This is a genomic window from Halostagnicola alkaliphila, assembly GCF_055379965.1.
Map to the genome: position 1 here is coordinate 2,680,878 of NZ_AP043826.1, position 53,965 is coordinate 2,734,842.

A 53,965-nucleotide genomic window follows, 5' to 3' on the forward strand; every position below is an offset into this window, starting at 1 on the left:
GCTGTACGTTCCCGACGAACGGCTTCTGATCGCCGGTGACGCGCTCGTCTCGGACGGAGCCGAATCGCTCTCCGGCCCGAAATCCGAGTTCACGCCCGAAATGGACCGCGCCCTCGAGTCGGTCGAAACGCTCGCCGCCCTCGAGATCGACCACGTGCTCTGTTTCCACGGCGGGTACAGCCGATCGGGCAGCGACCGAATTGCCGAAATCGGTCGAGTGCACTCGAGCTAAGCCGGTATTTCACACCGCCCAGCGAAGCGGAAATCTCATCGGGCCGCGGGTAGTACGCTCGGCCATGCAAATCGAACTTCGCGTCTGTCAGCACTGTCTCGACGGCGATCACGGCAACGAGAAGCGAACGGAGGTCATGCACGACATGGTCAACTGCGCCGAGAAGATCAAAGCGCACAAAGACGTCATCGACCTCGATGCGGTCCACATCCGGAAGGTTCGAGAGGACGAGTCCGGAAAACCCAAATCGCTTCCCGTCGTCGCCGCCTCGATCCAGAACAATCAGGTCGCGCTGAACGAACTCCAGCTCGTGACGGAAGGCCAGGACGGAAACATGCTGATTTACATCGACCCGCAGGACGTGTTGACGGTTCTCGCCGGGAACCTCGACGAAATCAGCAAGGCCGTCACCGAAGACGTGACCATCGACCTCTCCTCGACCGGCGCACAGATGGTCTCGGAAGCCGACCTCGGCGCTCGAGGCCCGGATAACTGAGCCACTGCCGATTCGTTTCTCCCGTGGTACCGCCTAGAGGAGTTAAACCTTCTAGAGAGGGTGGAAAACTCCGATAGAGGGGGAAGAAGCTGGACTGGAACGGAACGCCGTCGAAAGAGGCGCTTGGAGCAAAACGAGAACGAGCCCGAATCGATTTTCGAAGCTGTTGCTATCCGGGGTGAAAAACGATCGAAAACGGCGTTACGTTATATTCGACCGACGTTCTCGACGCCGACACTTTCGACGCCTTCGACGTCACTAAAGTGTTCTTCGACGGTTTCGGTTCCGCCCGCGCCGTCGGGAACGATGACCGTCGCGTACAGGGCGACGAGACCGAACGCAACTTCTTCGCGTTCGGTTCCGTTGATCTTGGCGCCCTCCGGAAGGGCGGTCTCGAGGCGCTCTTGGAGTGCATCGAGGTCGATATCCGGGCTGTTCGGCATGACCTTGATTTTGGCGGCTACTTTTCCCATTGGAATCCCTTATGGTCCGGTGAATCCGCAATCGTTGCACTCGTAGAGGTTGCTCTGTTTTCGACACTTTGCACAGCGGTAAATCTGTTTGCCACATTCCGGGCACTTGAACGCTGCAGCGTTCGTTCCCGAGATGTTGATCCCACAAGAGACACAGGAACGCGTCTCTCGTCTATCCGTGGAACTCATACAGCCACCTTCCCTCCCGCCGCTTTTAACGGTTGTCTTTCCGTTCCTCGGTGAGCAACCATCCCGAGGACGAACATTCAAACCCGTACCGTCCGTAGCTCGAGTGAATGCGCCTCGACGACTACATCGAGGAATTAGAGCCCGACGAGGAGGCGGAGCGACGGCGTCTCGCGAAGGAGAAGTCCTACGCGATCACGGACCACCTCGAGGACTTCGAACGGAACTTCGAACAATCCCTTTCGGGTGACACCCTCGTCGGATCGACAGCCCCCTCCATCTTCGTCGGTCGGTCGAACTACCCGGATATCCCGATCGGCTTGCTCTCGCCCGTCGGGGACGAAGAGCAGGCCGAAGAGTACGTTACCGACGGTAAGTGGTACCAGCAGGGATACGCCATCGACGACGTCCTCCAGCGCCGAACCGGTCTGTTGAACTCGAGCAAGCCCGCGAACGTCGATTCCCCGAGCATCGCCAGTCGACTCGCACCGTCCGTCGACGACGTCTGGGACGGCTTCGTCGGCGTCCAGCGCGAGGTGGCGATTTCGGATCGGCCGGTCGACCTCGAGATCGGTCTCGACGACACGCCGGATCTGGGTCTCGACGCCGGAACCGACGTGGCGACGCCGCGCGGACCGCGGGCCAACGCGAAAAACGCCGATTTGCGGGAGAACCCTCACGTTCCGAAGGCGGTGAAGAAGACCTTAGAGGACGACGACTGGCAGGCACAGGGGGCGATGACCTACCTCTATCGCCGCGGGTTCGACGTCTACGAAATCAACTCGATCCTTTCTGCCGGCGCGCTCGGCGAGACGAAACAGCGCCGACTCGTTCCGACGCGGTGGTCGATCACCGCCGTCGACGACACCGTCGGCCAGTTCGTCCGCGGCCAGATTCGAACGAACCCGAGCATCAACGAGGTGCAGGTCTGGGCCAACGAGTACATGGGCAATCGCTACTGGATCATCCTCTCGCCCGGCCGGTGGGAGTTCGAACTCGTCGAAATGAAAGCGCCCGGCAGCATCTGGAACCCGAATCCAGAGGACGCGGTCTGGATGGCCAGCGCAAGCGAGGGCTACGAGGGGCGAACCGGCTACGTCGAGGAAACGGCGGGAGCCTACTACGCGGCCCGATTGGGCGTGCTCGAGCATCTGGAATCCATCGGCAGGCAGGCGAAGTGTCTGGTTTTGCGCGAGGTGAGCGACGACTACTGGGCCCCCGTCGGCGTCTGGCAGGTCCGCGAGAGCGTCAGGAACGCCTTCGACGGCGCACCCGGAGACGCCGACGAACAGGGGCTCGACGGTCGAGAGTCGATCGCCGGCGAGTACGGCGAAGCCGAAACCTTCCACGACGCGGTCGCGAAAGTCTCGAGGCGGCTCCCCGTTTCCCACCAGCGACTCCGCAGGAAATCGGAACTCGCCGCAGGATTGCAATCCAGTCTCGATGCGTTCTCGAGCGGGAGTTTGACTCGCTGAGCGGAGGCGGGGCCGTACACTCGTTTTCCCCGTAACTCACTTCGCCCTCGAGAGTCCTCGATCGCTAGTCGTCGACCGCGACCGCGACGAACCGAAGTCGGCGATAGTCAGCGGTCCAGGAGCCGTCGCGAAACAGCGTCGGCCTGAGTTCGTCCTCGACGGCGCCAATGATCTCGTCCCGCTCGTCGTCCGGAACCGAGTCGAAAAACTCCTCGCCGAACATTCCGATCCAGTTCGCGAGACCGTCCGCTCCGTCTTCGAGCGTCGTCGGCCGGTCGAACAAGCGAGCCATCCGGACCTCGAAGCCGTGGGACTCGAGTCGCGGCGCGTACTCGCCGATCGACGGAAAGTACCACGGGTGTTCGTTGTCGTACCCACGTCGGTGTAACTCGGTTTCGAGGGCGTCGACGATCGACTGCACGTTCTTCGCCCCGCCGAGTTCGGCGACGAATCGACCGCCCGGACGGAGCGCGTCTCGAGCGGACTCGAGGATTCCTTCCTGATCGGAGATCCAGTGTAACGCCGCGTTCGAGAAGACGGCGTCGAACGGCTCGTCGGCGGTGAACTCGGTTGCGTCTGTGCGGACAAACGAATAATTCGCATCCGACGGGTCCGAGGTCGGATGCGACGACCGAGCCTGTTCGATCATGGCTTCAGACTGATCGATACCGACGACAGTCGCTCCGCTCGCCGCAATTTCGCTCGTCAGCTGTCCCGTCCCACAGCCGATATCGAGTATTCGTTCGTCTTGGACGGGATCGAGCCGATCGAGAAGGGCTTTGCCGTACTCGTAGACGAACGAGTGTGAACCGTCGTAAGCGTCGGGGTCCCACGGCTGGTCGTTTCGAGAGGGTTCCATTACGATCCGTTAACGAACGGAACCCCTTTAGCTGATCCGGCACAGAACGGACGTATGACAGTTCCAGGAGCGCTCCCACCCGACCTCTTTACCGCACTGGCGGTGATCTTTCTCCTGTTGGGTGTTCCGCTGATCCTGTTCACCCTCATCATGCTCTACACGGGCTACGTTCGATACGACGCCGAGCAGTACCTCGAGGAACTCGAGAACGAACGGGACGAAGAGGGTGAAAGGAAAGAACAGGGTGCACGAGCCGAACGGGCATCCGTCGAAGGTGAACGCGAACGCGCCGAGGGAGAGCGTTCGGAAACCGCAACGAACTCGGCTACGGATCCGGTCGACCGTCACTCGCCAGCGACATCCGAAGAAGGTGTGGTGGGCGACTCGGACGACGGTTCGGCCGAATCGGATGTGGACGACGATTCGAGGTCTCCGTAGGCGTCACCGAATACGTTCAGTCCCGCCTTGAACACCGCGAGCAGAACGGGACCGAGGAACAGCCCCATAATGCCGAGCAGATAGATCCCGCCGATCACGCCGACGAGCACAACGGCGGGATGGAGCCCCGATTCTCGGTCGACGAAAATCGCACGCAGATAATTGTCGACGACGGAGAGAACGGCGATACCGTACACCAACAGAATAGCCGCGCTCACCGGTTCGCCGGCGACGAAGAGATAGCCGACGGCGGGGCCCCAGACGAGCCAGATCCCGATCGCCGGCAGGAACGAGACGATGATCATAACGACCGTCCAGAAGGCGACGTTGGGGACGCCGAGGAGCCAGAGACCGATTCCGCCGAGAATTCCTTCGACCAGCGCCACGAGAACGTGACTGTAGATAACCGCCCACGTGACCGTTTCGACTTCATCGAACAGTTCCTCGCGAACGTCGGCCTCGAGCGGCGCGATCGAACTCACCCAAGCGACGAACTCGGGACCGTCGACGAGCAGGTAGTACAGCAAGAACAACAACACCATTAGCCCGAGCGCCATTTCGATCGTCGTGTTCACGAGGGTGATCAACTCGGCGAGGACGAACTCCACCGATTCGGAAAGAAACGTCTCGAGTTCCGTCACGAGGTGGGTCTCGACTGAATCGATCGTCTCCGACTCGACGCCGAGTTCGAGGGCTAACTCTCGGACGGTCTCGATAGCGGCGAGTTCGTCGAAACCGTCCAGAAACGAAAACACCGTATCGAAGATCACGATCGAGAAGGCCAACAACGGTACGACCGCCGCGACGACGGCGAACGCGGTGAGCAGTAACGCCGAGACTCTGAGACCGACTCGCTCCTCGAGCCTCCGGTGGGCCGGATAACACACGAACGCGAGGAGACAGGCGGCGATGATGTACTGAAACAGTGGGGCGACCATCATCGCGGTAATCGCTCCGAGGAGGACCAACAGGAAGGCGAAGAATCCGGTTCGTACGTCCATATGCGGACATCTCACTTCGGGTACGTAAACGTTGACACTCCAAACAGTCTCGTTATATTATATAAAGAGCGGATACTGCGAGGCGATCGATCGAGGTCTCCGCTACCGGTCGCAATCGACGGATCTCCGTTCCAATCGCGGATCGACACCGGGCCACTCGAGGACGCGGCAACCGAGGTTCTGAGACGACGCTCTCCGCGGCGATGAACAGTGCTGCGGCGAGGAACACTGCCGTGGCGAGAAACACTGCCGCGACGAGGAACAAGTGACTACAGGTTTGCGTACGCGGTGTCGACCATCTCGCTCGTCTCGTCCACGATCGCTTGCCAGTTTTCGTCGTCGGGCGCGATGCCGAGGAGTCGGGCGATCTTCATGATCGAAACGTGGTAGACGACCTGTTTTCCGGGTTCCTCTTCCCAGACGATCACGTTACAGGGGAAGAGCCCGCCCATCTTCTTCGTCACGTCGAGTACTCGATCCGCCATCTTCGGGTTGCAGGCACCGAGCACGTAGTAGGGGTCTCTGTCGGCGTCGACCTTCTCGTTGAGCAGTTCCGAGGGCGAAAACTCGGCTGGAACGCCGAATCCCGCTTGTTCGAATACGCCACGAGTGTGTTCGATCGCCTCCTCGTGATCCATCTCGAGGACCGCGCGGTGTTCACCGTAGTGCTCGGGGTCGATTTCGGTCGGGTCAATTGGCAGACTCATATCTCTCGATTCGTGTTCGGGACGGAAAAATAGTCCCCAGCGACGATTCATTCACCGAACACCACCTTTCGTGCCGATGACGTGTCTCGAGTGGACGGTCTGCTCGATCGGAAGGTCACTCTATCGTGGTGCCCGTATTAAGCCGAACGCGGTGGTTCGATACTTCCATGACCGAACACGTACTCGTGCCGATCGACGAAACACCGCTTCTCGAAGACGTCGTAGGCTACGCGCTCGAACGATATCCCGAGGCCCACATCACGGTGTTACACGTCAGCACCGTCGCCGAAGACGCCCCGCTCGAGATCGAGGCCGCTCCACCCGCCGACGAGTGGCGAGAGACGCCAACAGATCTGTTCGAGCGCGCGAAGGCGGTCGCAAACTCCCACGACCGCGAAATTGAGACCGTTACGCTGTTCGGTTCGGTGGCACGAGCGATCTTGCAGTACGAACAGGAGCAGGGAGTCGACGCGATCGTCGTCGGGAGCCACGGCCGACACGGGCTCGAACGACTCCTCATCGGGAGCGTCGCCGAAACGATCGCCCAGCGCGCTACGGTCCCAGTCACTATCGTTAGATAACAGCTATTGTCGACTGCCGTCGTCGGGGAAGCACGCCTTCTGAGAAGCGTGAACGAGTGAGTTGGAGCCCGTTCGCGCGTCGAAGGATCGGTCAACCGGCCGTTTCGGATCCCGATTAAAGCGGTATCGGAAGCCACTCGAGGTACTCGAGCACTCCCGTCGGATCGAACAGCGGATCGTGAAGCACCAGCCAGTCGAGGAAGACGAGGCCGACGCCGTGGGCGATCACCGACGGGAGAATCGAGTTCGACTTGTAGTCGACCGCGCCGAAGAGGATGTCGGTGGGCCCCGAAAGCAAGAACTCGATCGGCGGTTTCGAGGAGTGGTGGATCATGTAGACGATGGGGCTGATGAGCACCGCCTTGAATCCGATCTCTTTGACGCCGACACAGAGCAATCCGCGGTAGTATGTTTCCGCCGCAAGCGCGAGGATGAACAACTTGATCGCGTGGGGGATGAACTCCCCGGGGGCAGCCGACGTTTCCCACATTGGATAAAACTGTCTGATCGTGGGAAGCGTCGAACCGACGAGGTAAAACGGAAGGACGAACAGCGAGAGCAGTATCGCGTTTCGAATCGCGACTCGATTGATGGTCCAGCCGATTCGCCGGCCGTGTGTCAATCCGAGCGCGAGCGGGCCGACGATCAGTAACAATCCGTCGACGACGACCCGTTCGTCCAGCCCCGACGGAACGGTTCGCGTCCACAGAATCGTCAGTATCGCACCGGTAAGAAGCGACTTCTGAAACCACGAGAGGCGATTGAACTGGTCGCGTAGCCAGCGAACGCTGCTGCTTTCGTCCTCGATTGCCACGGGTAGTTACTCGCTCGCGGTCTCGACGGGCCCGGTGCCGATAACGTCCCTGACGTGGGCTTCGAACTCCTGATAGCGCTCGAAGTACGTCTCCTCGACATCGACGAGGACGCTCGACAGTTCCTGGGGACCCTCAGGTGTCCTGATGACGCTGTCACCCTCGAGCCGACCGATCTCGCTCTTTTCTTTCGGCCACGTGAGCCGGGAGCTCACTCGAGCCAGCGGTGCACCCTCGACCGGCGTCCCTTCCCCGAGGGATACGGCGGGTTCCGTCTCTTCTTCGTCGTCGCTCATGCTGGGCACTTTGCAAGCGTCTCGATTCAAGCTTTCGCTTCGAACAGTGTTCCGTTGGCTACCGAGCGATCGATCACCCTAATCAAAACCGTCTCCCGCGGAATTTCCGTGATTGCTCCCTCCTCAGCCGTTGTTTCCACACAATATGTGTCCGGGACTCGATGTGTGTCTGACGTATCGTTTTTTGTGGTGTGAGTACGAACCCCCTCACCATGACCAGCCTGACGGAGGTCTATCAAGGAACCGAACGGGAGGTGTCGAGCCTCCGACGGCTGTACGCAGGAACGATTCTCGTCGCTATCGGGGCGATGCTGGCAGTTGTGGCCGTTCTCGTCGCCACGACAGACCTCTTCTCGGGATACTTCACCGACCAGTTCGCCGCACTCGAGACCGCGGGGATTCTGGCCGGCGTCGGCGTTCCGGCTGCACTCGTCGGCGTCTTCATCGTCTTACCGGCGTCTCGCCGAGTCAAAGCCGCGGCTGCGATCGGAGCGAGCCTCTGCTTGCTCGGCGTCGCACTCTTCTGGCACGCGTATCCCCACCACTGGCGTGGCTACGGTGACAACCTCACACTCCACGTCTCCGCCGTCTACCTTCTCGGACTGTTTACCGCACTCTGGTGTCTGTTCACCGCCGTCGTCAACTTCAAAACGCGAAACGATCCGGGCGGCATGCTCGAGATGAACGTCACCCGGAAAGGGGAGACGAAAATCGTCGAAGTGGACAACTCGAGCGGCGGGCCTCTCGGCGGCGTCGGGCTTCTCGGGAGCGATCCGGACGGCGAAGTCGAGACGCAGACGAACGTCGGATCGGACTCGACATCGACTTCAACCGGCGAGGCTGATGGAACTGGCGGCGTTGCCGGCGCTGGCACGGTCGCAACCAGCGACGGCGGCTCGAAGGCGGCTGCTATCGACTCGCCGCTCGAGACGAGCGACGGTCGCGATGCGGAGTTCGTCGACGCCCCCGTCGAACCCGACGAATCGGGCGAGCCTGCGGATCAGTACTGCGGGAACTGCCGACACTTCGAGTACGTTCGAACGTCCTCGGGCATGGTACCGTACTGTGGCTATCACGACGGTGCGATGGAGAACATGGACGCCTGCGAGGAGTGGACCCCGAACAAACGCGACGCGAGCCTCGACTTCGAGTGACGTCCAACTGGTTGTTCGGCTGGTTTCGAAGGCTAAAACGGCTGGGTACGGGATTCGAAACGCCGACACATCTTTCGTTCTGAATCGAGGCCCCTCACTGCTGTTCGATGCTGAGACGGTCTGCTGTCAGTCATTTCCGGAGCGGGCCCCGCCGCCCTGCGGTCGCGCCGGCACCTCGTTACAGCAGACCGTATGAGACAAATCAATATTCCTGACACTCGCTCGGGTTCGAAGTCAGTTCAACAGCCTACCGTAGCCACATCCCGATCGCCTGTTCGCCCAACTCGAGGCCCAACTGTGGCACCTGATAGATGATCAACGCGGCGACGACGAGTTCCAATCCGGTGACGATGACCGTGACGAGGTCGGCCATCCTGCTCTTGACGGCGACGCCGACCGGCAGGCCGAACTCTTCCTTCCAGAGCGGGTAAAACAGCGCGATACCGCGCTTGCTTCCTGCAACGTCGAGCACGTAGTGGGTAAGAATCCCGATCCAGACGTACTCGAGGTTCGCGAAGAAGTACGGAAAGGCGATAAAGGCGACGAGAATCGGCAGGTTGTGCAACGTCTTGCGGTGCTTGCCGAAGGCGGTATCGACGTCCGGAAACAGCGCACCGAGCGTGACCGGAACGCCGATCATCAGAATCGTCACGAACGTCTCTTCGGTCCCGGACGGCTCGAGCAGGTACCCCAGCCCGATACTCAACAGGACGGCGTTGAGAACGTGCCCCTTCTTGTTCATCTACTGAACGCTGGGAATCGAAGGACGGAATAGCTTTCTGTCGAGACCCGTCGTCGACCCGACTCATCCCGCCGAGAGTCTCTCGGTCGGAACCGTCGTCTCAGTGAACTCGATCGATCGCTTCTAGCAGGTCCTCGAGCGCCCGTTCGACCGTTTTCGCCCGGACCGTCGCCCTGTCGCCGTCGAACTCGTATCGGGAAACGGTCGCTTCCGAAGTGTGGGTTCCCCACGGCCCGGCGTATGAAACCCCGATGTAGACGGTTCCGACGGGGTCTTCCTCCGTTCCGCCCGTCGGGCCGGCGACGCCCGTCGCGGAGATTCCCCAGGTGACGTCGGTCACGTCGCGGACCCCCTGTGCCATCTCGCGGGCGACGGGTTCCGAGACGGCCCCGTGCTCGTCGAGGGCCTCGCGACTAACGCCGAGGTGCCGGCGCTTGGCGTCGTAGGCGTAGGTCGTCAATCCGGCGTCGAAGTAATCGCTCGCCCCCGGAATCGTCGTGATCGCCGCGCCGATCAACCCGCCGGTACAGGATTCGGCGACAGAAAGGGTCTCCTCGGCATCTCTCAGCGCGTCGCCAACCCGCATCGGAAGCTCGCGATCGATATCGTCGTTCATACTCGAGCAGAAGAGAGCGGGAAGTTTCAATGAAACGGTGAAGCCGGTTGGCGAGTCCCGTGACGAATCGCGAGCTCGCCCGTGTCGAAAGATCCACGGCCTGTCGGCCCCCAACGGAACGCATGGACTACGAGACGCCGCTTTTCTTTCGCGTGATGCAGTACGCCTCGAGGGCCGAGGGAGACGTGATCGACATGGTGAGCGGGAATCCGGACTGGGAGCCGCCGGCGGCGCTCCGAGAGGGGCTCCACGAGTACGCCGATGCGGATTCCGATCGGTTCCAGTACCCGCCGAGCGACGGCCTCCACGAGCTGCGCGAGGAGATCGCCGCCCGCCGAAACGTGGACGTTTCCCAGGTCGTGGTCACCAACGGCGCTGGCGAGGCGAACTACCTCGCGATGGCTCGAGCATTAGAGCGCGACAGCGGCTCCGAGATCGTACTGACCGACCCCGTTTATCCGTACTATCCGGGAAAGACGACCATGCTCGAGGGGACCCAGACCTACGTCGAAACGGACGAGACGGGCCAGCTCGATCCGGACGACGTTCGTTCGACGGCGAGTGCGGACACGGCCGCGATCGTGGTCAATTCGCCGAACAACCCGACCGGCGCGGTCTATCCCGAGGAGACGGTCCGCGAACTGGTCGACATCGCCGAAGCGAACGATGCGATCCTCGTCAGCGACGAGGTCTACGACCACTACGATCTCTCGGGAACGTTCTCGAGCGCGCTCTCGGTCGACTCCGAACATCGGATCGTCACCAACGCGTTTTCGAAGTCACTGGCGATTACGGGCTTTCGCGTCGGCTACGCAATTTTCCCCGAAGAACTGGTCGAGGCCGCCAGAAGCAGACACATGCTGGTCAACGTCGCAGGGAGCCGGCCCGCCCAGTACGCCGTTTTGCACGCGCTCCGAGAAACGGGACCGGAGTACTACCAAGAAAACCGCGAGGGCCTTCGCGAACGCGTCGATACCTTCACCGACGCCCTCGAGCGAACGGGTGCGGAGTATACTCGACCCGACGGATCGTTCTACGTCATGGTTCGTTTCGACGGCTTTCCGGGAACGCTCGAGAACGTCGAACGACTGATCGACGAGGCCGGCGTCGCCGGAATGCCGGGGACCGCCTTCGGGAGTTCTCGGGAGGAGTGGCTCCGATTCGCGCTCGTGACGCCGCGGGTCGCAGAATCGGCGGAGCGGCTGATCGAGTACTTCGAGTAAAATCCATTCGATTCGGACGGGGAAGTTCGATCGGTCCGATTTGGATGGCGCTGCGGGCGTTACCGAAGCGATCCTGACCACTCGCAGTTCGAACACGCAAAGAGGCCAGCGCCGTTTATCGTCTCGCTTGCGCAGTCGGGACAGGTCGCAGACCCCTCGAGTACGGCGCTGCCGTCGCTCGAATCCACCACACCCCGAGCGGGAGTGTGAGCGAGGCGACTTCCGGGATCGGTTCCGTCGTACGGGAACGGGGCATCGTTCGGGGTTTCGAGTTTCGAATCGGAAGACCGCGTGTCGTGTTCTGGATCAATCGGAACGGTGTCGGTATCCGAGTTCTTCGGCTCGGTGCAAGGCTCCGGGTCGGGTACGGCGGACTCGGTCTCGGTGGGTTCGGATGCAGTGGGTTCGTATGCTGTCGTCATTGTTCGGGTACGCTCGGCTCATCCGTCCACGATCCCGTATATAATGCTATCCACTAGAGTAGCAAGTCCGTATACCGATATTAATATTCCTAATACTGCCAATCATCGTGCAGTGAGACTGCGGTTCGGTTAGGTTTCCCAATTCGAATTGGACCGACGATTACTCGTGTCTGGGTTGGGTACTGGCTTGCATGAGTGGACTCGACGTCGATCCGGTCGAAGAGACGAACGAGGACGGCGACGACCACACGATCGAAGTGACGCCGACGGACTCCGTCGAAGACGAGGTCGAACGACGGACGATCGACGTCGAACCGAGCGACGAGCCGGTCGACGGACCCGAGTACGTCCTGTACGGCGGTAAAGGCGGCGTCGGAAAGACAACGATGGCGGCCTCGACGGCGCTGGATAGCGCCCAGCGGGGCGTCCGGACGCTCGTCGTCTCGACGGATCCGGCGCACTCGCTCTCGGATACCTACGAAACGGATATTCCGGCGAAGCCGACCCGCATCCGCGACGACGTACCGCTTTACGCGGCCGAGATCGACCCCGAAGCGGCGCTCGAGGACGCCGAGACGATATTTTCGGGAGGTGGGGAGACCGCGGGCGCTGGTACCGGACCGGGTACAGGAACTGACACCGGACCGAACACGGGAACTGGCGGCGGCGCTGGAGACGGATTCGGAACCGGCCCGTCGGGCGAAGCCGATGGCCCGCTCGGCGACCCGGACGGCCCGCTGGGCGGCATGGGCGAGATGCTCGGCGGCGATTCCCCGATGGACGCCATGCTCGGCGGGAGCATGCCCGGCTCCGACGAGGCCGCGGCCGTCCAACTCCTCCTCGAGTACATGGACGACGACCGGTTCGATCGTGTCGTCGTGGACACGGCACCCACGGGTCACACCCTGAAACTCCTACAGTTGCCGGAACTGATGGACTCGATGATGGGCAAGATGATGCAGTTCCGCCAGCGAATCGGCGGGATGATCGAAGGCATGAAAGGCATGTTCGGCGGCGGACCCGATCAGGATCAAGAGCCCGGGATGGACGACCTCGAGGAGCTTCGCGAACGGATCGAACGCCTTCGAGCCGCGCTTCGGGACCCCCAGCGGACCGACTTTCGGATCGTGATGGTCCCCGAGGAGATGAGCGTCCTCGAGTCCAAGCGACTCCGCCAACAGTTGCGGGAGTTCGAAATCCCCGTCGGAACGCTCGTCGTCAACCGCGTGATGGAACCGTTGACGGACGTCACCGACGACGTCGAAGGCGAGTTTCTCGAGCCGAACCTCGAGGAGTGTGCGTTCTGTCAGCGGCGCTGGGACGTCCAGCAGAACGCGCTGATGGAAGCCCAGGAGCTCTTCCGCGGGACAGACGTGCGTCGCGTTCCGCTGTTCGCCGACGAAGTTCGCGGCGAGGAGATGCTCGAGGTCGTCGCGGCTTGTCTTCGATAAGAGATCGTCCATTCTTCTGGGACGAACAGCCGGATACATCGCAGACTTGATGAAACTTCGGAGGGCGAACCAAATCGGTAGAATTGGCGGGTGCGAACGAAGATTGGCGGGTGCGAACGAAGATTGGCGGGTGCGAACGAAGGTGGTTTTGAAGCGAATCGCGGCCCTCCTGAATATAAACTACTTACGCCGGCGACGCAGATCTCGTGGGCCGTCACCCGTACGGGTTCGAGCCTTTCGCTTCGTTTGTGCGTCGTACTTCCCGTCCCCAGTTGATCCGCTTCGTAGCCGTATCAACCCTATTTTCGTAGCGTGGAGTACCGGCTCGGAACGCTTCTCGTGCTGGCAGTAGGGATTTCCACATCCTCCCCAACCGATTCGCTCTGTCGCTTCGCTCCGTCGCTCATCCCTCGCGCGGCTTTGCATCGGGGTTCACACGGGTTCACCCACGATGCAGCGCACGCCACCGCACAGGCCCGATCGGTCCGGATCGGACGTGTATAGTTGTCCGATGGCCTCATCCAGGATGATCAAATACGAGAACGAGAAACGGGAACATCTCCGCAACGAGCCAGCCGAAATTGCGCGGCCCGACTGCCGAGTTCGGATCGATCTCGTGAAGAAGACCGAGCCGATGTTCAAACGAACTTCCGCAGAAGACCGTACGCCGCGTCGCGAAGCCGATCCGGAAGGAACCGGGCGTAGGAGCCGTACTGTGCGATCGGGCCAACGGGGTACCGTGCCGGGGGCTCCGGACAGGTCCCGGCGTGGAGGATCGCCGCCGCAACCTCCCTGGGTTCGATCGCGAGCGGCCCCCCGCCGCCGATCAGCTGTGCGTCGTCGTAGATCTCGTAGAGCGTCTCGTAGGCCGGCGTCCGATTCTCCGGGAGTTCGTCGTCCGTCCGCTCGACGAACTCCGTTTCGACGGTCCCGGGCTCGATCAGGACGACCTCGATGCCGAACTCCTCGACTTCCGCCCGGAGCGAGTCGCTCATCGCTTCGAGGGCGTGTTTCGACCCCGAATACGGGCCGGTTCCGGCGAACGAAAGGCGACCGAGGATGCTCGAGACGTTGATGATCCGGCCCTCGCCCTGGGCTCGCATGTGGGGAAGCGCCGCTCGAGCGAGCCGGTGGGGCCCGTAGACGTTGACGTCGAACTGTCGGTGGAGATCCAGCGTGGAGACGTCCTCGATCGGCCCCATCTGGGCGTAGCCCGCGTTGTTCACCAGACAGTCGATCGCACCGCCGATTTCGACGGTCTCTTCGACGGCTCGAGAAACCTGATCAGGATCGGTGACATCGAGCTCGAGCGTCTTGCATCCCGCCTCGGCGAGGTCCGCGATGTCGTCGGTGTTGCGCGCCGTGGCCACGACCTGCCAGTCCTTCTCGAGGAAGGCCTTGGCCGTCGCTTTTCCGATACCCGACGAACAGCCGGTGATGAGGACGCACTGCTTTCGAGTGTACCGGTCGTCGGCGTCCTGGGTCGTCGTACGCTCGCGCTCGTCGCTCGAGGCCGTCCGATCGTCGGCCGCGATGTCAGTTTCGTCCTCGTCGCTGGCTCCGGGAGGGTCCTGGCCCCCGTCGTCGTCCGTTCCCTCGGCTTCCTCAGCAATGGCCATACCAGTTGGGTTCGTGAACCGTCACCTAAGTACCGACGGTTTTTCTCGCGCATCGTTCGGTGGTGGTCTGGGTCTCAGCGATCGACTAGTGGTGAGCGAGAAGCAACTGGCGATGCGTAAGCGACGGCACGGGAGTTGAGTATTCGTCTGTCGACGGGATGGTAGAGCTCGCGGAGAAGCAATCACGTCAAAGCAATCGACCCGTGATGGGTTTTGGAAGGATAGAAACCGAATTTCGAAGGGATGTCTCGTCCGCTACTGCGACCTGTCTGCGGTGACAACGTACGATTCCATCGGGGAGACGATTCCTTCATCGTCAATATACGCGTGTAACGCATCCTCGACCTCTCGAATCAGTTCGTCCCGCACCGTTCGCTCGACGGCTGCGATCGGTTCGGCTAACGGCGAGCTAGCCGCCTCGCGGCGAACGAACGCCGCGACCGAAGGGTAGCGCACGGAGCCGATCTCGATGCTGACTGAGACGTCGTCGAACCGTGCGTCCTGGGCGAGCATCCGGAGGTCCTCCCCGCCCCATTCGGAGAACGGAGAGCGCATCATTTCCCCGGCTTCATCGCCGATGTGTCGCTCCAAGGCGTCGGCTAACACGGCGTATGCGGGCTGGTAGTCGATCGATCGCCAAACGCTCAGCGCCACACGCCCACCGGGTGGAAGAACCCGACGCATCTCCTCGAGGGCGGCGAACGGATCCTCGAAGAACTGGAGTGCTTGTTGACAGCAGACGACGTCGAAGCCTCCATCCGAGAACGGGAGGTCGGTCGCGTCCCCCCGTCGCCACTCGACCGAAGGCTGGCTGTCGGCAGCGGTTTCTTCCGCCACTGCAAGCATCTCTTCGTTGATGTCGAGCCCGACAACGGACCCGCTAGTCTCGACCCGGGACGCAGCATGACGCGCCACGATACCGGTCCCGCAGGCAACGTCTAAGACACGGTCTCCCTCGCGTACCTCGCCAGTCTCGATCAGTCGATCAGCCCACGGCGCGAAAATCGGCGGCACTAGAAATAGTTCGTAGGCTTCGGAAGCGCTCTGTTCAACCTGCCAGCCGGACGATTTGGGTGTGTGATTACTCATGAACGCTCACCGCAAGTGCGGGTACGCCGCGAATGGAAGTATAAATGCCTAGTGAAATATTTCACGCCGCGAAAGCGCAGTTGGTGAGGTGAACCCGAATCAGTTGGCGTCGATCATCGGATCGACCCGACCGAACCGAGGTCAGTTGCGTCGTCGAGCGGTCGGGCTTCGTCCCGAAACTGTTCGTAGTAGGACTCCGCCCACGCGCGCATCTCGTCGCTTTCGGTGTCAACGAGCGACTGCAACGCACCCGTCCTCGGGTCGTAACAGCAGATGCTGACCCGGTCGTCGAAGAGGCAGATGCCACACCGGTCCTCGAGCGGAAGGTCATCGTTCAACAAGACGGTATAATTGGCGCGAGTCGTAGTCTCCACGACCGTTTCCTCGTCCCACAAGAGGAGTTCCCGGAACACGGCTGGCGGGTAGACGTATTCACACTCCAAGCCCTTCTGGACCCGGTCGAAAAACGGCTCTAAATTTCCTGATTTGAGTAGTGCCATGCCGAATCCGCGCATCGTTCTCGTTGCGGTGATGAGATCCGTGAGCCGTTCGACAGGCTCGTAAGGGTATCCGGGCCCTGGTTGGGAAACGACCACGTCGGTGAACAACTCAATGCTGAATCCGTCGATTTCGTGCGGCAACCACGGCCAGACCTCGCGGAGTCGCCGCTGATACGCCATCGCGTCCTTGAATCGACCAAACTGGTCGGCGACGTACTCACCCAGCCCGGTCAGCTGGTACGTGCTCCCCTCTCGTTCGATCCAGTAGCGGTCCCGAAAGTCGGTGAGGATTCGGCCCATAGTCGGGGAAGACGCTCCCGTTGCCGTGCGCAGGTCGTCCCGGTCACAAGAGCCCGCAGCCAGTTCGTCAAGCACCCCAACGCGATGGTTCGAACTGACGAGGAACTCGATATCGTCGAGTGTCGCATCCATGATAATGGTATGACTCGACACACAATAATCGTGCAGGGAGGCCTCTCGTTTTCTCGTCGACGGAATGCGTGAGTTACGTCGAAGAGGTCATCGGGCGTGTGAATTAGCCATCTATCTCTTTGGCCTCATCCGCGTACCCATCCGCCAGACGAACCGGTTCCGGGAGTTTGTATCCCGAACTCAGCTCCAGCACGACGTCGGCGGCCGTTTCGGGGCCGACGCGGTGACCGGGACTGACGTACAGCGGGTTCACGTACCGACTCGAGGACTCGTACTGCTTGGTCTGGACGGCGTATCCGAGCAGGGTTCCGTCGGCAACGTCGACCCGCGAGTTCGCTTCGATCGGAACGCGCGTTCCGGCGGGGAGGTTTTCGAGATCGCCCGCGGGCTCGCCACAGAGGAGACTCTTCGCGACGCCGATGGCCGGGGCGTCGAGGAGAACGCCGATGTGGGTCGCGATGCCCGCCTGCCGGAAGTGGATGCGCCCGCTCCCGTCGAACAGGAAGAGATCGGGCTCGACGAAGAGTTCCTCGATGGCGTCCAGAATCGGCGCTCCCTCCCGGAACGCCAGCAGGCCGGGAATGTACGGAATCTCGAGGGGCGTAACGGCGAAGACGCGTTCGATCACTTCGCCGCCGCGCATTGCGACGACGGCGCTCAGGGCCCGTTCAGGTTCGGAATCGAGCAGAAACGATTGATCGACGCCGGCGACGATCGGCGGGTCAGTATCGCTCGTGGCCGCCTTGAGCGGGTTCGAGAGAGATTCGGGGTCGAACGTCTCGAACAACTCCGTCTCGTCCTCGAACACCGCACTTTCGGCGATCTCTCGCTGGAGTGACTCCATCTCCTCGGTCGAAAGCGAGGCGTCGGGGAGGAGGTCTGGTCTCGAGAGGTTGCTCATTGGTGTGTCGTAATAGACGAGCGAAAATGAGTGTCGGGATTTAGATATCGATCGACAGAAACCGGCGAGACGTGTTTAGAACGGACCGCGTCCGCGTCCCGGACCGCCGGGTCCGCCCGGCCCACCCGGCCCGCCGCCACCACCGAGTTGTAACTGGTTCGGTGTCCGGATGTTCTTCGTTCGTTTGAGGTACTCCCCGTAGGCGAAGCCGACCAGCAAACCAACCAGGTGGGCTGCGTGAGCAATCCCGAGGGCCCCTCCCATGCCGCCGCCGACCAGCAACAGACTGATCACGGCGAACCCGCCTGTCAGCACCCAGAGCGGCATCGGAATGAAGAACATGAAATACACTTTGAGGTTAGGGTTCAGAATCGTGATAACGCCGAGGATGGCGAGTGCGCCCCCAGACGCGCCGAGAACGCCGCCCTCCCAGGGTGCGAGCGCGCCTTCGGTCATCTGGATGAAGACCTGGGAGAGCCCGGCCAGTATCCCGCTTCCGAGAAACAGCAACCAGAAGTTCCGGTCGCTAACGTACCGACTCAGCAGCGGACCGAAGAAGAAAATCACGATGCTGTTAAAGGCGATATGCATCAGCCCGCCGTGAGCGAAGATAGATGTTACCCACGTCCAGACGTACTCGGGATTCTGTGGCGTGAGAGCGAAGATCGAGCGGTAGGTGAGATATGACGAACCTTGAAACATTCCGAGCGAACCGACGGGTGCAAGCAACAGTCTCGCCACCTGCTGGAGCAAGAACGTGATCCACATCAACAGCAAAATCGTATACGTTACGTTCCCACGGAAGTATCCCAGCGGCCCGCCCGGCCCCGTATCGAACGGAAGCTTCGAGGCGATTTTCGCCTTCGTCGAGGCCTCAACGCTCGAGTTCGAGTTCACGCTGTCGTCGAACCCGCTGTTGAAGACTCCCTTCGGGTCGTTCCAGTCGTGCAGGCCCGAGCAGTTGTGGTTCTCCGGTAAGCGGTGCTCGCCGCAGTGTGTTCCCCCGCAATGGCGACACTCGTACGGCATGTTCTCTTGTTGCCCACACACGTCGCACTTGGCCATTGCCCGGGGGTATGCGTGGAATGGCTAAGGGATTTGGGGTTTCGGTGGGCTCGTGCCGCGCCCCGATTCCTTTTTGCTGGTTACGAGCGAACACGAACCCGTGCAAGAGTACGAGCGAAAGCAGTTGCTCGAGCGCGTCGGGCGCGAAGGCGCGACCGTCGGCGCGGATATCCCGGAGACGATCGCCGTCCAGGGCGAGGAGATCGATCTCCAGACGTTCGTCTTCGAGATCAAACGCCGCGAGACGGTACCCGCGGGCGAACGCGAACGCGTCGAGCAAGCGAAGAAAAATCTCCGACGCGAGCGCTTAGAGCGGATCGAACGGATCGAGGAAGACGACATCACCCGGGAGACCGGGGAGGAGTTGGCCCGGAGCGTCGTCGGGATCGATCGAGCGCTCAACGCGCTCGAGAACCTCGGGCCGACGGATCTCGAGGGCGAACAGCAGAGCAAGCAAGCCGCGGACACCAAACGCTGGATGTCGTTCCTGCAGAAGGCGCTCGGCCGCGAAGACGACGCGGCGTCTCGAGGTGGCAGGTGATGTGCGGTGCGAAACCACAGGTAACGCGCGACGCGAGACGACCGGTACCGTGGCGTCACGAGGCAACAGGTAATATGACCGTCCGACGTGAGAACCAACCAGTGAGCATGATCGAGAGCGACGAACGGAGGGCCCTCCGATGACGACCAACGCCGAACTCGCCGCCCGCTTCGAGGAGTTCGCAAACTTGCTCGAGGCGGACGACGTCGAGTACAAACCGAGAGCGTATCGCCGCGCCGCGGAGAACATCCTGGCCCACCCCTCGCCGATCGCGGACCAACTCGAGGCTGGCAACGAGGAGGCCGTCGAGAACATCGACGGCGTCGGAGACGCCATCTCCTCGAAGATCGTCGAGTACGTCGAGACGGGCGAGATCGAGGAACTCGAGGAACTACGCGAGGAGCTACCAGTCGACATGGCCGCGCTGACCCGCGTTGAAGGCGTCGGCCCCAAGACGGTCGGCTCGCTCTATCGCGAACTCGAGATCCGGAATCTGGACGACCTCGAGGCCGCCGCCGAGGCGGGCGAGATTCAGGAGGTCAAAGGATTCGGCCCGAAGACGGAGCAAAACATCCTCGAAAACGTCGAGTTCGCGCGGACGATCGGCGAACGACAACTGCTGGGCGAAGCCAGACCGCTCGCGGACGACGTGCTCGAGTACCTCGAGTCCGTCGACGTAATTTCCGAGGTGGAAGTCGGCGGCTCGATCCGGCGGTGGCGAGAGACGATCGGCGACGTCGACGCACTCGCAGCCACGGAGTCGGGGCCCGAGGCGGTCGAGGCGTTCCTCGAGTGGGATTCGATCGACGACGAGATCGAGTCGGGTCCCTCGAAGGCGAGCGTGCGGGTCGGCGACGTTCGCGTCGACCTTCGCGTCGTCGTCCCCGAGGAGTTCGGCTCTGCGCTGCAGTACTTCACGGGCAGTAAGGATCACAACGTTCGGCTCCGAAACTACGCGATCGAGCGCGACATGAAGTTGAACGAGTACGGCGCGTTCGATGTAAGTAGCGAGGCGCTACGGGCCTCGGGCAGTCGGACGGAGTCCGACGACGAGATCGACGATCCGGACGCGGGTGAGGGAACCGACGGTTCGCGAACGTCGTCGGGCCAGCAGTCCGACGGAAGTCAGCGGGTCGGCGACCGCGTCGCGGGCGAGACGGAAGAAGGGATGTACGACGCACTCGGGTTGCCCTGGATCCCGCCGGAACTGCGCGAGGATCGCGGCGAAATCGACGCCGCAGCTTCGGGTGAGCTTCCGAACCTAATCACTCGAGAGGACATTCGCGGCGACTTACACACCCACACCGAGTGGTCCGACGGCAACAACACGATCGAGGAGATGGTCGATGCCGCCGAGGACCGAGGGTATGACTACTACGCCGTCACGGACCACGCCGTCGGACCCGGCGTCGTCGGCGGGATGGGCCTCTCCGATACGGAGATTCTCGAGCAGGTCGAGGCGATTCGGGAGGTCGACGCCGCCGCGGATATCGAAGTCCTTGCGGGAACCGAGGCCAACATCGACGCCGACGGCGAGATCGGTCTCGGCGACGAGGTGATCGACGCGCTCGATATCATCGTCGCCTCGCCCCACAGCGCGCTCGACCAGGACTCCGAGGACGCCGCGGAACGACTCGTCCGGGCCATCGAAAATCCCGCGATCGACGTGATCGGCCACCCGAGCGGACGATTGCTCAACCAGCGTGAAGGGCTCGCGATCGACGCGACGGCGCTCGGGGCCGCAGCCGCCGAACACGACACCGCACTCGAGGTCAACAGCGATCTTCGGCGGCTCGACCTCTGGGGAAGCGCCGTCCAGGCCGCGCTCGAAGAGGGCGCGACGATCGCGATCGACACCGACGCCCACCAGCCGGCGACGCTCGAGTACGTTCGCTGGGGCGTCCACACGGCCCGTCGCGGCTGGGCGGAACCAGCGGACGTCATTAACACGTGGGATCTCGAGGAGCTTCGGGAGTTCCTGCACTGAGTAGCTGAGTGAAAATCGATAGCGCCGCATCCTGATACAACAGCACATGCGTTTTCTCGTCGACCTGATGTGCGGTGGAATCGTCTCGTACCTTCGAATGTGCGGTCACGACACGGCCTACGCCGGCGAGAGGGATCTCGAGGAGGATGACGAACTTCAGCGAGTTGCAGATTCGGAGGGCAGGGCATTGATCACTCGAGACGCGGCCCTCTCCGAGCGAGCCGAGGATTCGATCCTGCTCACGTCCCGAGCAGTCGAGGCCCAACTCGAGGAACTCGCCACGGCGAGTGTCGATCTGACGCTCGCGACGGAGCCGGTGTGGTGTGGCCGATGCAACGGGCATCTCGAGCGTGTGCAATCGCCTTCGGAAGAGTCGGCGAGCGAGGTACCCGAATACGTCCCAGGCGGAACGCGACCGATATGGCGGTGTCGAGCGTGTGGACAGTACTTCTGGAAGGGGAGTCACTGGGACGACGTTCGGTCGACACTCTCGGAAATCGATTGAACGATCCAGGGCCAAGAACGACGGCTCGAGCACTCAGTATACGGAGTCGTCTTCGAACCGACCGTCGTAGGCGATGTGACTGGCGTGCGTCGGCTCCTGACCGGAGAGAAACAGTCGCTCGACTTTCTTCCAGGTGTTTTCGTAGCCGAGGTGAGCCAGTTCCGTCGCCGTCGTCTTCCACCTCTCGAGTCCGTCCGCGTGGACGATCCGTCTACCGGCGCCGTTCTCGAGTGCGTCGAGAACGCCCGCTTCCGTTTCGAAATCGTCGTCGAAGGCGGTGTAGGCGACCCCGATCGTACTCGGCACGTGAGCGTACGAGGACGCAAACGGCGACATCGACGTGAGTTCGGCGATTTCGCGCGCCCGGCGATTCGTCGAGGGAAGATGTTTCGGGTTGTAGATTTCGACGCCGTCGATGATGTCGTCGTACGTCCGAATGTCGTCTTCCGTGAGGCTCACGGTCGCGAACTCGGGATGAGGTACCAACACCGTCGCGTCCTGGCGTTCGAACTCGGCCATCGCCGCCTCGAGCGAAATGAAATCGGGAACCGGCTCGGACAGTCCGAGCGCGAGGACGTGTTTGCGATTTCGCCACGAGCCGGTGAACACCTCTCGAGCAGGGATGACGAGCAAGTCGTCGCAGGAGTGGGTCTCGGCTCGACGTCGGATCTCGGGGAGCCGAGTGAAATGCGGTGCATAGACGATGGCATCGAGTCCCGCTTCTCGAGCGTTCGAAACGACGTCTCTGTCGAGCACTTTAACGTGGCAATCGACTCGAAACTCGGCTCCGGCAGTCACGTCCACCAGTTTTGAGACTGGGAAGTTATGAATTCTGATTCGTCAGTCACGGTCGACGTGTCGACGGCCCGAACGGTCGAAAAGACCTTTAGGTATCGTTGTCTCACAGGTACCAATGCCCTGGGACTGTGGAATCGACGGCTGCGGCAAAGTCTTCGAAGAGGTCGAATCAGCGGTTATCCATCAAGCGACCGAACACGAACGCCGCGAGTGCAAAGTATGCGGTACGATTGTCCCAGACGGCTACCTGTCGATCCGTCACGTCTTTACCGAACACAGTCGCGCCGAGTACGTCAGAGCCTACGGCGCGAGCTCCGAGGACGTCCGAGAGCGCGAAGACCTGCTCGAGGAAATCGATTCCGTCGCGGATATGCAACACATCGCGACCGAATTGAAACGGTAATTTCGGATTGTACGCGCCGGTAGCTCGTCGGCTCATCAAGACCGTTGGTTCCACACCCTACACGGACTCACGATCCTCTTCTCGTAATTCAGTAGAAAACCTCCTCGGCACTCGCTCCGACCTCACTCCGTTCGATCCTCGCTCGCGCCGAGCGAACCGGCCCCCTACCGCTCGTCGGAATCCAGCACCCGAATCTGGTCGCCCCGAACCGTCACCGGAATCGGAACCGTCGCCTCGTACAGTTCGACGGTCACCTGATCCTTGCCCTCGTCGATGCGCTGAACCTGGGCTTTCTCGCCCTTGAACGGTCCTGCGATGAGCTCGACGATGTCACCCTCTGCGATCCCTTCGACATCCGGTTTCGGCGAGAGGAAGTGCTCGACCTCTGAGATGTCGGATTTGCCCGGCACGATGCTCCGGGCGTGTGGGATATCCTCGAGGACACGATTGAGGACCGCGTTGTCGTCCGCCTCGACCATGACGTATGATGTCAGCGAGTCGGGCGCGAGCGCGGCGTGGATATCCGGCTCCTCGCGGTTGATAATCATGTCCGCGACGGTGCGTTCTTGGCTCGCGGTGGTTTTGACTGCGTAGATCGCCATTAGACGCCACCTGATCCGGTCAGGAGCAGCATGATTGCGCCGATGATGAAGCCGATGAATCCGACAAAGAGGATTCCGGCTCCGGCGATTTTCGAGACCTGCAGGAACTCGTTCGTCGTCGGTGTCGTTGCCATTTTCAACACCCTGACGTACGAGGTGAGATCGTACGGAACGTCCATATATGTGTGTTCACAGTGCGTGCCCTTTTATCTGTCTTTCGTGTCCCGTTTGTTTCACTCGAGTTCGATCACGAGACAGGTACTGTCACGATATCGAATTAGTCGGTTGTCGGAAACGGCTTCTAGTGGCGGTCCAAGCCTGAACTGATGGGTGAAATCGATGGCGTGTTCCCGAGTTCACTCATCAGTCGACGCTTGGAACGGTACTAGCGATAGCAGGATCAGCCAACGTTGCAGATGACGGCACGCCGATCAAACAGCTGGCATCCAAAGTTCCGGTATGGCAGAAGACGACACAGACCGAGCGGACGAGTACGAGGCAGAACGAGAGGCGGAGATCGAAGACGAACTCGAGCGAATCGATCGGGATCCCGACGAGGTCGACGACGGCGACGACGATCTCGGAACGCAGAACGCGCCCCGATCGGAGGACGAGGAAGAATCCGAGGAGTGAGTTCACACCGCGGGGACCACTGCGCCGTCGCGTGGACCCGCGAGCGGGATTCTTTTGCCCCCGGCCTTCGACCGTTCGGGTATGCAGGTCCACGTCGTCGCCGATGACCCGGTTCGAGCGGCTATCGACGCCGCGCTATCCGATATCGACATCACAACCCGAGACGCCGACCCGACAGCACTAGACGAGGCCCGGTTCGCGATCGTCAGCGACGTCGCCGGTTCGAACACCTTCGAGCAGGCGACCAACGCGACTCGAGCGGGAGACACGCCCTGGATAGCCGTCGAAATCGGCGGCGTGGGCGGCCACCCCATCGAGGCGGTCGACGCCGCGGTGTCCGGATACGCCCCGGGAACGGGCTGTTACAACTGTCTCTGTACGCGAGTCGCCTCGGCGCGGGATACGGACGAGCAGCCGGAACAACCGAGTGCGGATCGAAGCGAGGCACGCCTGGCCGGTGCGATCGCCGGCCGCGAGTGCGTTCGAGTGTTTTCGGAGGGTGAGCGATCGATCATCGGCCACGTTCGCGAGCTTCCCTACGCCAGGCGACACTACCTGCCGATCCCGACCTGCGGCTGTCACAGCTCCGAGCGGGATCGAACGCTCGATCTCGAGGACGACGACTCGCTCTCGCTCGAGGAGGCGGCCGACCGAGCAGAAATCGCGATCGATTCCCGACTGGGGCCGGTGCTCTCGATCGGCGAGGTCGAGTCGTTCCCGGCGCCGTACTATCTCACGACGCTTGCCGAAACCGATGGATTCAGCGACGCGTCCGCGTCGAAACAGGCCGCGGGCGTCGACGAAGACTGGAACGCAGCGCTGATGAAAGCCGTCGGCGAGGGACTCGAGCGCTATTGCGCGGGGGTCTACCGCGACGACGAGTTCCGCCACGCGAGCGAATCGGCCCTCGAGAATCCCGTCTCGCCGCTCGAACTCGTTCGACCCGACGACGCGCCGTCGTTCGATTCGTCGACGGAGTGTCGATGGGTCGAGGGCGTGAACCTCGAGACCGGCGAGTCGGCACAGCTCCCCGCGGCGACGGTTCAGTTTCCACAACCGGGCGAGCGCCTCGTCCCGGCGATTACGACCGGCCTCGGACTCGGCTCCTCCACCGTCGACGCTTTGATCTCGGGACTCACGGAGGTCCTCGAGCGCGACGCGACGATGCTCTCGTGGTACTCGACGTATGATCCACTCGGGCTCGCCGTCGAGGACGAAACCTACGACGCGCTCGAGCGCAGGGCCCGGAGTGAGAGACTTTCCGTAACCGCACTACTGCTGACCCAGGACGTTGACGTTCCCGTAGTCGCCGTCGCCGTTCACCGAGATAGGGCGACCGCTCGCAACGAGGACAACTGGCCGCACTTCGCCGCGGGCTCTGCGGCGGCGTTGGACGGCACGGCCGCCGCCCGGTCGGCACTGGCCGAAGCGCTCCAAAACTGGATGGAACTGCGCGGAATCGGCCTTGACGATGCGGATACCGCAACGGGCGAGATCGGGCGCTACGCGTCGTTCCCCAACGCAGCGCAGGAATTCGTCGACATCGATCGAACGATTCCCGCCGAGAGCGTCGGTCCGGATCCGGTCCCGACTGGAGCCGACAGACTCGAGGAACTCGTCTCCCGAACGAGCGCGGCTGGTTTGACGCCGTACGCGGCCCGGCTAACGACGCGAGACGTGGCGGATCTCGGCTTCGAAGCGGTGCGGGTCGTGGTTCCCGGCGCACAGCCGCTTTTCACCGGCGAGCCGTACTTCGGCGACCGCGCAACCGCGGTTCCGGACGAACTCGGCTTCGAGCCGGACCTTGATCGGGAGTTCCACCTCTATCCCTGAGATTTCCGCGAAGAAATAGCGCTAGATCCGAGACGATTTGCAGTTCAGTCGTTTCTGCGTACGACAGATCCCCTCGATTCAGTTATCCCGTAGTTCACTCCTCTTCGGACGGCCACTCTTCGTCGTCGAACTCCTCGGTTTCGTTCTCGTCTAGCTCTTCTCCGTCGGATTCGTTGCCGTCGAGTTCCGGTTCGTCTTCCTCGCTGGTGGATATCTCGAGTTCGAGGTCGTCGTCGTAGATCGTTATCTGGATGAGCTGTGTCTCACCCGTAACGGCCCCGACTTCGACCCAATCCTCGTCTCCGGTCTGGTCGATTCGCATCACTCGAAAACTCTGCTCGAATCCGTCGAGTGACGGGGCGCTCACGCGCTCACCGGGCGTAACGGAGTATCCTTGATCGTACGTTCCGCGGTCGGTCCCTCGCTCTATCGCCTCGAGTTGAATATTGTGGGTTTGGTCGCTTTCGTTGAAGATTTCGACCGGAACCGGGCTCTGAATCTCCCCCTGAAAGTGCTCTTGAACGCCGTCGATACAGCCCGCTAACCCGACGGTCGCGAGCACGGCACCGGATCGAAGTACAGTACGGCGATTCACACCCGAGCCTCGGTGCTGGATAGTTGTATGTATTACTTTTCGAATCGACCGTAAGATACGGAGAGCCGGATCCGTAGATACCCTCATTCACTCCGTGCGGATACTCCCAGCCTCGAAAATGAAGTCTGTATCGTCGGGCCGAAAATGTAATATAATTTAAAGTGTTGTATGATGTCATGGGGGATATTACCACCCAATCGAACGACCAGTACGGCAGCATAGACGACGTGAACATCGCTCCGGAAACAGGATGGAACGCACAGTACATCGGCGGCGAGTGGCGACCACCGGGTGATCGCGAAACCATCCGGGTGAACGCGCCGGCGACTCAGAGCGCGGTCGGCGAGGTTCCGCGTGGAACGATCGACGACCTCGACGAGGCCTTCGAAGTCGCCGAGGACTCACAAGGGAAATGGGCTGACACGCCGCCCCAAGAGCGCGCACAGATCGTTTCGACGGCCGCACACTTACTCGAGGAACACATGGAGGAGTTCGTCCACCTGGTCGCGATCGAAGGTGGCGGGGTACGAGCGAAGGGGGAATTCGAAGGCGGAGCCGCCGTCGGCGTGGCCTCCCACGCGGCCGGCATGGCGCTTCGCAACCGAGGCGAGCGCTCGGAGTCGACGGTACCCGGGAAGGAAAACATCGTCGTCGAGGAACCGGTCGGCGTGGTTGGGGTGATTACGCCGTGGAATTTCCCGACGGTCCTCTCGATTCGGGCCGTCGCGCCCGCGCTGGCGCTCGGCAACAGCGTCGTCCTGAAACCGGACGAACACACGCCCGTCACCGGCGGGTTACTGCTCGCTCGAGTGTTCGAGATGGCGGGACTCCCGGACGGCGTCTTCAACGTCGTCACGGGCTACGGCGACGACATCGGCGATCACTTCTCTGGCCATGAGGTTCCCGACGTGATCTCGTTTACCGGTTCGACCGAGGTCGGCCGCCGCGTCGCGACCAACGCGGTCGAGAATTTCCACTTCCCGGCGCTGGAACTGGGCGGGAACAACGCCCACATCGTCACCGACGACGCCGATCTCGAGCTGGCTATCGAGGCGGGGGCATTCGGCTCGTTCACCCACCAGGGGCAGGTCTGCATTTCGATCAATCGACACCTCGTCCACGAAGACGTCTACGACGACTACGTCGCGGGCTTGGCCGAAGCGGCCGCCCATATCCCGGTCGGCGACCCGCTCGAGGAGGACTCGATCGTCGGGCCGATCATCAACGAGTCGCAATTCGAGCAGATGACCGACTACCTCGAGGAAACGGTCGATTCGGGCGCGGTCGTCGAAGCGGGCGGTGACTACGAGTTCCCCTACGTCGAACCGACGGTTCTCTCGAACGTGACCAACGACATGGCCGCGGCGTGTAACGAACACTTCGGCCCGATCGTTCCCGTGATCCCGTTCTCGAACGACGAGGAAGCGATCGAACTCGCCAACGACACGGAGATGGGCCTGTCGGGGTCGGTCCACTGTCAAGATATCATTCGAGCGCGCGACATCGCAGCGCAGATGGAAACCGGCATGGTCCACATCAACGACCAGCCGATCAACGACGATCCGCAGGCCCCCTTCGGCGGCGTCAAGTCCTCCGGAATGGGCCGGTACAACGACCGGTGGATCGCAGACGAGTTTACGACAACGCGCTGGATCTCGGTCCAGCACGAACCTCGAGAGTACTGAACGGCCGTCTCGAAGTGAATCGTTCGAACGGAGTTGTTCGAACGGTCCGTCGAGATCGCTCGCAGCCGTGAATATCGCACGTTCGAAGCGATTCGTGATTCGAGAGCGACGAGTATTTTCAAGGCGGAGCCGTTCGTTATTCGAACGATGGAGAAAGTCTCTATCGAGGCGGTCGACAACCAGCCGAACCCGATGGCGGCACAAACCGTTCGACGGCCGGTGTCGGACGCGCTCGGGACGACCGACTTCGCGATGAACTACTTCGAACTCGAGTCGGGCGAGTCCTTTTCGGGCGGCTACCACACCCATCACGATCAGGAAGAGGTATTCTACGTCCTCGAGGGAACGGCAACGTTCGAAACCGAAAACGGTCAACTTTCTGTCGAGGCTGGCGAACTCGTTCGATTCGCCCCAGGAGAGTTCCAGCAGGGAACGAACGAGGGCGACGAACCCGTCGTGGGTTGGGCCTTCGGTGCGCCCGATTCGAGCCACAATTGGGAGGACATCGAGTCGGTGATCTACTGTCAAGAGTGTGAAACAGAAACGAAACACGGACTCGAGGTCGCGGATGAAGGCGGATTCCGCCTCACCTGTACCGAGTGTGGCACCTCGTTTACGATCGCCTGAGGGTCCTGTGGAGGCACAGGTACGGCAACTCGATTCTCGTCACGACTCGAGAGCGAACGCGTCGCAAGCTATCTCGAGCGAATCTCGCGGGACCGTTCAATCGGTGATCCCGTCTAATCGGCGGCCCCAACAAATCGGAGGGTCCCGTCTCCTTACTCGTCGGCCGGCGAGTAGTTCGGCGCTTCGTCGGTGATTACGACGTCGTGTGCGTGGCTTTCGGCCTGTCCGGCCGCGGAAACGCGGACGAACTCGCTTCGTTCTTTGAAGCGAGGGATCGTTCCGGCACCGACGTATCCCATCCCAGACTGCATGCCGCCTGCGAGCTGGTGGAGTTCGGACTTGAGCGTTCCCTTGTACGGCGTCGCCGCTTCGACGCCCTCCGGAACGTACTCCTCTTCGTCCTGGGGCTCGTCTTTCAGGTATCGGTCGCCGTCACCCGATTTCATCGCACCGACTGACCCCATGCCGCGGTACTGCTTGTACTTCTTGCCGTTCATCGTCACGACCCGACCGGGGGCCTCCTCGGTCCCCGCGAAGTACGACCCGAGCATCACCGCGTCGGCGCCGGCCGCAATCGACTTGATCGCGTCGCCGGAGTACCGAATCCCGCCGTCGGCGATCACCGGAACGTCGTGTTGACTCGCGACATCTGCAACCTGCGAGACGGCGGTGATCTGGGGCATTCCCGACCCCGAGACGACTCGAGTCGTACAGATCGATCCCGGACCGATGCCGACTTTGATGCCGTCGGCGAACTCGACGAGGTCCTCGGCGGCTTCGCGAGTGCCGACGTTGCCGACGACGACGTCGGCGTCGACGGATTCTTTGATCTCTCGAGCGCCCTCGATGACGTTCGCGTTGTGGGCGTGGGCGGTGTCGATAAAGAGCACGTCCGCGTCCGCCTCGTCGGCGGCCTCGGCGCGGTCGGTTTCGAACGGGCTGACGGCGGCGCCACAGCGAAGGCGACCGTCCTCGTCGCGGACGGCCTCGTTGTACTCGCGACGCTGGAGGATTCCCTGCATCGTCACCAGTCCGACGAGGAGGTTCTCGTCGTCGACGACCGGAACCCGCTCGATCTTGTGTTCGTACATCAGATCGAAGGCCTCGCGCGCGTCGATGTCTTCCGGTGCCGTAATGACTTCGTCGGTCATCGCGGCTGTGACGGGGTCATCCTCGTTGACCTCGAGGTGCGGTCGAATGTCCGTACTCGAGATGATACCGAGGACTTCGCCGCGCGTGTTAACGACGGGTGCACCGCCGACGCCTTCCTTGACCATCATCTCGTCGACTTCGCGGACCGATATTTCGGGATCGGCCGTTACGACCGAGTCGGTCGGAATGATGAGTTCGTCGGCGCTTTTGACGCGATTGATCTCGTCGACCATCTGGTCGACGTTCATGTTTCGGTGCAGCACGCCAAGCCCGCCGTGGCGGGCCATCGCGACCGCCATCTCGCTTTCGGTGACGGTATCCATTGCCGCAGAGAGAATCGGGACAGAGACTTCGACGGACTTCGAGACGCGACTCGTCAGATCCGCATCGTCGGGTTCGACGCGGCTCTCTTTGGGTCGAAGGAGCACGTCGTCGAAGGTCAGCGCTTCCGGTACTTGAAGCTTCGAGGAATAGGGCTCGTGGTCAGGAACGTCGTTCGCCATGTAAACTGTCCGGAATCGGGGGCAAAAAACGTTGCGTGTTGCATTTTCAGACTGTACAACGACAACGATAACCACGGACATGGTCTCGAAGCCGACTCGAGACGAGTCCGGGGTTCGTGGACGTGGTAGACCAGCCATTGTCACCGTCGGCGGAATTTGAAGAATGTAAACTCGATGCGGACAGTCGTTCATTACCGTCACGAAATGCACACTGTTGTCGAACGATCTGCCGAGTGCTGTAACCACTTCTCACACAACGTTTATTAATAATGCAGGACTCCGGTAGAGTATGTTCGCTGTGAGTTCCACCACGGCCCGAACCGGTGATCGGATGAGTGCTCTCTCCATCGCACCGTTTACATTCGGGTTTTCGAAACTCACAGCAGGCCAGAAACGCTCGAATGACTGGCTCGGCGCGAGCCAGTCTGGGCGGGACCGCCGGTTACACTCCCATCTGGCCCCGGGTCACGGCCATCGTTCCTAATCGATGAGCACGTCACAACACCCGGTTGCGCTGAGCCTCGAGCGGTTCGCAAGCGACGACGCAAAGCTTCTCGCGCTGGTCATGGCACTGCCGCTTATCGACGGCGTCTTTCCGGCGATGATCCTCGCCGGGGCAGTCGACGACCCACTCGGAGCGATCCAGGTCGGATTGTTGATTTTCGGCGGCAGCGCGACCGTCGCCGTCATCCTCGCGGAGATGAACGGCTCGCCTCGAGAACAGGCGGCCATCGTCCTGGTTGTCGGGATTCCGTTGATCATCCTCGCCGCGATACAGGCCGCGCTCGCGCCCACGATCGAGAGCGTGTTGAATATCGTTATCTTCGAGCGCTTCGCAGCGCTCGTCATCGCGGCCATCGCGGCCCAGACCGCGAGTGCGACCGTCGGCGAGTACATCCCAAATCCCGGTATCATCATCGCCCTCGGGCTGCTCGCGAGTTTGGACCCGAGCGGCGCCGCGTTGGTGTTCGATACCGATCCCTCGCTGATCGCGAACGCGACGCTGGCGGCCACCGTCGGCGTCCTGTTCGCGCTCTCGATCGCACTCGGCGGACCGTACCTCCGAACCTACATGGACATCGACCGATTCCGATTCGGAAGCGCCGTCGCGTTGGGTCTGCTTCCGCTTTCCCTCCTCGGGATGGCCTTCGGCGAGGCTCCGCTGGCGGCCCTGATCGTCGCCGCCGTGCTCTCGATCGACCCGCAGTTCGACGGCGACGCCGCTCGAGAAACGCTCAACTCCGATCCGCGGCCGGACGGCGGCAGTGCGGAAGAACGAGACGACTCGAGCGAACCCAAGGTCCCCGAATCGTCCGAGTCCGACGACGATACCTACCCCGGCGACGACTCGACCGACACCGCGGGCCGAGCCCCGTGGCTGTAATCGAATCGTAACGGCTTTAGGGAGGATCGCTCTATGAATGCTCGAGGGGTCGTGGCCAAGCCAGGCATGGCGGCTGACTCCAGAGGCTACGGCGCCCGGGACGACACTCCAGACTGATATACTGATCGGACACCTGATCAGTGTCCGTGTGATGACCCTCTGGAGTTCCGAGGCGCACCGGAGATATCAGTAGATCGGGGGTTCAAATCCCTCCGACCCCACTTCTCACCGCGAACAACATCGTGAGCGGTGAGTATAGGAAAAGGAGGGATTTGAATCAGGGAGCAGCTTGCTGCGACCGTGGTTCACAATCCCTCCGACCCCATTTCCTCGCGGCTCACAAATCCGTGAGCCGCGCGTACTGCAAGAGGAGGATTTGAACGAGACGAGGCGTGCGAACGCAGTGAGCACGTCTCGGCGTAGTTCACAATCCCTCCGACCCCACTCACCTTCCGACGATCCGTAACCCACAGAGGGCGGCCCATTTCCCGAGTTTGTTTATATACTCGAGAGGCGCTCTGATCTTGATTTCGTTACGTTAGCTATCGATAGGTGTCTTCGTGATGTGATTCTAATAGTGATGCTCAGTGAAAGTATACGATTATCACGCGGCACCCCTTCCCGCTGATCTCGACTGCACTGATGAGGATACTCCTGTGAGGTGTGTAGAGCGATACGTACAGGCGAAGCAGGTAACAGAGAGAGGATTAATCTCCCTGGGTGCTGTCAAAAACCGCCTGCTGAATATAGAGGATGGGCTTTGTTTAGACGCTCCCGAATGGGCGGTCCGGGAGTCATTTCGGCTGAGCAGAACGCAGTAGAGAGCACCTCACGGTACATATTCACACGTTGAGAACGAAGCGTTAGAGCCAATTCCTGCTGCGTCTAAACAAGGCCCAAATGGCCCGCTTGGGTTCCAAAACGAGCACGACGCTGCTGTATCTCCCATACGCACGAACTGTCTTTCCTCAGTGTACGCTACGCAAAGATGTAAAATAACTCGAACTGTCGAAATAGATGCCATCGAAAATATCCTTTCTGAAAGGCTTATATTGTTTTATTTCCAACGTTATGAATGTGAGACGACGACATTTTCTCGGTTCCATGGCTCTCGCCGGGATCGGGACTACGGCTGGGTGTATGAGTTCGGACAACGACGAATATGCGACGATGCAACAACTAATGCTACTGAACGATCGCGACGACCCTGTGACGATGGAACTCAGGATTGAACGGGACGACAATGACGAAGTCGTTCACGAGGAGACGTACGAGATAGACTCTGGGTTAGACGGAACTCCCGTTGATTGCGTCTGGCCGGATGAACCATTACGTGTACTGGCTCAACATGACAAAGATGATGAGTGGAGTAGTTTGAGTACGGCCGAAGAAGCAGAGTGTCTAAGCGTACTCGTTGAGGCAAACAACCAAGGAACAACCTTTTTTCTCTCTCGCGAAGAGTGTCCAATTCGTTCACCCCATTGTCATACTTCTAAGGAGGAATAGTGTACAAATGGAAGCCGTTTGACTTGATACCAAGGTTTGGACAACAGGGGTGAGGATTTAAATAATGTCAGATATCCCCCGCCCCTCACACATTGTGCCGTCGCCTTTCGGAGTGGTGCTATATTATTTTACAATACCGGAGTCTGACTGGTCGTTGTAGGATATCTTTCGAATTTCGTCAACGCCCTCCTCCCTGGCCTTTCTTTTCACAACAGGGTCGTCCACTTCGGCAACTGACGTCGGTTCATGTCTATTTACGGTAACGTCGCTACCCGAGTAGATCCGTTGACGAATGTATTCATTATCGTCTTCACTGACAATAGTCTCCTTCGGCTTGTCTCGAGTGATATCCGCATAAGCACTCATATCATATCCATTAGCTGGGTCGTCGTCCTCAATGTAGAACCGTACAGCCGCTCCAGCGGACGCTCTATAATTGTTTCCAAACCAACCGCCCGAGTAGTCCCAGGTATATTCGGCGTGGTTGCCTTCATTCTCCGACTCTCCGTCGTTTCGAAACGCGCTGTAAATGTTATATGCCGACAGAAAGACGTTAGCGCGGTCGCTGATCTCCGATGCACCTTCGTCCGCTGCCGCAATCAAGCCTTCCTCCCAGTCCAAACGGTCGTCCGGTTGCGATCCGTCTTCTTGTGTTGCTGCGATCGCCCGCTCATCATCTGATCCAGGCGGAAACACAGAACTCGTGGTAGGGTTGCCAGTTTCCATCTCTATTTTCAATTCTGCAATATTCTCCATTTCCTCCCAGTCCGTCAAAGGGCGCTCCTCTTCGGCAAACGCAACCCCGCCGGCGAGAAATTGATGCATCACCTGACTACCAATTTCCCGAGAATCAACACGGTGGGCAATGACCACTACGTTCGTTGCTTCGTAACTTTCTAGGGCCTGATCGTAGCTGACTACACGGACATCGAACGATCGGGTAAATTCCGGATCGTAGCCCGGGTCACAAGTGCCACAATACTCAGCACTTGCCGCGGATACCTGTCCGGTGAAAGCTGAGCCAACAATTCCCGCTGCCCCCATTTTGACTGCAGACCGCCGAGTTATACCGGCGGGTTTACTCTTTGATTCACTTTTTGAGACACCTTCACCTGGGTTTTTATCTCGCATATCAACAGAATATAATACATTCAAATATATAAATGTATTCTAGTCTATATTATAATGGCTATAGTAAATTAGATTGGCACTCGTCTTAGTCAGCCTTATAGCCGTTCTTGACGCCGATTTCAGGTCTTGCTGCTTATTTCCCGGCCCCATTAACACAAACTGCTCGGCCGGTCGTGTTCGCTCCGAATCCGTGAGCCGTCTGGCGAATTCGGCCCACGGTGCGTAGTCGGCATGCTCGAGCAGCGCCCTCGGGTCCGGTGGGTTTTCGGTCCAGAACATGAGCCGTAGTTTCCGAATCGGTAGACGACCGCATCTGGAGTTCGACCGATAAGTTCTGCCGTATCCCGAACTATCGGATCGGATTTGTCCTCTGTGATATCCTCATTGAGGTACAGGTCCAGCGTAACTAGGAACTCGTCTCGTATCCACTCTCGATTAGCCATGGGAGTACGATCATGTAACCACGTGAAATGATTAGCCGATAGCGTGCCGTGGGACAAGGTACCAGTTAACGAAAATATTTGCCACTGTGGTGGAGGAAGTGACCTACATTCGCATTGTGCACACGAAGACCTCCCGCTTCACAGAGAGGGTTGTATCGCTCGGCCAAAAAGCCGTCGTTGGCCAGCCAGCTCCGGCTTACCGTCCGGGAGAAGAAGGCTACGCTGACTGGGTAATTCTCGACGAGAGGGATTTATGATCGCGACAGCAATTGCGCTGATGGGATCAGTGCTCGCGATGTCGCGATTGGTGATCTCCGGAGGGGAGACGCGTGACCAATCCCGACCACGCCGACCGCGGACTCAAGGCATCGGACTACCGCACGATGCCGCGCGTGGTGTTGAAGGAGAAGATGGCGACAACGTGCTGGTGCCGGCGATCGACACCGATCGCTGGTCTGACGATCTCGATATTGCAGAGGGCGACGCGGAAATCGATTCCGTGCAGTTCTCCGGCGAGGGATTGGCGACGCGTACACGTCAAGCGGTCGTTAGGCGAAGGTGTCGCGTACGCACCGTGCAGGCGATAGGTGTGATCCGACGATCACTAGAGGATTGCACAGAAGTCAATTCGATACCGACATAGACTCACTGAAGGGGCGCTTATTGTTGAGTTCGAATAGCGGAATAACATCGGTTGTTGCATAGTGTTTGATTGCCTCACGGAGTTCCTGAAATTGTGGGAGATCGGTTGCACCAATTCTCTTAAAATTTAAATATCGCTCACCGAGCAATGGAATGTCACACCCCATCATGTAGGGTTCGATTCCTTTCCAAGTAGGCCGATGAGGAACAACATCGATATCAAAGTCGTACTCTTGGAACGGTGTTCGAGTCACATCAACACCAACAGTTTCGCAAATGTTCTCAAACGAAGTATACTCATCACCACAGAAATCACACGCCTCGGGCATAAGATCGATACTCTCTATATTGTCGACGAACTCCTCGGCTCGCTGTGCCACATCGAATCGTCCCTCAATCGTTTCGGCGGCAATCTGCGCTCGCCCTTCTAAGTGCGGCAAATCGAACTCGTTTCCATTATACGTGAGTACTGACTCCGGTGGTTTGGTCTCGAGATAATCAAGTGTTTGTTCAATCACTTTGAGTTCATCTTCAGCACTGTTTCCCTCGCGGAAGATGATCTCGTAGTGAGGATCTGTACCAGGTTCGGTCTGGTGGGCAACGCATACGCAAAAAAATTCGACGTGCTCAGAATTCTGCGCATCCATTTCCTCATCATCTGGTCGCTCAGCATTGATTGTTTCAATGTCGAAGGCAAGTCGACCGGAACTATCGGCACCCATTACATATCATAGGTTATGATAATATGTGAAAAGTATACCGGGAAAATCAGGAGAAAGATACTAGCTACTCGGCGTTTCGACATCGACGGTAGTCGCGATTTCGAAGGGAACTTTCCTACCGGAGAGGATTTCAGCAATTTCCTGGCACAGGGCGAGCGTGAGATCCGGGCGCTCGAGGGCTCGACGAGCGCTGGCGACGATGCGGGTAACGTCGTGACAGTCGAACGCGGCGGCGTTGGATCGATTACAGTCGTAATAGCCGGCGGCTTTCTCGATTTCGTCGAATCGCTATTCCGTTGCTGTCGTCGGTTCGGATCCGGACAGACCCGGGACTGTCGTTCATACCAACCGAGTTGACTGAATTCGAGACACTCCTCGAGCGCGAACTCACCTGCCACCACTCGAGAAACCAAGCCTCCACCTCATTCGAGGCAAAAAACGCTCTCCACGCAAATACGCTCTCGGAGCACCCTCGATCCCCGCGAGAAGCCTACATCGAGAACAGCTCACCTAGCCCCTGCGGGAATTCGACGCCCGATTCCTCGAGCGTGTCCTCAATCTCCTCGAGTTCGTCCTCGATTTCTTCGGCGTCGCCTGAAGTCGACTCTTCGCCGTCGGAGTCCCCGTCCGTTTCGGACGGCTCGTCCGACTCGTCGAACGTCCGGTCGCCGTCGCCACAGGAATCGAACTCGAAGACGCCGTTGAGCGCCATCGAGTGCGTGTCGTAGTAGGTGAACAGGTCCTTCGGGGCCTCGTACAGTCCGCCGTAGTGACCGACGGGGCCGGTGGTGTCGATGATGTTGTCGCCGAGATCCGACGTGAAGCTGAAGTTCTCGCGTTCGAAGATGAGTTCGTCGTCGAGCCAGTAGCGGACGATTCCGTCGTCGTTCGGCTCGCCGTTCGAAACCGTGTTCACGCACACGTAGCTCTCGAAGTCGTACCAGACGCCGGGTTCGATTTCGGGCTGGGCGAGCGCGTGCTCGTCGTCGTCCATGATGTAGTTGTGGTCCTGTGCCGCATTGATGTGGTAGGTGTCGGAGAGGAGGTGGAACGGGCCGTCAGGGTCGGTCCCGCGGCTGGTCACGTACATGCGGTTGCTCCACCCGTTCGTTCCGTCAGGTACGGTCCCGCCAGCGCTGGCTTCGCCGATCGACAGCGCGCAGTTCCAGATCCGGCAGTTCGAGAGGTCTCGGCCCTCCATCGACCAGTTGGTGTTGAGCGCGAAGCGCATGCGGTTGTTGAGTTCGAAGAGTCCGTCCTCGAAATCGTAGTGGGCGTTTGCCCCCCAGTGGTCGTTTTCGTTCACCTGCAATTGGATGGCGTTCTCGCCCGTGTAGGTCGGACTCGAGACGAAGTTCAGGTCGGCGCTGTCTCCGTTCGACAGTCGGTAGATGTCCGACCAGCTATCGTAGTCGTCGTAATCGAGGTGGACGATGTCGTCCGGGCGGCTGCCTTCCGCCGCCGCGACGCCGTCCGTTCCGAGTCCGACCGCACCCAGAACGCTTCCAACGCCCACGAGGCCGCCCAACTGCAGCGTTCGCCGTCTCGTCATCGTGGCGTCGTCAGTTCGTCTCGTCGATGCCTGTTCGTCCGGTTCTACCGTCTCGCGGTTCGAATGCTCTACCATGCACTCGGATAATTACAGAGCTTCGATAATTGTATTGTAGCGGTTACCCCGGAAACAATCGTTGCAGCTGCCACAACCGCGTTTGAGGCCTCGAGACGGCCGTAGCGGCCCTGAAAGTAGCACGCGACAAACCGCCACTTTCAGCCAGTCAAACGGTAGTAACACCCGTCAAATACCTCGGTTTTCAGACGCAGATTCCCGCTATCCTCGAGATCCGCTCCCTGTTGAAGTTCTGACATCCCGTTCTTGAGGCGTGTTTCACAGCCGATTTCGCCGAGACGCGCGCCACGGCGCTCGAGTCCTCGAAAAACGCATCGACCGCCTACCGTAATCACCTCGAACCCGCCCGAGTCACGCGATTTCGTCCGAGTAGGTGCCGGGTTCCAGTGGGAACACCTATCCCGGTCGCCGCGGATGCCGGTAGTATGCGAGCTGCAGTTCTCGAGGCCTATGGCGATCCGCTCTCGATCGAATCGGTTCCGGAGCCGGATCTCGCCGCCGACGGGATCGTCGTCGAGGTCGAAGCGTGTGGCATCTGTCGGAGCGATTGGCACGCCTGGCAGGGTCACGGCGAGTGGGCTGACGATCGGGTGCCACGCGGACAGATTCTCGGTCACGAGCCCGCGGGTCGAGTGGCCGCCGTCGGCGAGGACGTCGACCGGCTCGAAGTCGACGACCGGGTCGCGATCCCGTTCAATCTCGGCGACGGCTCCTGTCACCAGTGTCGAAGCGGGCACGGCAACGTCTGCGCGGACGGGCTCGCTCTCGGATTCGAACCCGACGTGCCGGGTGCGTTCGCCGAACGGGTCCACGTTCCACACGCCGATTTCAACGTCACGAAACTTCCCGACGGAGTTCGTTCGACCGACGCCGCCGCGCTCGGCTGTCGGTACGTGACCGCCTTTCACGCGCTGGTCCACCGCGCCGACATCCGGGCGGGTGACTGGGTGGCCGTCCACGGCTGTGGCGGGCTAGGTTTGGCCGCCGTCCAGATCGCAAGCGCACTCGGCGCGAGCGTCGTTGCAATCGACGTTCGAGACGGCCCACTCGAGCTGGCCGCCGACGCGGGTGCAGACGAACTCGTGAACGCGAGCGAGACCGCGGACGTTCCGACGGCTGTCGCCGAGGCGGTCGCCTCCAACGGGGATGCCAAGCGGCCGGAAGCGGAATCCGAAAACGCGGGCGTGGACGTCTCCGTCGACGCGCTCGGCCGAGCCGAGACCTGTCGGAACAGCCTGGACTCGCTTCGAATCCGAGGGACCCACGTCCAGCTCGGTCTGACCACGGACGCCGAGCGCGGCGAAGTCTCCCTGCCGGTCGACGAGATTACCCGCTGGGACGTCGACTTCCTCGGCTCCCGCGGAATGCCGCCCTCGAGGTACGGCGAAATCCTCCGAATGATCGCCTCGGAGCGGCTGGATCCCGGCAAACTCGTCACCAAGACGGTCGCACTCGAGGATGTCTCGGATCGACTCGCCGCGATGAGCGATTACGAGACTCGCGGCATCGAGGTTGTTACGGAGTTTTGAGCTCCCTCTCACCGGAAAACACGAACTGGTACGAACGCCTGAACGACCGGTTCTCGTGACTAGCCAAACTCGTAAGGCGATGTTCTCAACCGACTCTGGCACCTACCACGGGCATGAACGTCTTCTGGCTCGACGAGGATCCGCGACTGGCCGCGCGCTATCACTGCGACCAGCACGTAAACAAGCTCCTTCTCGAGGCGGCTCAGGTCCTCTGTACCGCGGCACGAGAAAACGGCCTCGACGCGGAGTTTCTCTACAGCCCGACCCACGTGAGTCATCCCGTGACCGAGTGGGCGACCGAATCTCGAGCGAACTGGCTTCGGCTTCGCGAGCACGCCGAGGCGCTCAACGAGGAGTTCGTCGAGCGCTACGAGAAAGAGGAAGACCACGCGAGTTGGCAAGTGATCGAGCAGATTGATCCGACCGAGATCGAGTTTCCACAGTCAGCGCCGACTCCGCGGCCCCAGGCCATGCCCGACGAATACCGGTGTGACAATCCCGTCGAAGCCTATCGATCCTACTACGCGGGCGAGAAAGCAGAGTGGGCCGAGTGGCGGTACACGGATCAACCGCCGTGGCTCGAGGCGCAACTGACGGAACTCGAAGCGCTCGAGGAGTAACTTACCCGTCCTCGAAAACGTCGTCGCTATCCTCGAGAAGCACTTCGTCGCCAACTTCGACGTCGCTCGCGGTACCGGCGGGAAGTTCGACGATTAGGTCGGCCGTTTCTTTCGCGAACCCGCGCCAGGGTCGAAGGGTTTCGACGCGCTGAACGACGTCCTCGTGAATCCAGATCACGTCCAGCGGCATGAAGACGAACAGCATGTGAACGTCTCGAGCGTCCGCGGTTTCGAAGGAAAACGCCAGTCCGTACTCCTCGGGTATCGATCGTTTGAACATCAGCCCGCGAGTTCGGCTCACGAGACTGTCCGCAATCTCGACATCGCTCGCGAGCGTCTCCCGCGCTCCGTCGGCGTCGTGGACGAGTCGCACGCTCTCGAGTCGATGCCAAGCCGTCAAAAAGATTCTCGCCGGTGCGTCGGGGTTAGCGGTTGCCATGCTTCTCGTCGAACGACTGCTCCTTGTCGAACGGTTCCCCTCGACGAACTTCCTCTAGTCGTCGGCGCGTGCGGTCTCGAGCGCCGAGGGCGGGCCGCCCGGCAACTCGTCGCGGTCGTGTGGGGCCTCGAACTCGAGGTCCGGTCCGCGTGCGATGATTCCGGAGGGATTGACGTCCGGATGGGTCGTGTAATAGTGTTCCTTGATGTGATCCATGTTGACCGTTTGAGCGACGTCAGCGGTCCCCTCCCGATGGTCGGCGACGCCCGTCTGGTACAGGTCCCGCAGGTACGGCCAGAGGTTCTCGTACTCCCGGAGGAACTGCACGTTGCACATGAAGTGCGTATGGTAGACTTGATCGAATCGGACGAACGTCGTGAACATACAGATGTCGGCCTCGGTAAGCCGGTCTCCGGCGAGGTAGCGCTGGTCAGCCAGCACCTCGTCCCAGTGTGCGAGGGCCCCGAAGAGGTCGTCGATAGCCTCGTCGTAGGGTTCCTGATCCGTCGCGAACCCGGCGCGGTAGACGCCGTTGTTGATCGGCTCGTAGATATCGTCGATGATCCGATCGACTTCGTCCTGGTACCCCTCTGGATAGAGGTCGACGTCCCGATTGGCGATCTCGTCGAACTCGGTGTCGAGCATCCGGAGGATTTCGCTCGATTCGTTGTTGACGATCGTTTCTTCTTGTTTGTCCCAGAGGACCGGGACCGTTACGCGACAGGTCGCGTCCGGATCTGCCTCGACGTAGAGTTCTCGCAGGTAATCCGAACCGTACAGGTGGTCCGGCGTACAGCCGTCTTTTTCCGGGGTGAACTGCCACCCGTCCTCGTCGCGATACGGGTCGACGACCGACACCGAAATCGCGTCCTCGAGGCCCTTCATCGCTCGCACGAGCAGGGTTCGGTGTGCCCACGGACAGGCGTAGGAGACGTAGAGGTGGTAGCGGTCGGCTTCCGGTTGGAATCGTGCATCCGGGTCGTCCCGAATTTCGTTTCGGAAGGTGGTCACCTGCCGTTCGAACGCCCCGTCGTCGCCGGTCGTTTCGTGTGCGTCCGTCCGCCACTCTCCATCGACGAGTTTGTTCATACTCGAGTGGAGGAGATCCAGACACAAAACGAGCCAGCGTACATCAGTGTTACCGGACAGCGCCGGATGGAGGTGCGTTGGTAATCGTGCGGACAGTCATGCGAAATATATCGGCCGAAACCAAACCGCCCCGACCGGGAAACGATTATCCCACTGCCCCCACCTGTAGGGAACATGGAACGATACGATCTCGTCTACAGGCTCTACGACGAGTACGACACGAAGACGCTGCGGGAGTACCAGGAGTTCGTCGACGTTTTTCCGGCGATCGATTCGCGTGCCGCCCTCGAGCACTGGCAGGAAGCCAACACGGTTCTCGAGGAGCGAAAGGACGAAATTCGAGGGGACTTCGCTGCCGGCGAGACGTTCGCCGAGATCGCCGCGCGGGCTACTCGAGAGCAGGCGTTTACCGCCCTCGATTTGGGCGCGAAGTACGACCGTGCTGTCAACGTGCTCGTCCTCGACGTCGACGAGACGCTCCGCTCCGCCGGCGGGACGGACAACGAGATTCCGCGGGACACCCTCCACATGCTTACGGAGTTTCACGAGGCCGGGATTCCGATCGTCATCTGTACGGGACAGACCTTAGAGAACGTCAAGGGATTCGCGATCCAGGGGCTTGGCAGCGAAATCGTCCACTCGGGCGACCTCTCGATCGTTTACGAAGCGGGAACGGGCGTCTTCACGCCGGGACACGGAGCGAACACCAAGCAGTTACTCTACGAGGATCTCGACGAGGAAATTCGGACGGTCTTCGACGACATCCGGAGTCGCGTGCTTCCGGAAGCGCCGACGGATCTCCGGCGGGGCTGTCACCTGCAGGGCAACGAGTTCAACGTGACGATGAAGCCGAACTACGAAACCGGGACTTCACAGGCTCGAGCGGTCATCGACGAGGCGCTAGTCTATCTGATCGATCTCCTCGCCGACGCCGTCGGATCGACGCTCGAACTCGGGGCCGTCACACGTACCGGCGAAGACGACAGTGACGAGACCAACGGTGCTCGAACGGTCGACGGCAACACCGTCAGCGAGTGGACCCGAGCGTTCTACGCCGATCAGGATCCGGAGATTCGGGCCGTCCTCGAGAGCGAAGGCGCCTATCCGGATCTCGATGCTGAGGAGGTCCCGTCCGACCTAACCGACACGTTAGAACGCATCGACGTGGCCTACTACGAAGCCGACGCCGCCGAGATCGGCAGTCTCGAGTTGAACAAGGTCGTCGGCGTCGAACGGGCACTCGACGTGTTGGGACTCGAGGATCCGTTTTCGCTTGTGATGGGCGACTCTAAGAGCGACCTACGGGTGATGGAGTGGGTCGACGAGAAGGATGCCGGAATCGCGGCGGCACCCGAACACTCCTCGCAGGATACGCTTGATCACGTCCTCGGAACGGACGACCTCGTCTTCGATCAGGGGAAAAGCGTCGACGTGTTGCGGACGATCTACGCGCTCAATCTCCTGGCGAGACTCGATTAGCGGGAGCGGAGACCAATCGGAGCGCCGGTCCTCGAGCAAACCGATTCACTCCGTTCTCGACTCGAACTAAATAGGATGAATATTTATCCTAGATATTTATGCCACACCTATCAATAGTGTAATCATGCGAGCCGCAGTTCTCGAAAAACACGGCGAACCGCTGGCGGTCAAAGAGGTCGACTATCCCGAGCCGGGACCGGATCAGGTGATCGTCGAACCCGAAGCGTGTGGCATCTGTCGAAGCGACTGGCACGCGTGGCAGGGTGACTGGGGCTGGGTCGGCGCCGAAGCGCCCGAAGGGCAAATTCTCGGCCACGAGCCGGCGGGTATCGTTTCCGAGGTCGGCGCGGACGTGGAAACAGTCTCGGAAGGCGACCGGGTGACGGTGCCGTTTCATCTCGCCGACGGGAGCTGTCCGCACTGCCGCGCGGGTCGAGCGAACGTCTGCGATACGGTGATCCCGCTTGGGTTCACCGGCATCGCACCCGGCGCGTTCGCGGAGGCGTTCCCCGTTCGCGAGGCGGACTTTAACTGCGTACAACTCCCCGACGACGTCGAGTTCACCGAAATGGCGGGCCTCGGTTGTCGGTTCATGACCGCCTACCACGCCCTCTCGGATCGCGCGGATCTTCGCCCCGGCGATTGGGTTGCGATCCACGGCTGCGGCGGCGTCGGCCTCTCGGCGGTCCACATCGCGAGCGCGCTCGGTGCACATCCCATCGCGGTCGACGTTCGCGAGGACAAACTCGAGCGGGCCAGAGAGTTGGGGGCGGTTGCGACGGTCAACGCGGCCGAGACGGACAACACGGCGAGTGAAGTAAAGGCGATCGCCGACCGCGGCGCGGACGTCTCGATCGATGCGCTGGGTATCGAAGAAACCTGTACGAATTCCATCGGCAGCCTCGGCAAGACCGGAACTCACGTGCAAGTCGGGCTCACGACCGGAGAAGAGGGCGGCGAGATATCGATTCCCGTCGACGCGATGACGATGCAGGAGATCGACTTTCACGGCTCGTTCGGAATGCCCCTCGTTCGCTACGGCGAGCTGTTCACCCTCATCGCGCAGGGAACGCTCGAGCCGGGGAAGATAGTCGGCGAAACGCTCTCGCTCGAGGAGGTTCCGGAAACCCTCGCCTCGATGGATACCTACGATACCGTCGGCATTCCTGTCATTACTGAGTTTTAGCGTAAACCCGGACGGGGGCGGGAACCCGTCCTGGTGTGAGAGACATGAGCTTCCCCGACGCGGGGGCGAAGCCGCTTCGAGGGAACCGGGCACGGACACGCAATCGTACGGTCAGTACGTGATGAGCACTGGGCACGCACCCGACGGGGTCTGTTTCCCCGCAGTCAAGTCGATGAGAGACTGTTGTTTTGTTATGAACAACCTGTCTGACAGTAGCCCGAGAAAACTAATCGCCGCGATATCGAGATCGAGACGTATCGGCCGACTACGCGGTCACCGCAACCGCGTTACGCATCTCGATAGCTGGTGCTTTCTTTCCGAGGGACCTCCCTACGGGGCCATCCGAAGTTGATCGTGGTGGCTCCGCGGACTGCTCGAAGCTTTCACCCCCTCCACCACATCGAACCCCCAACACCCGACCACCTCGAGCGAACCGAACTGGTCCTCGTCGGCGAACTGCACCGACCGGACGGATCCGTCGGGGTGCCGTCATAAACGGTTGAATCGAGAGACAATATCCTGTGAAACCGGACTTCGCGGAGGATTCGCTCGTTCGTTTCAGTTACCTCTCGAGACTCGAGAAGGGACAACATATGTTAATTCTAACAACTGATTCGGCGCTGATCAGTGTCGCGTAACTGTTTCAGTTCGGACAAATAACAGGAACGAGTCGAACGAACGATGAACGATTTCGAACAATTGGAGGGAGAACTCGAGGACCAAACCGAAGCCGATCGGAATCGACGACCGCCGGTAGAACGTGTTTTACCGCCCGGTTCAGAGAGACCGATCGGCGGGACTATCCCGGCGTCGTCTAGTGGTATACACTACTTACCTGATTGCTAATCAGCACCCGATTACGTGCAGTGGTGTTCCAGCTATCGACCCGTGGTCGATAGAATAGCGCGCCGGTTAATTCAGTCATAGAAACGACCTACTTTCGGTTACAAGCCGGATAACTACAACCTGTCCCCGCCGAGAGGTCGGTATGATCACCTGTACGAACTGCGAGACCGCCCAGTTCCTCCAGATCACACAGAGCCGGGTGTATTTCGAGGACGGTGAAATGATCAACGAGATCACGGAGCACTACGAGTGTACCCTCTGCGAGTCGACCGGGCAGTACATCTACGACGAAGACCGCGACGAGGCGAACGTCACCGGCGACGTCGAACTCACGAGAGAACGGCCGAAATTCGCGTAACAGGGTACCAGTTGCAGCAGTGAAATCGGCTATCGGCCTCGAATCTGGGGGACCTCATCTCGGCCGCCTGATCTCTGAAGACTCCGTTTTCTTCGTTCGCCGTTTGGCCCACCCGTTGCTTTCCTCAGCCACTGTTTCCATTCCCGGTATCGTTGTTCTCGCTCGATTGAACCTTCTCACCCGGTTAAATCCCGTCGGAGTCTCGATTTCGGTGGCCGAGCGCCGTCGATTCCCCGCGACTGCCGACCGAAATCGAGTCGCGCTTCTCGAGTCGCTCCGTCGAATCACCGTACTGTCTCCGGGTGATCGCCGATCGTCGCCGTTCGACATCCCACTCCTCGAAGAGCCCGTACTCCGTCATCGTGTCCATCCCCGCGAGCGCGGCCGTGAGTTTGAGTCCGACGAGGGGGATTTCGGCGACCGAAATGATCACGTCGGCGCGGAGGATGACGCCGTCTCGCAAGATTACGTCGAGGAGATCGACCAGCGCCTCGTCGTCCTTTCTGGGCATCATCCGTCCTCACCACCGAGTTCGGGGGCGAACGTGTACGGCGGCCATGGACCCGTAAATTTGACCGCGAAACCGGGATTCGACGCGACGTCGTCGAGCACCGAACCGACCGCTGATTCGTCGTCCTCGTGAGCGAGCACCGTGAACCGACACAGCGTTTCCCCGGAGTCGAGCGAGGGTTCCGCCGAATCTTTCGATCCGTCCTCGAGCGTGGCCGCCGGGGATCGCTCGAGTGCGTGTACTTCTCGAACGTGTTCGTCGATTCGTTCTCTCAGGTCGGCTTCGACCGATTCCCGCCGATCCGCCCGCAGCTGTTTGACGCGCTGGTCGTACTGTTTCTCGAGGAGGTGTGCGGTCCCCGATCCCGAGTCGTCGATCCGCTCTCTCAGTTCGGCGAGTTGTTCGTCGCGTTCTATCAACCGCTCCTCCTCGATCGGATCCGTTTCGACGACTTCGATTCGATACTCCCAGTGGCCCGCAAGTTCCGCAAGCGTCGGCTCGAGCGTGTCGTACTCGCCTCGGAGCCACTCGCGCACTCCCTCGTCGTCGGTTCGGATGATCGTATCGAACTGGAACGGTACCGGCGTTCCGAACCGCTCGCCCGCGGCATCGACGACAGTCTGGTGGCGGACGAGCCAGCGTTTGACCTGCTCGAGATCACCCGAATCGTAGATGCCGTCACAGTCGTGACAGACGACGCCGATGTCGTCGACGGCGAGCACGGAAACGGGTTCGCCGTCGATACCCGTCTTCTCGAGGTCGATTCGGTCCCGGTCCTGAAAACCGTCTTCGCCGTCGATTCGAACGGCACAGTAGAGGTACCGTCCCTCTTCGATATCGGGAAGCGAATCCGACTCGCCGCCGGAGCGCCGTTGTTCTTGGGAGGGGTGTTCCTCTCGAGCGTCGACGCCGGACCCCGCCCGATCGCGACTCACTCTTGTTCACCTCCGAAAACGGAGTAGCCGGGTTGTCTGTGTTCGGAGTAATCTCCTCCTAACTGCTCGATCGCGTCGCTTACCAGTCCGTCGAGGTCGCCTCGAAGGTCGTCGACGCCGTCGTCGATACCCTCGTCCGATTTCAGCTCCTCGAGTTCGGCTTCGATGGTGGCGAGCTGTTCGCCGAGGCGTTCGATCTCCTCGTCATCGAGGTCGCCGGACTCCATCCGACGGACGGCCTCGCGCTCTAAGGCCTCGATGAGCAGTTCGACGACGGTTACGACGAGCGTCATGAGGCCGTCTCGAGCGTCCTCACCGTCGCCGACGTCGATCGTCGTCATTCGGTATCCGCCTCCGCCGCCGCTTCGGTTTCTTCATCACCCGCCTCAGCGTCGCGCTCCGTCTCGTTACTCGCCTCATCGTCGCCGTCGTCCGGGGTCCTCTCGCCTCCGTCGGCGCTGTTCTGGCCCTCCGAATCGCCTCCGTCATCGTCGCTCAGCATATCGAATCCGCCGCTGGTCGGCCGATCCGGATCGGGTCGAGCGCCGACACGCTCGCTCACGCCGCTGGGTGCTTCGTAGGACTCGTCGCCGCTCGAGTCGTCGAATTCCTCTCCTGACCTGCCGCCGTCCGTTTCGCTGGATTCGGCTTCCGCCTCGCTTCCGTCCGCTTTCGCGGCCTCCTCGTCCGACTTTTCACCATCGTCGTTATCCTCGGGATCCGGCGTGACGTTGACGCCTCGAGTCGGGTCGATCGCGGGGTTGGGACGATCCATCTCGGCTAGCTCGGGATCACCGACGGCCTCGGCGACTCGGCGCATGTCGGTCCCCTCCGGGAACTCGAGGCCGTACTTCGCCGCCGTCTCGAAGGAGGCGATCGCCGCCCGGACCTGAATGCCCAGAAGCTGTGTGTCGCCGATCGAGACGGCGATATCGGCGTTGATGACGATTCCCTTGTCGAGGAGCATTTCCACGACCTCGGCGAGGTCGGTCTTCTGTCGACTGGGCTGAAAGTCATCGACCACGCCGCTCACCTCCGCGCTCGGCCGTCCGAACGAACCGCGGGTGTTCGTAGTCGATTCGGGCTGGCTCATCGACCGCCGGATGTCGTGAGGTAACTAGCATGATATCACCGTTAGTCATCGTCGTATCCCCGCCGCTTGCGCTCGAGTTCGAATCGCCGGCCGTAGATCCGCTTTCGCGTCGGTGCGGTCGAGTACTTCACCTTCCGCGGAACCGTCGAGTACCGAGCGCCGCCGCCGAGGTCGCGTCGGTCGGTCTGGATGGTCGACGCCGCCGTCGGGTTTCTCGAGTTAGTGCTCGTGTCCTGGCGACGCATCTTCTCGCGGTTCAGTTCGTAGAGTTTCTCGAACTTGCCGTGGGTCTTCAACAGGGCGTCCCGAAACTCGTCGATCCCCTCGATCGCCTGTTGCTGGATGAATACTTGGTACGCTTCGGGGTTCTGTTCCACGTCGAGCGATCCCAGCGCATCTTTGGGGTCGACGTCGTCGAGGAGCCCGTCTTCGTCTCCGCCGAGTAGCCCGTCTTCGCCGCCGAGGATCCCATCGTCTTCGTTCCCGCCGAGCATCCCGTCTTCGCCGCCGACGAGTTCGTCGTCCCCGGTCACCGCAGATGCGGCCTCGGAGGCCAGTCCACCGTCTTCGCCGCTGGCAAGGTCATCGACCGCCTCCTCGAGTTCCTGGGACTCCTCCCAGATGTCGGTAAGGTCGGTTGCGTTCCAGGCGCTTAGCAAATCGACCGCATCGAAGACTCGGCTGAAATCGACGGCGTCGTCTACGCCCCCTTCGTCGTCGCCGTCCAGCGCCTCGGGTACCTCGCCGATGTCGACCGCCTCGAGCAGTTCGTCGCCGTCGACAGCGTCCGGGAGGTTCTCGAGGTCGACCGCTTCGAGGAGCTCCTCGAGTTCCGTCGCGACGTCGATGAGTGCGTCGACATCCCCGAGGACGGATTCGAGCGCCTCGTCGTCGAGTTCCTCGAGCGACTCGACGGGATCGAGCTGGTCTTCGAGCGACTCGAGATGGTCCACCGCGTTCTGAAAGACCGAGGCGTCGTCGGCACCTGCCTCCGAGTCCTCACTCATCGCCACCACCGCCGGAATCGTTGGTATCGTCGGAATCGTCTGCTGTCCGACTTCTCGACACGTCGTCCGTCGAAACGGTAACGGTCAAAACGCCGTTTTTGATCCGCGCGTCGGCCTCGACCGACGATCGATCCCACGGAACGTCGACGCGCTCGAGTTCTCGGTCGCTCACGCCGACGACGAGCGTCGTCTCTCCGACGGGTTCGTCGTCAAATCCGACGGTGATCGAATCGGGGTCGACCGCCGAAACGTCCGCGATAACCAGCAGTTCGTCGTCGTAGGTCCTGGTCGTCACGTGCTGGGTGGACATCGACGACCGACGACGGCGCGTTCGCGAGGGACGGTTACCGGAAGAACCTCCCTGTTCAGCTCTTCGAGGCTCTCGCGACCCTCTACCCGGCGAATCCCGGACGGAATCCGAATCGATCGATTCGATCCCGGACCCGATCGAAACGTCGTAATCGAGTCCGAACCGACCGCCTCCGCCGGCCCGCCCCGATCGCGACGCCCTCGAGGACCGATCGAGGGAATCGAGGAGGTTCAGGAGACTCGAGAGCCAGTGTCCTCCGCCGGAATCACTTGACTCCGGCGGCTCACCGGACGGCCAGTGGTCAGTCGGCCCCGGGCCGATCGGCGGCTGGTGATCGTCGGGTTCCGACGGCTCACCGTCAGCGGGCTCGTCGGAGGCGTCATCGGATCGATGCGAGTCTCGGTTCGGCGGTTCGTACTCGTCGCCGTTCGATTCGTCCGATCGCTCGTCGTCTGGTGGGTCGTCGGACATTATCGTTTCACCTCTACGCGCCCGGTCCGCAGTTCCTGGTGGACCTCTCGGGCAACCTCGATTTCCTCCTCGAGCGCTTCTTTCCGCTCTAAGTACTCCGACTCCGATCGTTCGCCGAGTTCGTACAGGAGCTGGTTTTCCTTGCGCTCGTCCTCGAGCCCCTCGAGGTCGTAGAGCTCGTCGAGTGCGATCGTGTGGATCGCGTCGAGGATGTTGACGAACGGCTGGAAGAGCAAGTCGTCGAGTACGAACATGGATTATCGTTGGGCTCCAATTTTGACGTCGACGAAGCTGTACGGTGCGAACGGGCCGGTATACTGGACCATAACGTCCTCGAGATCGGGGTGATCCTCGAGCTCCGCGACGGCGTCGTCGAACGGTTCGCGCTCGTCTTCCTCGACGAGGTACGAGCGATTGAGGACGAGCCGATCGCTGAAGTGATCGTTCTCGACCGATTGAGCCGCGAGCGGCTCGAGCGCATCGGCGACGGTTTCCTGAACTGCCTCCCGATCGACGTCGGCGTCTTCCTCAGTGACGAGCTTGAGCCCGAGCTCGATTCGACCTTCGATATCGCGGATTGCGCGCCGAAACGCCGGGCGAGCGCCCCGAATGACGTTTTTCAACGCGCGATTGCTTTCGAAGGCCATTCCGAACTGCATCGGAATGATCGGATACCCGTTGGTCCGCTCCATGATCTCGCGGAGAACCTCGTCGTGTCGCTGTGCGTCCTCGTCCGTTTCCTCGGGATCGGTCGTGTCGATATCCGAGACGACGGCCTGATACCGTCGATGCGAGACGGTGTAGACCTCGTCTGCACCCCCGACCGCGTCGGTTTCGAACTCGACGTCGGCATCGGATTCGACGATTCCGTAGACGTATCGGTTAGTCACGCAACCGCCCCCCCGACGAATCCTCAGTGCGTTTCGCTCGAGGCGGTCGTGACCCGCTCTCGAAGCGGGTGATTACGCCGTTCGTCCGCTGTGATAGTACCGAATTCGTATTCATAGTAGGTTCGTGACGGTCTCGAGTATCCCGCTGTGGTCTCTCCGAGTGAAGAGGCGCAAGCGCACCGAGAGCGCTCGTCGGGTAGGAGTCGCCCCTGAGCACCGTTCTCACAATCCGTTTCGAACGGATACTACACTACCACTGCCCGTTATCCTCGTGCTTGCAGTCGCAAGAATTCACTCTCTGGTCTGACAATCTACGTGAATTTAAATATAATCAACGTATAGATATGAATGAAACTACATTCCATCATGGAGCCCAACTCAACGAATTCGCGGTGGAAACACGTGATCATGATCGTTCCAGTCGTGTACGTGCTCATGCTATCCTTTCTCGTGGCGTTCGGTGCCGCGCTCATTTCCGGCTTCGAAAGCGTACCCGTCGACGAGACGACGGTAACGATCATCGGAATGGTCGTTATTACCGGCGGCTCTCTGGTCACGATCACACTGCCGTACGCGCTGTATCGAGACATCTCGATCCTCGAGGCGGCCGGTGTTACGACCGAGTGGGAGCCAGACCGGACCAAATTCGTGCTCACGGCGGCCTTCGGATGCTTCGTCCCCGGGTTGAGTCCGCTCGTGTCGATCTACTATCTGTACCAGCGACGAACTTACGCGGGGATTCGATAAGCGCATGTCACTGACAGATCCACAACGGACAGGCTCGACGGAAACAGCCGCTATCGACCTCGAAGCCGCGACGAAACGGTACGATGGTGTCGTCGCCCTCGACGGCGTTTCGCTGACGGTTCCACGGGGGGAGGTCTTCGGATTTCTCGGGCCCAACGGCGCGGGAAAAACGACGCTCATTCACCTCTTGCTCGGGTTCACCCGACCGACCGACGGGCAACTGCGCGTACTGGGCGACGACGTGCAGGAGGCCCCACAGCAAATTCGCGAACGGACCGGTATCCTCCCCGAGCGTGCCGCAGTCTACGATCGTCTGACCGGACGAGAACACGTTTCTTTCGCGATCAAGTCGAACGGGGCAGGTGACGAACCACAGTCGATCCTCGAGCGCGTCGGGATCGCCGACGCGGCCGACCGAAACGCCGGCGACTACTCGAAAGGCATGAAACAACGACTCCTGCTCGGAATGGCCCTCGTCGGCTCGCCCGACCTGTTGATCCTCGACGAGCCATCGACTGGGCTCGATCCGCAGGGCGCTCGCGATCTTCGTGAGATCGTCCGAGCGGAGGCCGCTCGCGGCGCGACGGTTTTCTTTTCGAGTCACAGTCTCGACCAGGTCGAAGCGGTCTGTGACCGCGTCGGCATCCTCGCGAACGGGAGGTTGATCGCCGTCGATTCGATAGACGGGCTTCGGAACACGGCGAAATCGAAGACGACGCTTACGGTCGACGTCGATCGTCTCCCCGACGGGGCGATTTCGTCGATCGAAGCGATACCCGGGGTCGCCGATGCGAGCGGAACCCACACGACCGTCACGGTCTCGTGCGAAGACGAAGCGAAACCGGACGTACTGACCGAACTCGAGGCCGCCGGGGCGTCGGTCAACACCTTCGATACCGACGAACCGTCTCTGGAGGAACTGTTCGTCGCCCAGACGTCGTCTTCGGACGGTGAACTATGAGTGTCGGACGGTGGACGACGCGAGCGACGCTGGTCGCGAAAAAGGAGTTTCTGGTTGCGATTCGATCGCGAGTGCTTCTCGGATTGACCGCGCTGTTCGTCCTCTTTACCGTCGGCGGGATCGTTCTCGCGGCGCAGTTCGGGGACCTCGTGAACGCGGACAGTAACACCGTTAGTATCCTCTTCGGATTGCTGTCACCGGCTGCGATGTTCGTCCCGATTATCGGGACGTTGATCGGATACAAGGCGATCGCGGCTGAGCGAGAAAGCGGGAGTATTTACAGTCTGTTGGGTATGTCTCACTCTCGAGGCACCATCGTTTTCGGGAAGATTATCGGTCGATCGTGCGTGGTCGCCGTCTCGATCATCGTCGGATTTGCGGCCGGTGGGGTTGCGCTCGTCGCCGCCACAGGGACGATCAGACCGGTTCAGTTTCTCGTCTTCGTGGGAGCGACGCTACTCCTCGGCGTCGCGTACGTCAGCCTCGCCGTCGCGATCTCCTCGGCGACCGATTCGACGACTCGAGCCGCCTGGGGCGCGTTCGGAACGTTCGTCGTGCTCAACTTCCTCTGGGAGTTACTCGCCTTTTTGTTGCACTTTCTCCACGCCGGAACGACGACGATCGAGCCGCCGCTCCCCGAGTGGTTCGTTCTGTTCTTCCGATTGTCGCCCGCGGTCGCCTATCAGATCGTGGCGACGGCGACGCTCCCGGAAGATGATCTGTTTCTGTCAGGGCTCGCTGAGGTATCGGGAACGGCCGGCGAAACGCCGTTTTACCTCGAGCCGTGGTTCGCGGTCGCGATCCTCGGCTTCTGGATTGTGGTCCCCGCCGCTGCGGGATACGCCCGGTTTAAACGCCTCGAGATTTGACCGGACACCCCGTTCGTATTCGGTGCGATCACGCGTTCCGATCACTCTCGAAACCAAACCGAAACGGCGTAGTCACGAAAATCGTCGGACGCTTCGGTGGCCGTTCTCGATCGATCAATCGGCCGGAGCTTGCGGCGAGGGATCCTCGAGCGTCGTGTTTTCTTCCTCGAACAGCGCCGCGCTCGTCTCCGGTGCGAGTTCGTTGACGATCGATCTTCCATCGCGTTCGCGAATCACCAGGTCGTCGTCTTCGAGCGTCGAGAGGTGGTGAGTAACCGTACTCGGATCGCGGTCGAGTTCCGCCGCGAGTTCGCTGTTGTTCGCTCGCTCGAGCGTTGCGAGCGCCTCGAGTACGTCGCGTTTAGCGGGTTCCTCGAGTGCAGCCTGAAGTTCGGAATCGATTTCCTCGAGGTAGTACCGTCGCTTGCCGTTGATTTTGACCGTCGTCAAAAGCCCCTCTTCCTCGAGAACCCGAACGTGGTGACGAACCGTCGACAAGGGGACGTCGATTTCGTCGCTGATCTGGGAGAGGTACC

At 60.7% G+C, this 53,965-nt stretch carries 62 protein-coding genes and 1 tRNA gene (2 of these 63 only partly in view); 28 read left to right on the forward strand and 35 right to left on the reverse strand.

The features are described 5' to 3' along the window. Both ACZ5C7_RS18625 and ACZ5C7_RS18630 read left to right on the forward strand, forming a co-directional pair. Nucleotides 1-232, forward strand: the end of a protein-coding gene (locus tag ACZ5C7_RS18625; protein ID WP_464377764.1) for an MBL fold metallo-hydrolase. The gene continues 455 nt to the left of window position 1, outside the view; the window shows 232 of its 687 coding nt (coding positions 456-687); its start codon lies off the left edge, out of view; the stop codon is at nt 230-232. A gap of 64 nt (nt 233-296) precedes the next feature. Next, nucleotides 297-728 (forward strand): hypothetical protein, encoded by a 432-nt coding sequence (locus tag ACZ5C7_RS18630; protein WP_464377765.1) that lies wholly within the window; start codon nt 297-299, stop codon nt 726-728. 206 nt (nt 729-934) lie between these two features. Here ACZ5C7_RS18630 and ACZ5C7_RS18635 read toward each other — a convergent pair whose 3' ends face one another. Both ACZ5C7_RS18635 and ACZ5C7_RS18640 read right to left on the reverse strand, forming a co-directional pair. Further along, nucleotides 935-1,201, reverse strand: a complete 267-nt coding sequence (locus ACZ5C7_RS18635) for an elongation factor 1-beta (protein ID WP_464377766.1) — start codon at nt 1,199-1,201, stop codon at nt 935-937. A gap of 9 nt (nt 1,202-1,210) precedes the next feature. Next, on the reverse strand, nt 1,211-1,390 hold the full coding sequence (locus ACZ5C7_RS18640) for an HVO_2753 family zinc finger protein (protein WP_464377767.1): 180 nt from the start codon (nt 1,388-1,390) through the stop codon (nt 1,211-1,213). A gap of 107 nt (nt 1,391-1,497) precedes the next feature. Between ACZ5C7_RS18640 and nreA the strand changes: the two genes are divergently transcribed. Beyond that, on the forward strand, nt 1,498-2,862 hold the full coding sequence (gene nreA / locus ACZ5C7_RS18645; protein WP_464377768.1) for a DNA repair protein NreA: 1,365 nt from the start codon (nt 1,498-1,500) through the stop codon (nt 2,860-2,862). A 64-nt stretch (nt 2,863-2,926) separates the two neighbouring features. Here the strand turns inward: nreA and ACZ5C7_RS18650 are convergent, their stop codons facing one another. Continuing rightward, the gene (locus tag ACZ5C7_RS18650) at nt 2,927-3,721 is read right to left on the reverse strand and encodes a class I SAM-dependent methyltransferase (RefSeq protein WP_464377769.1); all 795 of its coding nucleotides are present in this window, start codon (nt 3,719-3,721) and stop codon (nt 2,927-2,929) included. A 54-nt stretch (nt 3,722-3,775) separates the two neighbouring features. On the opposite strand from ACZ5C7_RS18650, the gene ACZ5C7_RS18655 reads away from it, so the two are divergent. Then, a complete protein-coding gene (locus ACZ5C7_RS18655; RefSeq protein ID WP_464377770.1) occupies nt 3,776-4,159 on the forward strand; it encodes a hypothetical protein in 384 nt (127 codons plus the stop codon). Here ACZ5C7_RS18655 and ACZ5C7_RS18660 read toward each other — a convergent pair. Further along, nucleotides 4,066-5,160 carry an AI-2E family transporter gene (locus ACZ5C7_RS18660; protein ID WP_464377771.1) on the reverse strand — a complete coding sequence of 365 codons (1,095 nt, stop codon included), beginning with the start codon at nt 5,158-5,160 and terminating at the stop codon, nt 4,066-4,068. The two genes, ACZ5C7_RS18655 and ACZ5C7_RS18660, sit on opposite strands and share 94 nt — an antisense overlap. A gap of 269 nt (nt 5,161-5,429) precedes the next feature. Then, nucleotides 5,430-5,867 (reverse strand): DUF302 domain-containing protein, encoded by a 438-nt coding sequence (locus ACZ5C7_RS18665; protein ID WP_464377772.1) that lies wholly within the window; start codon nt 5,865-5,867, stop codon nt 5,430-5,432. A gap of 167 nt (nt 5,868-6,034) precedes the next feature. On the opposite strand from ACZ5C7_RS18665, the gene ACZ5C7_RS18670 reads away from it, so the two are divergent. Next, nucleotides 6,035-6,448 carry a universal stress protein gene (locus ACZ5C7_RS18670; protein WP_464377773.1) on the forward strand — a complete coding sequence of 138 codons (414 nt, stop codon included), beginning with the start codon at nt 6,035-6,037 and terminating at the stop codon, nt 6,446-6,448. A 115-nt stretch (nt 6,449-6,563) separates the two neighbouring features. On the opposite strand, the gene ACZ5C7_RS18675 is transcribed toward ACZ5C7_RS18670, so the two are convergent. Then, a complete protein-coding gene (locus ACZ5C7_RS18675; RefSeq protein WP_464377774.1) occupies nt 6,564-7,262 on the reverse strand; it encodes a CPBP family glutamic-type intramembrane protease in 699 nt (232 codons plus the stop codon). A gap of 6 nt (nt 7,263-7,268) precedes the next feature. Then, a complete protein-coding gene (locus ACZ5C7_RS18680; protein WP_464377775.1) occupies nt 7,269-7,556 on the reverse strand; it encodes a DUF5789 family protein in 288 nt (95 codons plus the stop codon). Between the two features lie 212 nt (nt 7,557-7,768). Between ACZ5C7_RS18680 and ACZ5C7_RS18685 the strand changes: the two genes are divergently transcribed. Then, nucleotides 7,769-8,710 (forward strand): cell division protein CdpA domain-containing protein, encoded by a 942-nt coding sequence (locus ACZ5C7_RS18685; protein ID WP_464377776.1) that lies wholly within the window; start codon nt 7,769-7,771, stop codon nt 8,708-8,710. 247 nt (nt 8,711-8,957) lie between these two features. Here ACZ5C7_RS18685 and ACZ5C7_RS18690 read toward each other — a convergent pair whose 3' ends face one another. Together ACZ5C7_RS18690 and ACZ5C7_RS18695 are read right to left on the reverse strand one after the other, a co-directional pair. Continuing rightward, a complete protein-coding gene (locus ACZ5C7_RS18690; RefSeq protein WP_464377777.1) occupies nt 8,958-9,452 on the reverse strand; it encodes a metal-dependent hydrolase in 495 nt (164 codons plus the stop codon). A 100-nt stretch (nt 9,453-9,552) separates the two neighbouring features. Continuing rightward, the gene (locus ACZ5C7_RS18695; protein ID WP_464377778.1) at nt 9,553-10,068 is read right to left on the reverse strand and encodes a CinA family protein; all 516 of its coding nucleotides are present in this window, start codon (nt 10,066-10,068) and stop codon (nt 9,553-9,555) included. Nucleotides 10,069-10,190: 122 nt separating this feature from the next. Between ACZ5C7_RS18695 and ACZ5C7_RS18700 the strand changes: the two genes are divergently transcribed. After that, entirely contained in the window at nt 10,191-11,291 is a 1,101-nt protein-coding gene (locus ACZ5C7_RS18700; protein ID WP_464377779.1) for a pyridoxal phosphate-dependent aminotransferase, read from the forward strand. 59 nt (nt 11,292-11,350) lie between these two features. Here the strand turns inward: ACZ5C7_RS18700 and ACZ5C7_RS18705 are convergent, their stop codons facing one another. Continuing rightward, the gene (locus ACZ5C7_RS18705; protein WP_464377780.1) at nt 11,351-11,713 is read right to left on the reverse strand and encodes a hypothetical protein; all 363 of its coding nucleotides are present in this window, start codon (nt 11,711-11,713) and stop codon (nt 11,351-11,353) included. Nucleotides 11,714-11,904: 191 nt separating this feature from the next. On the opposite strand from ACZ5C7_RS18705, the gene ACZ5C7_RS18710 reads away from it, so the two are divergent. Continuing rightward, complete coding sequence (locus ACZ5C7_RS18710) at nt 11,905-13,164, forward strand: ArsA family ATPase (RefSeq protein ID WP_464377781.1); 1,260 nt, start codon at nt 11,905-11,907, stop codon at nt 13,162-13,164. Nucleotides 13,165-13,802: 638 nt separating this feature from the next. Here ACZ5C7_RS18710 and ACZ5C7_RS18715 read toward each other — a convergent pair. The 5 genes from ACZ5C7_RS18715 to ACZ5C7_RS18735 all read right to left on the reverse strand — a co-directional run bounded on the left by ACZ5C7_RS18715 (nt 13,803) and on the right by ACZ5C7_RS18735 (nt 18,770). Further along, nucleotides 13,803-14,783 (reverse strand): SDR family oxidoreductase, encoded by a 981-nt coding sequence (locus ACZ5C7_RS18715; RefSeq protein WP_464377782.1) that lies wholly within the window; start codon nt 14,781-14,783, stop codon nt 13,803-13,805. Nucleotides 14,784-15,038: 255 nt separating this feature from the next. Beyond that, on the reverse strand, nt 15,039-15,872 hold the full coding sequence (locus tag ACZ5C7_RS18720; RefSeq protein ID WP_464377783.1) for a class I SAM-dependent methyltransferase: 834 nt from the start codon (nt 15,870-15,872) through the stop codon (nt 15,039-15,041). 113 nt (nt 15,873-15,985) lie between these two features. Next, entirely contained in the window at nt 15,986-16,804 is an 819-nt protein-coding gene (locus ACZ5C7_RS18725; protein ID WP_464377784.1) for a helix-turn-helix transcriptional regulator, read from the reverse strand. A gap of 103 nt (nt 16,805-16,907) precedes the next feature. Continuing rightward, on the reverse strand, nt 16,908-17,705 hold the full coding sequence (locus tag ACZ5C7_RS18730) for an endonuclease V (protein ID WP_464377785.1): 798 nt from the start codon (nt 17,703-17,705) through the stop codon (nt 16,908-16,910). 75 nt (nt 17,706-17,780) lie between these two features. Further along, nucleotides 17,781-18,770, reverse strand: coding sequence for a rhomboid family intramembrane serine protease (locus tag ACZ5C7_RS18735; protein ID WP_464377786.1), 990 nt, complete (start codon nt 18,768-18,770; stop codon nt 17,781-17,783). A gap of 100 nt (nt 18,771-18,870) precedes the next feature. On the opposite strand from ACZ5C7_RS18735, the gene ACZ5C7_RS18740 reads away from it, so the two are divergent. From ACZ5C7_RS18740 to ACZ5C7_RS18750, 3 genes are all read left to right on the forward strand, one after another. Then, the gene (locus tag ACZ5C7_RS18740) at nt 18,871-19,311 is read left to right on the forward strand and encodes a DUF5788 family protein (protein WP_464378474.1); all 441 of its coding nucleotides are present in this window, start codon (nt 18,871-18,873) and stop codon (nt 19,309-19,311) included. Nucleotides 19,312-19,450: 139 nt separating this feature from the next. Further along, nucleotides 19,451-21,298, forward strand: coding sequence for a helix-hairpin-helix domain-containing protein (locus tag ACZ5C7_RS18745; RefSeq protein WP_464377787.1), 1,848 nt, complete (start codon nt 19,451-19,453; stop codon nt 21,296-21,298). A 46-nt stretch (nt 21,299-21,344) separates the two neighbouring features. Beyond that, a complete protein-coding gene (locus ACZ5C7_RS18750) occupies nt 21,345-21,803 on the forward strand; it encodes a Mut7-C RNAse domain-containing protein (RefSeq protein ID WP_464377788.1) in 459 nt (152 codons plus the stop codon). A gap of 33 nt (nt 21,804-21,836) precedes the next feature. On the opposite strand, the gene ACZ5C7_RS18755 is transcribed toward ACZ5C7_RS18750, so the two are convergent. Then, nucleotides 21,837-22,607 carry a PHP domain-containing protein gene (locus ACZ5C7_RS18755; protein WP_464377789.1) on the reverse strand — a complete coding sequence of 257 codons (771 nt, stop codon included), beginning with the start codon at nt 22,605-22,607 and terminating at the stop codon, nt 21,837-21,839. Nucleotides 22,608-22,716: 109 nt separating this feature from the next. Here ACZ5C7_RS18755 and ACZ5C7_RS18760 point away from each other — a divergent pair, with 109 nt between their 5' ends. Next, a complete protein-coding gene (locus tag ACZ5C7_RS18760; RefSeq protein ID WP_464377790.1) occupies nt 22,717-23,004 on the forward strand; it encodes a DUF7565 family protein in 288 nt (95 codons plus the stop codon). A gap of 164 nt (nt 23,005-23,168) precedes the next feature. On the opposite strand, the gene ACZ5C7_RS18765 is transcribed toward ACZ5C7_RS18760, so the two are convergent. Both ACZ5C7_RS18765 and ACZ5C7_RS18770 read right to left on the reverse strand, forming a co-directional pair. Continuing rightward, nucleotides 23,169-23,606 (reverse strand): transcription elongation factor Spt5, encoded by a 438-nt coding sequence (locus tag ACZ5C7_RS18765; protein ID WP_283835205.1) that lies wholly within the window; start codon nt 23,604-23,606, stop codon nt 23,169-23,171. Continuing rightward, entirely contained in the window at nt 23,606-23,785 is a 180-nt protein-coding gene (locus ACZ5C7_RS18770; protein ID WP_283835206.1) for a protein translocase SEC61 complex subunit gamma, read from the reverse strand. The genes ACZ5C7_RS18765 and ACZ5C7_RS18770 overlap by 1 nt, the downstream gene beginning before the upstream one ends. Before the next feature lie 280 nt (nt 23,786-24,065). Between ACZ5C7_RS18770 and ACZ5C7_RS18775 the strand changes: the two genes are divergently transcribed. After that, nucleotides 24,066-24,239, forward strand: a complete 174-nt coding sequence (locus ACZ5C7_RS18775) for a hypothetical protein (protein WP_464377791.1) — start codon at nt 24,066-24,068, stop codon at nt 24,237-24,239. A gap of 81 nt (nt 24,240-24,320) precedes the next feature. After that, a complete protein-coding gene (locus ACZ5C7_RS18780) occupies nt 24,321-26,072 on the forward strand; it encodes a YcaO-like family protein (RefSeq protein WP_464377792.1) in 1,752 nt (583 codons plus the stop codon). A 94-nt stretch (nt 26,073-26,166) separates the two neighbouring features. Here ACZ5C7_RS18780 and ACZ5C7_RS18785 read toward each other — a convergent pair whose 3' ends face one another. Continuing rightward, nucleotides 26,167-26,667 carry a hypothetical protein gene (locus tag ACZ5C7_RS18785; protein ID WP_464377793.1) on the reverse strand — a complete coding sequence of 167 codons (501 nt, stop codon included), beginning with the start codon at nt 26,665-26,667 and terminating at the stop codon, nt 26,167-26,169. Nucleotides 26,668-26,843: 176 nt separating this feature from the next. Between ACZ5C7_RS18785 and ACZ5C7_RS18790 the strand changes: the two genes are divergently transcribed. After that, entirely contained in the window at nt 26,844-28,352 is a 1,509-nt protein-coding gene (locus ACZ5C7_RS18790; RefSeq protein ID WP_464377794.1) for an aldehyde dehydrogenase family protein, read from the forward strand. 147 nt (nt 28,353-28,499) lie between these two features. Further along, nucleotides 28,500-28,979, forward strand: coding sequence for a cupin domain-containing protein (locus ACZ5C7_RS18795; RefSeq protein WP_464377795.1), 480 nt, complete (start codon nt 28,500-28,502; stop codon nt 28,977-28,979). 152 nt (nt 28,980-29,131) lie between these two features. On the opposite strand, the gene guaB is transcribed toward ACZ5C7_RS18795, so the two are convergent. After that, the gene (guaB, locus tag ACZ5C7_RS18800) at nt 29,132-30,634 is read right to left on the reverse strand and encodes an IMP dehydrogenase (protein ID WP_464377796.1); all 1,503 of its coding nucleotides are present in this window, start codon (nt 30,632-30,634) and stop codon (nt 29,132-29,134) included. Between the two features lie 487 nt (nt 30,635-31,121). Between guaB and ACZ5C7_RS18805 the strand changes: the two genes are divergently transcribed. Together ACZ5C7_RS18805 and ACZ5C7_RS18810 are read left to right on the forward strand one after the other, a co-directional pair. Further along, a complete protein-coding gene (locus ACZ5C7_RS18805) occupies nt 31,122-32,018 on the forward strand; it encodes a DUF5794 domain-containing protein (RefSeq protein ID WP_464377797.1) in 897 nt (298 codons plus the stop codon). Between the two features lie 45 nt (nt 32,019-32,063). Then, nucleotides 32,064-32,239: transfer RNA gene (locus ACZ5C7_RS18810), tRNA-Trp, on the forward strand. Between the two features lie 1,408 nt (nt 32,240-33,647). Here ACZ5C7_RS18810 and ACZ5C7_RS18815 read toward each other — a convergent pair. Then, on the reverse strand, nt 33,648-34,655 hold the full coding sequence (locus ACZ5C7_RS18815; protein WP_464377798.1) for a hypothetical protein: 1,008 nt from the start codon (nt 34,653-34,655) through the stop codon (nt 33,648-33,650). Between the two features lie 696 nt (nt 34,656-35,351). Here ACZ5C7_RS18815 and ACZ5C7_RS18820 point away from each other — a divergent pair. Beyond that, a complete protein-coding gene (locus ACZ5C7_RS18820) occupies nt 35,352-35,741 on the forward strand; it encodes a hypothetical protein (RefSeq protein WP_459889296.1) in 390 nt (129 codons plus the stop codon). On the opposite strand, the gene ACZ5C7_RS18825 is transcribed toward ACZ5C7_RS18820, so the two are convergent. The 3 genes from ACZ5C7_RS18825 to ACZ5C7_RS18835 all read right to left on the reverse strand — a co-directional run bounded on the left by ACZ5C7_RS18825 (nt 35,722) and on the right by ACZ5C7_RS18835 (nt 38,089). After that, nucleotides 35,722-36,462 carry a 3'-5' exonuclease gene (locus ACZ5C7_RS18825; RefSeq protein WP_283835214.1) on the reverse strand — a complete coding sequence of 247 codons (741 nt, stop codon included), beginning with the start codon at nt 36,460-36,462 and terminating at the stop codon, nt 35,722-35,724. The genes ACZ5C7_RS18820 and ACZ5C7_RS18825 overlap by 20 nt on opposite strands. A 60-nt stretch (nt 36,463-36,522) precedes the next feature. Then, complete coding sequence (locus tag ACZ5C7_RS18830; protein ID WP_459890088.1) at nt 36,523-36,738, reverse strand: DUF7692 domain-containing protein; 216 nt, start codon at nt 36,736-36,738, stop codon at nt 36,523-36,525. 214 nt (nt 36,739-36,952) lie between these two features. Continuing rightward, nucleotides 36,953-38,089, reverse strand: coding sequence for a hypothetical protein (locus ACZ5C7_RS18835; protein WP_464377799.1), 1,137 nt, complete (start codon nt 38,087-38,089; stop codon nt 36,953-36,955). 425 nt (nt 38,090-38,514) lie between these two features. Here ACZ5C7_RS18835 and ACZ5C7_RS18840 point away from each other — a divergent pair, with 425 nt between their 5' ends. Both ACZ5C7_RS18840 and ACZ5C7_RS18845 read left to right on the forward strand, forming a co-directional pair. Further along, nucleotides 38,515-39,618: a zinc-dependent alcohol dehydrogenase family protein gene (locus ACZ5C7_RS18840; RefSeq protein WP_464377800.1), complete on the forward strand. Its 1,104-nt coding sequence runs from the start codon at nt 38,515-38,517 to the stop codon at nt 39,616-39,618. Between the two features lie 113 nt (nt 39,619-39,731). Next, complete coding sequence (locus ACZ5C7_RS18845; RefSeq protein ID WP_464377801.1) at nt 39,732-40,238, forward strand: hypothetical protein; 507 nt, start codon at nt 39,732-39,734, stop codon at nt 40,236-40,238. Between the two features lies 1 nt (nt 40,239). Here the strand turns inward: ACZ5C7_RS18845 and ACZ5C7_RS18850 are convergent, their stop codons facing one another. Both ACZ5C7_RS18850 and ACZ5C7_RS18855 read right to left on the reverse strand, forming a co-directional pair. Continuing rightward, nucleotides 40,240-40,611 (reverse strand): DUF192 domain-containing protein, encoded by a 372-nt coding sequence (locus tag ACZ5C7_RS18850; RefSeq protein ID WP_464378475.1) that lies wholly within the window; start codon nt 40,609-40,611, stop codon nt 40,240-40,242. A gap of 120 nt (nt 40,612-40,731) precedes the next feature. After that, nucleotides 40,732-41,766, reverse strand: coding sequence for a glutathione S-transferase family protein (locus ACZ5C7_RS18855; RefSeq protein WP_464377802.1), 1,035 nt, complete (start codon nt 41,764-41,766; stop codon nt 40,732-40,734). A 174-nt stretch (nt 41,767-41,940) separates the two neighbouring features. Here ACZ5C7_RS18855 and ACZ5C7_RS18860 point away from each other — a divergent pair, with 174 nt between their 5' ends. From ACZ5C7_RS18860 to ACZ5C7_RS18875, 4 genes are all read left to right on the forward strand, one after another. Further along, entirely contained in the window at nt 41,941-43,245 is a 1,305-nt protein-coding gene (locus tag ACZ5C7_RS18860) for an HAD family hydrolase (RefSeq protein WP_464377803.1), read from the forward strand. Nucleotides 43,246-43,369: 124 nt separating this feature from the next. Next, entirely contained in the window at nt 43,370-44,431 is a 1,062-nt protein-coding gene (locus ACZ5C7_RS18865) for a zinc-dependent alcohol dehydrogenase family protein (protein ID WP_464377804.1), read from the forward strand. A 357-nt stretch (nt 44,432-44,788) separates the two neighbouring features. After that, a complete protein-coding gene (locus ACZ5C7_RS18870; RefSeq protein WP_464377805.1) occupies nt 44,789-44,926 on the forward strand; it encodes a hypothetical protein in 138 nt (45 codons plus the stop codon). A gap of 493 nt (nt 44,927-45,419) precedes the next feature. Continuing rightward, nucleotides 45,420-45,635 (forward strand): hypothetical protein, encoded by a 216-nt coding sequence (locus ACZ5C7_RS18875; RefSeq protein WP_283835221.1) that lies wholly within the window; start codon nt 45,420-45,422, stop codon nt 45,633-45,635. 184 nt (nt 45,636-45,819) lie between these two features. On the opposite strand, the gene gvpM is transcribed toward ACZ5C7_RS18875, so the two are convergent. From gvpM to ACZ5C7_RS18915, 8 genes are all read right to left on the reverse strand, one after another. Beyond that, a complete protein-coding gene (gvpM, locus tag ACZ5C7_RS18880) occupies nt 45,820-46,149 on the reverse strand; it encodes a gas vesicle protein GvpM (RefSeq protein ID WP_464377806.1) in 330 nt (109 codons plus the stop codon). Continuing rightward, nucleotides 46,146-47,081 (reverse strand): gas vesicle protein GvpL, encoded by a 936-nt coding sequence (gene gvpL, locus ACZ5C7_RS18885; RefSeq protein WP_464377807.1) that lies wholly within the window; start codon nt 47,079-47,081, stop codon nt 46,146-46,148. The genes gvpM and gvpL overlap by 4 nt, the downstream gene beginning before the upstream one ends. Then, nucleotides 47,078-47,422 carry a gas vesicle protein K gene (locus tag ACZ5C7_RS18890; RefSeq protein ID WP_464377808.1) on the reverse strand — a complete coding sequence of 115 codons (345 nt, stop codon included), beginning with the start codon at nt 47,420-47,422 and terminating at the stop codon, nt 47,078-47,080. The genes gvpL and ACZ5C7_RS18890 overlap by 4 nt, the downstream gene beginning before the upstream one ends. Then, nucleotides 47,419-48,105: a gas vesicle protein GvpJ gene (gene gvpJ, locus ACZ5C7_RS18895; RefSeq protein ID WP_464378476.1), complete on the reverse strand. Its 687-nt coding sequence runs from the start codon at nt 48,103-48,105 to the stop codon at nt 47,419-47,421. Before gvpJ ends, ACZ5C7_RS18890 begins: the two co-directional genes overlap by 4 nt. A 110-nt stretch (nt 48,106-48,215) precedes the next feature. Continuing rightward, nucleotides 48,216-49,181, reverse strand: coding sequence for a hypothetical protein (locus ACZ5C7_RS18900; RefSeq protein WP_464377809.1), 966 nt, complete (start codon nt 49,179-49,181; stop codon nt 48,216-48,218). Then, the gene (locus ACZ5C7_RS18905) at nt 49,174-49,962 is read right to left on the reverse strand and encodes a DUF7127 family protein (RefSeq protein ID WP_464377810.1); all 789 of its coding nucleotides are present in this window, start codon (nt 49,960-49,962) and stop codon (nt 49,174-49,176) included. The genes ACZ5C7_RS18900 and ACZ5C7_RS18905 overlap by 8 nt, the downstream gene beginning before the upstream one ends. Beyond that, nucleotides 49,962-50,216 (reverse strand): gas vesicle protein GvpF, encoded by a 255-nt coding sequence (gvpF, locus tag ACZ5C7_RS18910; protein WP_464377811.1) that lies wholly within the window; start codon nt 50,214-50,216, stop codon nt 49,962-49,964. Before gvpF ends, ACZ5C7_RS18905 begins: the two co-directional genes overlap by 1 nt. Before the next feature lie 3 nt (nt 50,217-50,219). Further along, nucleotides 50,220-50,852 (reverse strand): GvpL/GvpF family gas vesicle protein, encoded by a 633-nt coding sequence (locus ACZ5C7_RS18915; protein ID WP_464377812.1) that lies wholly within the window; start codon nt 50,850-50,852, stop codon nt 50,220-50,222. Nucleotides 50,853-51,218: 366 nt separating this feature from the next. Here ACZ5C7_RS18915 and ACZ5C7_RS18920 point away from each other — a divergent pair, with 366 nt between their 5' ends. The 3 genes from ACZ5C7_RS18920 to ACZ5C7_RS18930 are packed head-to-tail and all read left to right on the forward strand — an operon-like array spanning nt 51,219 to nt 53,429. Then, entirely contained in the window at nt 51,219-51,599 is a 381-nt protein-coding gene (locus ACZ5C7_RS18920; protein WP_464377813.1) for a hypothetical protein, read from the forward strand. 4 nt (nt 51,600-51,603) lie between these two features. Next, nucleotides 51,604-52,560, forward strand: coding sequence for an ABC transporter ATP-binding protein (locus tag ACZ5C7_RS18925; RefSeq protein WP_464377814.1), 957 nt, complete (start codon nt 51,604-51,606; stop codon nt 52,558-52,560). Beyond that, a complete protein-coding gene (locus ACZ5C7_RS18930; RefSeq protein WP_464377815.1) occupies nt 52,557-53,429 on the forward strand; it encodes an ABC transporter permease subunit in 873 nt (290 codons plus the stop codon). The genes ACZ5C7_RS18925 and ACZ5C7_RS18930 overlap by 4 nt, the downstream gene beginning before the upstream one ends. 114 nt (nt 53,430-53,543) lie before the next feature. On the opposite strand, the gene ACZ5C7_RS18935 is transcribed toward ACZ5C7_RS18930, so the two are convergent. Then, nucleotides 53,544-53,965 carry the 3' portion of a winged helix-turn-helix transcriptional regulator gene (locus ACZ5C7_RS18935; protein WP_464377816.1) on the reverse strand. 1,201 nt of this gene lie beyond the right edge of the window, so 422 of the gene's 1,623 nt are visible here — the last part of the coding sequence; its start codon lies off the right edge, out of view — the gene reads right to left on this strand; its stop codon occupies nt 53,544-53,546.

What these genes read in the sequence shown, in the direction of transcription:
- ACZ5C7_RS18630 (WP_464377765.1), top strand. Translation starts at nt 297, where the DNA reads ATGCAAATCGAACTTCGCGTCTGTCAGCACTGTCTCGACGGCGATCAC.
- ACZ5C7_RS18635 (WP_464377766.1), bottom strand. Translation starts at nt 1,201, where the DNA reads ATGGGAAAAGTAGCCGCCAAAATCAAGGTCATGCCGAACAGCCCGGAT.
- ACZ5C7_RS18640 (WP_464377767.1), bottom strand. Translation starts at nt 1,390, where the DNA reads ATGAGTTCCACGGATAGACGAGAGACGCGTTCCTGTGTCTCTTGTGGG.
- nreA (WP_464377768.1), top strand. Translation starts at nt 1,498, where the DNA reads ATGCGCCTCGACGACTACATCGAGGAATTAGAGCCCGACGAGGAGGCG.
- ACZ5C7_RS18650 (WP_464377769.1), bottom strand. Translation starts at nt 3,721, where the DNA reads ATGGAACCCTCTCGAAACGACCAGCCGTGGGACCCCGACGCTTACGAC.
- ACZ5C7_RS18655 (WP_464377770.1), top strand. Translation starts at nt 3,776, where the DNA reads ATGACAGTTCCAGGAGCGCTCCCACCCGACCTCTTTACCGCACTGGCG.
- ACZ5C7_RS18660 (WP_464377771.1), bottom strand. Translation starts at nt 5,160, where the DNA reads ATGGACGTACGAACCGGATTCTTCGCCTTCCTGTTGGTCCTCCTCGGA.
- ACZ5C7_RS18665 (WP_464377772.1), bottom strand. Translation starts at nt 5,867, where the DNA reads ATGAGTCTGCCAATTGACCCGACCGAAATCGACCCCGAGCACTACGGT.
- ACZ5C7_RS18670 (WP_464377773.1), top strand. Translation starts at nt 6,035, where the DNA reads ATGACCGAACACGTACTCGTGCCGATCGACGAAACACCGCTTCTCGAA.
- ACZ5C7_RS18680 (WP_464377775.1), bottom strand. Translation starts at nt 7,556, where the DNA reads ATGAGCGACGACGAAGAAGAGACGGAACCCGCCGTATCCCTCGGGGAA.
- ACZ5C7_RS18685 (WP_464377776.1), top strand. Translation starts at nt 7,769, where the DNA reads ATGACCAGCCTGACGGAGGTCTATCAAGGAACCGAACGGGAGGTGTCG.
- ACZ5C7_RS18690 (WP_464377777.1), bottom strand. Translation starts at nt 9,452, where the DNA reads ATGAACAAGAAGGGGCACGTTCTCAACGCCGTCCTGTTGAGTATCGGG.
- ACZ5C7_RS18695 (WP_464377778.1), bottom strand. Translation starts at nt 10,068, where the DNA reads ATGAACGACGATATCGATCGCGAGCTTCCGATGCGGGTTGGCGACGCG.
- ACZ5C7_RS18700 (WP_464377779.1), top strand. Translation starts at nt 10,191, where the DNA reads ATGGACTACGAGACGCCGCTTTTCTTTCGCGTGATGCAGTACGCCTCG.
- ACZ5C7_RS18705 (WP_464377780.1), bottom strand. Translation starts at nt 11,713, where the DNA reads ATGACGACAGCATACGAACCCACTGCATCCGAACCCACCGAGACCGAG.
- ACZ5C7_RS18710 (WP_464377781.1), top strand. Translation starts at nt 11,905, where the DNA reads ATGAGTGGACTCGACGTCGATCCGGTCGAAGAGACGAACGAGGACGGC.
- ACZ5C7_RS18715 (WP_464377782.1), bottom strand. Translation starts at nt 14,783, where the DNA reads ATGGCCATTGCTGAGGAAGCCGAGGGAACGGACGACGACGGGGGCCAG.
- ACZ5C7_RS18720 (WP_464377783.1), bottom strand. Translation starts at nt 15,872, where the DNA reads ATGAGTAATCACACACCCAAATCGTCCGGCTGGCAGGTTGAACAGAGC.
- ACZ5C7_RS18725 (WP_464377784.1), bottom strand. Translation starts at nt 16,804, where the DNA reads ATGGATGCGACACTCGACGATATCGAGTTCCTCGTCAGTTCGAACCAT.
- ACZ5C7_RS18730 (WP_464377785.1), bottom strand. Translation starts at nt 17,705, where the DNA reads ATGAGCAACCTCTCGAGACCAGACCTCCTCCCCGACGCCTCGCTTTCG.
- ACZ5C7_RS18735 (WP_464377786.1), bottom strand. Translation starts at nt 18,770, where the DNA reads ATGGCCAAGTGCGACGTGTGTGGGCAACAAGAGAACATGCCGTACGAG.
- ACZ5C7_RS18745 (WP_464377787.1), top strand. Translation starts at nt 19,451, where the DNA reads ATGACGACCAACGCCGAACTCGCCGCCCGCTTCGAGGAGTTCGCAAAC.
- ACZ5C7_RS18750 (WP_464377788.1), top strand. Translation starts at nt 21,345, where the DNA reads ATGCGTTTTCTCGTCGACCTGATGTGCGGTGGAATCGTCTCGTACCTT.
- ACZ5C7_RS18760 (WP_464377790.1), top strand. Translation starts at nt 22,717, where the DNA reads ATGCCCTGGGACTGTGGAATCGACGGCTGCGGCAAAGTCTTCGAAGAG.
- ACZ5C7_RS18765 (WP_283835205.1), bottom strand. Translation starts at nt 23,606, where the DNA reads ATGGCGATCTACGCAGTCAAAACCACCGCGAGCCAAGAACGCACCGTC.
- ACZ5C7_RS18770 (WP_283835206.1), bottom strand. Translation starts at nt 23,785, where the DNA reads ATGGACGTTCCGTACGATCTCACCTCGTACGTCAGGGTGTTGAAAATG.
- ACZ5C7_RS18775 (WP_464377791.1), top strand. Translation starts at nt 24,066, where the DNA reads ATGGCAGAAGACGACACAGACCGAGCGGACGAGTACGAGGCAGAACGA.
- ACZ5C7_RS18780 (WP_464377792.1), top strand. Translation starts at nt 24,321, where the DNA reads ATGCAGGTCCACGTCGTCGCCGATGACCCGGTTCGAGCGGCTATCGAC.
- ACZ5C7_RS18790 (WP_464377794.1), top strand. Translation starts at nt 26,844, where the DNA reads ATGGGGGATATTACCACCCAATCGAACGACCAGTACGGCAGCATAGAC.
- ACZ5C7_RS18795 (WP_464377795.1), top strand. Translation starts at nt 28,500, where the DNA reads ATGGAGAAAGTCTCTATCGAGGCGGTCGACAACCAGCCGAACCCGATG.
- guaB (WP_464377796.1), bottom strand. Translation starts at nt 30,634, where the DNA reads ATGGCGAACGACGTTCCTGACCACGAGCCCTATTCCTCGAAGCTTCAA.
- ACZ5C7_RS18805 (WP_464377797.1), top strand. Translation starts at nt 31,122, where the DNA reads ATGAGCACGTCACAACACCCGGTTGCGCTGAGCCTCGAGCGGTTCGCA.
- ACZ5C7_RS18815 (WP_464377798.1), bottom strand. Translation starts at nt 34,655, where the DNA reads ATGCGAGATAAAAACCCAGGTGAAGGTGTCTCAAAAAGTGAATCAAAG.
- ACZ5C7_RS18820 (WP_459889296.1), top strand. Translation starts at nt 35,352, where the DNA reads ATGATCGCGACAGCAATTGCGCTGATGGGATCAGTGCTCGCGATGTCG.
- ACZ5C7_RS18825 (WP_283835214.1), bottom strand. Translation starts at nt 36,462, where the DNA reads ATGGGTGCCGATAGTTCCGGTCGACTTGCCTTCGACATTGAAACAATC.
- ACZ5C7_RS18835 (WP_464377799.1), bottom strand. Translation starts at nt 38,089, where the DNA reads ATGGTAGAGCATTCGAACCGCGAGACGGTAGAACCGGACGAACAGGCA.
- ACZ5C7_RS18840 (WP_464377800.1), top strand. Translation starts at nt 38,515, where the DNA reads ATGCGAGCTGCAGTTCTCGAGGCCTATGGCGATCCGCTCTCGATCGAA.
- ACZ5C7_RS18845 (WP_464377801.1), top strand. Translation starts at nt 39,732, where the DNA reads ATGAACGTCTTCTGGCTCGACGAGGATCCGCGACTGGCCGCGCGCTAT.
- ACZ5C7_RS18855 (WP_464377802.1), bottom strand. Translation starts at nt 41,766, where the DNA reads ATGAACAAACTCGTCGATGGAGAGTGGCGGACGGACGCACACGAAACG.
- ACZ5C7_RS18860 (WP_464377803.1), top strand. Translation starts at nt 41,941, where the DNA reads ATGGAACGATACGATCTCGTCTACAGGCTCTACGACGAGTACGACACG.
- ACZ5C7_RS18865 (WP_464377804.1), top strand. Translation starts at nt 43,370, where the DNA reads ATGCGAGCCGCAGTTCTCGAAAAACACGGCGAACCGCTGGCGGTCAAA.
- ACZ5C7_RS18875 (WP_283835221.1), top strand. Translation starts at nt 45,420, where the DNA reads ATGATCACCTGTACGAACTGCGAGACCGCCCAGTTCCTCCAGATCACA.
- gvpM (WP_464377806.1), bottom strand. Translation starts at nt 46,149, where the DNA reads ATGATGCCCAGAAAGGACGACGAGGCGCTGGTCGATCTCCTCGACGTA.
- ACZ5C7_RS18890 (WP_464377808.1), bottom strand. Translation starts at nt 47,422, where the DNA reads ATGACGACGATCGACGTCGGCGACGGTGAGGACGCTCGAGACGGCCTC.
- ACZ5C7_RS18900 (WP_464377809.1), bottom strand. Translation starts at nt 49,181, where the DNA reads ATGAGTGAGGACTCGGAGGCAGGTGCCGACGACGCCTCGGTCTTTCAG.
- ACZ5C7_RS18905 (WP_464377810.1), bottom strand. Translation starts at nt 49,962, where the DNA reads ATGTCCGACGACCCACCAGACGACGAGCGATCGGACGAATCGAACGGC.
- gvpF (WP_464377811.1), bottom strand. Translation starts at nt 50,216, where the DNA reads ATGTTCGTACTCGACGACTTGCTCTTCCAGCCGTTCGTCAACATCCTC.
- ACZ5C7_RS18920 (WP_464377813.1), top strand. Translation starts at nt 51,219, where the DNA reads ATGGAGCCCAACTCAACGAATTCGCGGTGGAAACACGTGATCATGATC.
- ACZ5C7_RS18925 (WP_464377814.1), top strand. Translation starts at nt 51,604, where the DNA reads ATGTCACTGACAGATCCACAACGGACAGGCTCGACGGAAACAGCCGCT.
- ACZ5C7_RS18930 (WP_464377815.1), top strand. Translation starts at nt 52,557, where the DNA reads ATGAGTGTCGGACGGTGGACGACGCGAGCGACGCTGGTCGCGAAAAAG.